Origin of the sequence: Xenorhabdus innexi (assembly GCF_002632485.1) — a bacterium.
Lineage (GTDB): Bacteria > Pseudomonadota > Gammaproteobacteria > Enterobacterales > Enterobacteriaceae > Xenorhabdus > Xenorhabdus innexi.
In genome coordinates this window covers 57,672-115,342 of the sequence record NZ_NIBU01000010.1, presented here as the reverse complement: position 1 = coordinate 115,342, position 57,671 = coordinate 57,672, and the positions used below count along the sequence as shown (strand labels likewise).

Annotated in this window: 47 protein-coding genes, 2 pseudogenes and 1 other annotated feature (1 of these 50 only partly in view); of the genes and pseudogenes, 20 read left to right on the top strand and 29 right to left on the bottom strand. The window is 41.9% G+C overall.

Annotated features, from left to right (window positions below; genetic code table 11):
* Positions 1-304 precede the first annotated feature (304 nt).
* Positions 305-1,729: pseudogene (locus Xinn_RS06435) on the top strand (PTS transporter subunit EIIC); the annotation flags it as partial.
* A gap of 109 nt (positions 1,730-1,838) precedes the next feature.
* Positions 1,839-3,233: a glycoside hydrolase family 1 protein gene (locus tag Xinn_RS06430; RefSeq protein ID WP_086954256.1), complete on the top strand. Its 1,395-nt coding sequence runs from the start codon at positions 1,839-1,841 to the stop codon at positions 3,231-3,233.
* Between the two features lie 97 nt (positions 3,234-3,330).
* On the opposite strand, the gene mog is transcribed toward Xinn_RS06430, so the two are convergent.
* A complete protein-coding gene (mog, locus tag Xinn_RS06425) occupies positions 3,331-3,906 on the bottom strand; it encodes a molybdopterin adenylyltransferase (protein ID WP_086954255.1) in 576 nt (191 codons plus the stop codon).
* A 103-nt stretch (positions 3,907-4,009) separates the two neighbouring features.
* A complete protein-coding gene (gene tal / locus Xinn_RS06420; protein WP_086956501.1) occupies positions 4,010-4,963 on the bottom strand; it encodes a transaldolase in 954 nt (317 codons plus the stop codon).
* A 327-nt stretch (positions 4,964-5,290) separates the two neighbouring features.
* Between tal and yaaA the strand changes: the two genes are divergently transcribed.
* Positions 5,291-6,067 carry a peroxide stress protein YaaA gene (gene yaaA / locus Xinn_RS06415; RefSeq protein WP_086954254.1) on the top strand — a complete coding sequence of 259 codons (777 nt, stop codon included), beginning with the start codon at positions 5,291-5,293 and terminating at the stop codon, positions 6,065-6,067.
* A gap of 62 nt (positions 6,068-6,129) precedes the next feature.
* On the opposite strand, the gene thrC is transcribed toward yaaA, so the two are convergent.
* From thrC to thrA, 3 genes are read right to left on the bottom strand one after another with little or no spacing between them, the layout of a single operon-like run.
* Positions 6,130-7,422: a threonine synthase gene (gene thrC, locus Xinn_RS06410; protein WP_086954253.1), complete on the bottom strand. Its 1,293-nt coding sequence runs from the start codon at positions 7,420-7,422 to the stop codon at positions 6,130-6,132.
* A 2-nt stretch (positions 7,423-7,424) separates the two neighbouring features.
* On the bottom strand, positions 7,425-8,387 hold the full coding sequence (gene thrB, locus Xinn_RS06405; protein WP_086954252.1) for a homoserine kinase: 963 nt from the start codon (positions 8,385-8,387) through the stop codon (positions 7,425-7,427).
* Positions 8,369-10,828, bottom strand: coding sequence for a bifunctional aspartate kinase/homoserine dehydrogenase I (gene thrA, locus Xinn_RS06400; protein ID WP_086954251.1), 2,460 nt, complete (start codon positions 10,826-10,828; stop codon positions 8,369-8,371). Before thrA ends, thrB begins: the two co-directional genes overlap by 19 nt.
* A gap of 36 nt (positions 10,829-10,864) precedes the next feature.
* Positions 10,865-10,980, bottom strand: a sequence feature (Thr leader region).
* A 706-nt stretch (positions 10,981-11,686) separates the two neighbouring features.
* Here thrA and arcA point away from each other — a divergent pair.
* Positions 11,687-12,403 carry a two-component system response regulator ArcA gene (arcA, locus tag Xinn_RS06395; protein WP_086954250.1) on the top strand — a complete coding sequence of 239 codons (717 nt, stop codon included), beginning with the start codon at positions 11,687-11,689 and terminating at the stop codon, positions 12,401-12,403.
* Between the two features lie 137 nt (positions 12,404-12,540).
* Here the strand turns inward: arcA and creA are convergent, their stop codons facing one another.
* A complete protein-coding gene (gene creA / locus Xinn_RS06390; RefSeq protein ID WP_086954249.1) occupies positions 12,541-13,017 on the bottom strand; it encodes a protein CreA in 477 nt (158 codons plus the stop codon).
* 740 nt (positions 13,018-13,757) lie between these two features.
* On the opposite strand from creA, the gene robA reads away from it, so the two are divergent.
* A complete protein-coding gene (gene robA / locus Xinn_RS06385; RefSeq protein WP_086954248.1) occupies positions 13,758-14,639 on the top strand; it encodes an MDR efflux pump AcrAB transcriptional activator RobA in 882 nt (293 codons plus the stop codon).
* Here robA and gpmB read toward each other — a convergent pair.
* Complete coding sequence (gpmB, locus tag Xinn_RS06380) at positions 14,636-15,283, bottom strand: 2,3-diphosphoglycerate-dependent phosphoglycerate mutase GpmB (protein WP_086954247.1); 648 nt, start codon at positions 15,281-15,283, stop codon at positions 14,636-14,638. The genes robA and gpmB overlap by 4 nt on opposite strands.
* 55 nt (positions 15,284-15,338) lie before the next feature.
* On the opposite strand from gpmB, the gene yjjX reads away from it, so the two are divergent.
* Entirely contained in the window at positions 15,339-15,863 is a 525-nt protein-coding gene (yjjX, locus tag Xinn_RS06375; protein ID WP_086954246.1) for an inosine/xanthosine triphosphatase, read from the top strand.
* A 95-nt stretch (positions 15,864-15,958) separates the two neighbouring features.
* Here yjjX and trpR read toward each other — a convergent pair whose 3' ends face one another.
* Together trpR and sltY are read right to left on the bottom strand one after the other, a co-directional pair.
* Positions 15,959-16,279, bottom strand: a complete 321-nt coding sequence (gene trpR / locus Xinn_RS06370; protein ID WP_086954245.1) for a trp operon repressor — start codon at positions 16,277-16,279, stop codon at positions 15,959-15,961.
* Positions 16,280-16,335: 56 nt separating this feature from the next.
* On the bottom strand, positions 16,336-18,252 hold the full coding sequence (sltY, locus tag Xinn_RS06365) for a murein transglycosylase (protein ID WP_143706582.1): 1,917 nt from the start codon (positions 18,250-18,252) through the stop codon (positions 16,336-16,338).
* A gap of 428 nt (positions 18,253-18,680) precedes the next feature.
* Between sltY and ettA the strand changes: the two genes are divergently transcribed.
* Positions 18,681-20,348 (top strand): energy-dependent translational throttle protein EttA, encoded by a 1,668-nt coding sequence (gene ettA, locus Xinn_RS06360; RefSeq protein ID WP_086954243.1) that lies wholly within the window; start codon positions 18,681-18,683, stop codon positions 20,346-20,348.
* Between the two features lie 67 nt (positions 20,349-20,415).
* Here ettA and Xinn_RS06355 read toward each other — a convergent pair whose 3' ends face one another.
* From Xinn_RS06355 to serB, 4 genes are all read right to left on the bottom strand, one after another.
* Positions 20,416-21,144 (bottom strand): ATP-binding cassette domain-containing protein, encoded by a 729-nt coding sequence (locus Xinn_RS06355; protein ID WP_086954242.1) that lies wholly within the window; start codon positions 21,142-21,144, stop codon positions 20,416-20,418.
* A gap of 757 nt (positions 21,145-21,901) precedes the next feature.
* Complete coding sequence (nadR, locus tag Xinn_RS06350; protein ID WP_086954241.1) at positions 21,902-23,128, bottom strand: multifunctional transcriptional regulator/nicotinamide-nucleotide adenylyltransferase/ribosylnicotinamide kinase NadR; 1,227 nt, start codon at positions 23,126-23,128, stop codon at positions 21,902-21,904.
* A gap of 86 nt (positions 23,129-23,214) precedes the next feature.
* Positions 23,215-24,603, bottom strand: a complete 1,389-nt coding sequence (gene radA / locus Xinn_RS06345) for a DNA repair protein RadA (protein WP_086954240.1) — start codon at positions 24,601-24,603, stop codon at positions 23,215-23,217.
* Positions 24,604-24,636: 33 nt separating this feature from the next.
* Positions 24,637-25,614 carry a phosphoserine phosphatase gene (gene serB / locus Xinn_RS06340; RefSeq protein WP_086954239.1) on the bottom strand — a complete coding sequence of 326 codons (978 nt, stop codon included), beginning with the start codon at positions 25,612-25,614 and terminating at the stop codon, positions 24,637-24,639.
* Positions 25,615-25,730: 116 nt separating this feature from the next.
* Here serB and Xinn_RS06335 point away from each other — a divergent pair, with 116 nt between their 5' ends.
* Positions 25,731-26,387: a YtjB family periplasmic protein gene (locus Xinn_RS06335; RefSeq protein ID WP_086954238.1), complete on the top strand. Its 657-nt coding sequence runs from the start codon at positions 25,731-25,733 to the stop codon at positions 26,385-26,387.
* 686 nt (positions 26,388-27,073) lie between these two features.
* Here the strand turns inward: Xinn_RS06335 and Xinn_RS06325 are convergent.
* The 5 genes from Xinn_RS06325 to metC all read right to left on the bottom strand — a co-directional run bounded on the left by Xinn_RS06325 (position 27,074) and on the right by metC (position 32,019).
* Complete coding sequence (locus tag Xinn_RS06325) at positions 27,074-27,463, bottom strand: putative signal transducing protein (protein ID WP_086954236.1); 390 nt, start codon at positions 27,461-27,463, stop codon at positions 27,074-27,076.
* A gap of 180 nt (positions 27,464-27,643) precedes the next feature.
* Positions 27,644-28,489: a 2,5-didehydrogluconate reductase DkgA gene (gene dkgA, locus Xinn_RS06320; RefSeq protein ID WP_086954235.1), complete on the bottom strand. Its 846-nt coding sequence runs from the start codon at positions 28,487-28,489 to the stop codon at positions 27,644-27,646.
* A gap of 26 nt (positions 28,490-28,515) precedes the next feature.
* Positions 28,516-29,676 (bottom strand): alcohol dehydrogenase, encoded by a 1,161-nt coding sequence (gene yqhD, locus Xinn_RS06315; protein ID WP_086954234.1) that lies wholly within the window; start codon positions 29,674-29,676, stop codon positions 28,516-28,518.
* Between the two features lie 245 nt (positions 29,677-29,921).
* Positions 29,922-30,593 (bottom strand): DedA family protein, encoded by a 672-nt coding sequence (locus Xinn_RS06310; RefSeq protein WP_086954233.1) that lies wholly within the window; start codon positions 30,591-30,593, stop codon positions 29,922-29,924.
* Between the two features lie 232 nt (positions 30,594-30,825).
* A complete protein-coding gene (metC, locus tag Xinn_RS06305; protein ID WP_086954232.1) occupies positions 30,826-32,019 on the bottom strand; it encodes a cystathionine beta-lyase in 1,194 nt (397 codons plus the stop codon).
* A gap of 388 nt (positions 32,020-32,407) precedes the next feature.
* Here metC and exbB point away from each other — a divergent pair, with 388 nt between their 5' ends.
* Both exbB and exbD read left to right on the top strand, forming a co-directional pair.
* A complete protein-coding gene (exbB, locus tag Xinn_RS06300; protein ID WP_086954231.1) occupies positions 32,408-33,421 on the top strand; it encodes a tonB-system energizer ExbB in 1,014 nt (337 codons plus the stop codon).
* Between the two features lie 11 nt (positions 33,422-33,432).
* Complete coding sequence (gene exbD / locus Xinn_RS06295) at positions 33,433-33,858, top strand: TonB system transport protein ExbD (protein ID WP_086954230.1); 426 nt, start codon at positions 33,433-33,435, stop codon at positions 33,856-33,858.
* 114 nt (positions 33,859-33,972) lie between these two features.
* Here exbD and Xinn_RS06290 read toward each other — a convergent pair whose 3' ends face one another.
* The 3 genes and pseudogenes from Xinn_RS06290 to tssI all read right to left on the bottom strand — a co-directional run.
* Positions 33,973-34,566 (bottom strand): SMI1/KNR4 family protein, encoded by a 594-nt coding sequence (locus Xinn_RS06290; protein ID WP_086954229.1) that lies wholly within the window; start codon positions 34,564-34,566, stop codon positions 33,973-33,975.
* Positions 34,567-34,695: 129 nt separating this feature from the next.
* Positions 34,696-35,088, bottom strand: a complete 393-nt coding sequence (locus tag Xinn_RS06285) for a hypothetical protein (RefSeq protein ID WP_086954228.1) — start codon at positions 35,086-35,088, stop codon at positions 34,696-34,698.
* Positions 35,087-35,782 (bottom strand): annotated as a pseudogene (tssI, locus tag Xinn_RS06280) (type VI secretion system tip protein TssI/VgrG); the annotation flags it as partial. The pseudogene tssI and the gene Xinn_RS06285, both read right to left, overlap by 2 nt.
* Before the next feature lie 558 nt (positions 35,783-36,340).
* On the opposite strand from tssI, the gene Xinn_RS06275 reads away from it, so the two are divergent.
* The gene (locus tag Xinn_RS06275; protein ID WP_086954226.1) at positions 36,341-36,943 is read left to right on the top strand and encodes a gp53-like domain-containing protein; all 603 of its coding nucleotides are present in this window, start codon (positions 36,341-36,343) and stop codon (positions 36,941-36,943) included.
* A gap of 112 nt (positions 36,944-37,055) precedes the next feature.
* On the opposite strand, the gene Xinn_RS06270 is transcribed toward Xinn_RS06275, so the two are convergent.
* The 6 genes from Xinn_RS06270 to Xinn_RS06245 form a co-directional block, all read right to left on the bottom strand.
* Positions 37,056-37,442 carry a cytidine deaminase family protein gene (locus tag Xinn_RS06270; RefSeq protein ID WP_186435643.1) on the bottom strand — a complete coding sequence of 129 codons (387 nt, stop codon included), beginning with the start codon at positions 37,440-37,442 and terminating at the stop codon, positions 37,056-37,058.
* Positions 37,443-37,478: 36 nt separating this feature from the next.
* Positions 37,479-37,739: an HPr family phosphocarrier protein gene (locus tag Xinn_RS06265; RefSeq protein WP_086954225.1), complete on the bottom strand. Its 261-nt coding sequence runs from the start codon at positions 37,737-37,739 to the stop codon at positions 37,479-37,481.
* Between the two features lie 9 nt (positions 37,740-37,748).
* Positions 37,749-39,188 carry a glycoside hydrolase family 1 protein gene (locus Xinn_RS06260; protein WP_086954224.1) on the bottom strand — a complete coding sequence of 480 codons (1,440 nt, stop codon included), beginning with the start codon at positions 39,186-39,188 and terminating at the stop codon, positions 37,749-37,751.
* 11 nt (positions 39,189-39,199) lie between these two features.
* Positions 39,200-39,541, bottom strand: coding sequence for a PTS sugar transporter subunit IIA (locus Xinn_RS06255; protein WP_211286003.1), 342 nt, complete (start codon positions 39,539-39,541; stop codon positions 39,200-39,202).
* 38 nt (positions 39,542-39,579) lie between these two features.
* Positions 39,580-40,803, bottom strand: a complete 1,224-nt coding sequence (locus Xinn_RS06250) for a PTS transporter subunit EIIC (RefSeq protein WP_211286002.1) — start codon at positions 40,801-40,803, stop codon at positions 39,580-39,582.
* Between the two features lie 89 nt (positions 40,804-40,892).
* On the bottom strand, positions 40,893-41,219 hold the full coding sequence (locus Xinn_RS06245; RefSeq protein WP_086954222.1) for a PTS sugar transporter subunit IIB: 327 nt from the start codon (positions 41,217-41,219) through the stop codon (positions 40,893-40,895).
* A 181-nt stretch (positions 41,220-41,400) separates the two neighbouring features.
* Here Xinn_RS06245 and Xinn_RS06240 point away from each other — a divergent pair, with 181 nt between their 5' ends.
* Complete coding sequence (locus Xinn_RS06240; protein WP_086954221.1) at positions 41,401-43,332, top strand: BglG family transcription antiterminator; 1,932 nt, start codon at positions 41,401-41,403, stop codon at positions 43,330-43,332.
* Positions 43,333-43,414: 82 nt separating this feature from the next.
* Here Xinn_RS06240 and Xinn_RS06235 read toward each other — a convergent pair whose 3' ends face one another.
* Positions 43,415-44,053, bottom strand: coding sequence for a TetR/AcrR family transcriptional regulator (locus Xinn_RS06235; protein WP_086954220.1), 639 nt, complete (start codon positions 44,051-44,053; stop codon positions 43,415-43,417).
* 541 nt (positions 44,054-44,594) lie between these two features.
* On the opposite strand from Xinn_RS06235, the gene Xinn_RS06230 reads away from it, so the two are divergent.
* Complete coding sequence (locus tag Xinn_RS06230; RefSeq protein ID WP_086954219.1) at positions 44,595-45,755, top strand: porin; 1,161 nt, start codon at positions 44,595-44,597, stop codon at positions 45,753-45,755.
* An 85-nt stretch (positions 45,756-45,840) separates the two neighbouring features.
* On the opposite strand, the gene rdgC is transcribed toward Xinn_RS06230, so the two are convergent.
* The gene (rdgC, locus tag Xinn_RS06225) at positions 45,841-46,752 is read right to left on the bottom strand and encodes a recombination-associated protein RdgC (protein ID WP_086954218.1); all 912 of its coding nucleotides are present in this window, start codon (positions 46,750-46,752) and stop codon (positions 45,841-45,843) included.
* 296 nt (positions 46,753-47,048) lie between these two features.
* Between rdgC and mak the strand changes: the two genes are divergently transcribed.
* The 7 genes from mak to Xinn_RS06190 form a co-directional block, all read left to right on the top strand.
* Positions 47,049-47,957 carry a fructokinase gene (gene mak, locus Xinn_RS06220; RefSeq protein WP_086954217.1) on the top strand — a complete coding sequence of 303 codons (909 nt, stop codon included), beginning with the start codon at positions 47,049-47,051 and terminating at the stop codon, positions 47,955-47,957.
* Positions 47,958-48,795: 838 nt separating this feature from the next.
* On the top strand, positions 48,796-49,965 hold the full coding sequence (locus Xinn_RS06215) for a porin (protein ID WP_244590148.1): 1,170 nt from the start codon (positions 48,796-48,798) through the stop codon (positions 49,963-49,965).
* Between the two features lie 86 nt (positions 49,966-50,051).
* Positions 50,052-52,007 (top strand): bifunctional 2',3'-cyclic-nucleotide 2'-phosphodiesterase/3'-nucleotidase, encoded by a 1,956-nt coding sequence (locus Xinn_RS06210; protein WP_086954215.1) that lies wholly within the window; start codon positions 50,052-50,054, stop codon positions 52,005-52,007.
* Positions 52,008-52,108: 101 nt separating this feature from the next.
* Positions 52,109-53,743 carry a bifunctional metallophosphatase/5'-nucleotidase gene (locus Xinn_RS06205; RefSeq protein ID WP_086954214.1) on the top strand — a complete coding sequence of 545 codons (1,635 nt, stop codon included), beginning with the start codon at positions 52,109-52,111 and terminating at the stop codon, positions 53,741-53,743.
* 237 nt (positions 53,744-53,980) lie between these two features.
* The gene (locus Xinn_RS06200) at positions 53,981-55,615 is read left to right on the top strand and encodes an ABC transporter substrate-binding protein (protein ID WP_244590147.1); all 1,635 of its coding nucleotides are present in this window, start codon (positions 53,981-53,983) and stop codon (positions 55,613-55,615) included.
* Positions 55,616-55,723: 108 nt separating this feature from the next.
* Positions 55,724-57,361 (top strand): ABC transporter substrate-binding protein, encoded by a 1,638-nt coding sequence (locus tag Xinn_RS06195; RefSeq protein ID WP_086954212.1) that lies wholly within the window; start codon positions 55,724-55,726, stop codon positions 57,359-57,361.
* 82 nt (positions 57,362-57,443) lie between these two features.
* Positions 57,444-57,671, top strand: the 5' portion of a protein-coding gene (locus tag Xinn_RS06190; protein WP_086956498.1) for an ABC transporter substrate-binding protein. It continues 1,383 nt past the right edge of the window; the window shows 228 of its 1,611 coding nt (coding positions 1-228); it begins with the start codon at positions 57,444-57,446; the stop codon falls past the right edge of the window.

Here is a 57,671-nt window from a genome sequence, read left to right as displayed (position 1 = left end):
AACTCAGATACATTTGTTGCTCTTCAGGTTGAAGTTTTTGTCAGTTGAATCGCCTGAAGATCTTTTGGGTATAATACCTGACAATGATTTTCTGTTCTGATATGCCGGAATATTGTCAGGTTTTTTTTTCGCCTGAATAAAGCACGCTGTTTTGTATTTCTATTCAATATACCCATCGCTTTTCAAGCCGTCTCTTTAGTTGACTGTATTTATTCACCCCGATCATTCCCTTGCCGTTGTGGTGCATCTTGAAATCCATTGGGATATAGAAAATGGCACTCTATGGAAGAATGGGGAGAATAGTATGAAGTACCAGCTATTGGCTCAGGAAATCATTGCAGATGTTGGTGGTCAGGGGAATATCATCAGTCTTGTCCATTGTGCAACCCGGCTACGATTTAAATTACGGGATAGTGCTCTGGCTGATATCAGTAAGTTAAAAGCGCAATCAGACATAATAACGGTTGTCGAAAGCGGAGGGCAATTTCAGGTAGTCATCGGGAATCAGGTCAGTGATGTTTATCAGGCGGTTAAGCAAGAACTGAATTCTATTGAGCAGACGACAACGACAACCGGGCTTTCGAATTTCGTTGATAAGGGTTCTGCTGATAATGCTGACAATAATAAAGATAGCTTGTTTAACCGCTTTATTGATGTTGTTTCCGGTATTTTTACGCCATTTTTAGGTGTCATGGCTGCGGCGGGTATTTTAAAGGGGCTGCTTGCAGTTGCGGTTACCCTGAAATGGATGTCTCTTGATAGCGGAACTTATCACGTTTGGTATGCCGCCAGCGATTCTCTATTCTACTTTTTTCCGTTATTGCTCGGCTATACAGCCGGTAAGAAATTCGGCGGGAATCCTTTTATTACGATGGCAATCGGGGGAGCACTGGTGCATCCCATGATCATCTCCGCCTTTCATGCATCAGCAGCTTTATCAACAGCGGCAGGCAGTACACCAACGAGTAGCCCAACAGAGTATTTTATGGGGCTCCCGCTCTCCTTTTTGAACTACAGCTCATCGGTCATCCCTATTATTTTTGCTTCCTGGGTTAGTTGTAAACTGGAAAGAAAGCTGAATGAGCATATTTCTGCCACTGTCAAAGGATTTGTCACTCCTCTTGTTTGTCTGATACTGATTGTTCCGCTTGTATTCCTTGTTATCGGGCCAATGGCGACATGGCTGAGTCATTTACTGGCTAATGGCTATCAGGCGGTTTATGGGTTTGCTCCCGCACTGGCCGGGGCGATTATGGGCGGTGTCTGGCAAGTTTTTGTCATTTTTGGACTCCATTGGGGATTTGTTCCTGTGGCTATCAATAACTTGACTGTCATCGGACACGATACATTAACACCTCTGTTACTTCCCGCAGTGATAGGTCAAACAGGAGCAGCCTTTGGTGTGTTCCTGCGTACCCGGGATACGAAATTAAAAATGTTGGCGGGGTCTGCGGCGACTTCCGGTATGTTCGGTATTACTGAGCCTGCGGTTTATGGTGTAACGCTGCCTTACCGTCGTCCGTTTATTTTTGGCTGCATTGCGGGGGCTATTGGTGGTTCGGTGGTGGGTTATTATCACAGTGCAATCTATTCAGCGGGGCTGATGAATATTTTTAGCTTTACTCAGATGATCCCGCCAACAGGCATCAATGACACAGTGTGGGGTGCGATGATTGGTACTGCGCTGGCTTTTATCATTTCTACTGTACTGACGTGGCTGTTCGGGCTTCCGGCTTCTTCCCATCCTTCGCATAGGCTTTCCACAAAAGTAAATGAACAGTGAAAAATATCATTAAATTCTGTTGATCAACGAATGAGTAACTCAAGAGGATATTTGTATGAAACAGTTTCCGAAACATTTTCTATGGGGAGGAGCAGTTGCTGCCAATCAGGTCGAAGGGGCTTATTTAGCCGATGGAAAAGGGCTTTCTACTTCGGATGTCCAGCCACAGGGAATTATGGGCCCAGTCGTTGAGCGAAAGTCTGACAATACACACTATCTTAAAGATATCGCTATCGATTTTTATCATCGTTATCCCGAAGATATCGCCCTGTTTGCGGAAATGGGATTTACCTGTCTACGTACTTCTATCGCATGGAGCCGGATCTTTCCGCAGGGCGACGAAACGCAGGCTAATGAAGCGGGTCTGGCATTTTATGACAGGTTATTCGATGAAATGGCGAAATACGGAATTCAGCCGTTAATTACATTATCCCACTATGAGATGCCGTGGACATTGGTTAAAAAGTACGGTGGATGGGGAAATCGTAAATTAATCGATCTATTTGAGCGCTATGCCCGCACGGTTTTTACCCGTTATCAGAAAAAAGTAAAACTGTGGCTGACATTTAATGAAATTAACATGTCACTTCATGAGCCACTAACCGGAGTCGGGTTGCCGAAAAACAGTACACAGTCAGAAGTCTATCAGGCCATTCATCATCAATTGGTTGCCAGTGCCCGTGCGGTGAAACTTTGCCATGAAATTATCCCTGATGCCCGGATCGGTAATATGTTACTGGGAGGGTTGAGGTATCCACTGACCTGTAAACCGGATGATGTGCTGGCAACGCTTCAGCAAAATCAAAGGTGGTTGTTTTTTGGTGATGTGCAGGCTCGCGGGGCATATCCGGGCTATATACTGCGTTATTTCCGGGAGAATGGAATCAAGGTCACGATCACAGAGCAGGATAAGCAGGATATGCAGAATACGGTTGATTTTATCTCATTCAGTTATTACATGAGTGGCTGTACTTCCGGCAATGAATCTGACTATCAGAAAAAGCAGGGCAATATTCTGAATATGATCCCGAATCCACATCTGGCCAGTTCAGAATGGGGGTGGCAGATAGATCCGGTGGGTTTGCGCACGTTACTCAATTTATTATGGGATCGTTATCAAAAGCCGCTGTTTATTGTTGAGAATGGTCTGGGAGCTAAAGATACAGTGGAAGCCGATGGATCTATTCAGGATGATTATCGCATCGATTATCTTAATGACCATCTTGTTCAGGTCAGGGAGGCCATTGAAGATGGTGTGGAGATCATGGGATATACCAGTTGGGGACCGATTGATCTGGTCAGCGCCTCAAAAGGTGAGATAGCCAAGCGTTACGGCTATATCTATGTTGATCAGAATGAGCAGGGAACAGGGACACTGGAACGCCGTCGCAAGAAAAGTTTCTACTGGTATAAACAGGTTATTGAAACGCATGGTGGCAGTCTGAGCTGATTGAGTGACTTCTCAAAGGTTCTGACCTACGCAGAACCTTTTTAACACCATTATTTCTGATGGTTAAACAGAGCTGGCTGTCCTTCGCTGCAAAATTCTAACGGCGGGCACTTTTAGGTCTGAATGCTGCAACAATACTTTCATCCGTTTCGATATAAGGCCCGTCTAACAACTGGATGCAATAAGGCACGCTGGCAAAAATCCCCGCTACTAAGACCTTACCGCTATCACTTTTCAGCCCTTCCAGTGTTTCCGCAATGGCTTTGGGTTGCCCAGGTAAATTAAGGATAAGTGCCTGATTGCGGATCACGCCGACCTGACGGGATAAAATTGCAGTTGGCACAAATTGGAGGCTGATCTGGCGCATCTGTTCGCCAAAACCGGGCATTTCACGATCAGCCACTGCCAGTGTTGCATCTGGAGTGACATCGCGACGAGCAGGGCCTGTTCCTCCAGTGGTTAGTACCAGATGGCAGCCCAATTCATCAACTAATTCGCACAGGGTTTGCTCAATCAGAATTTGCTCATCAGGGATCAGGCGGGCTTCTATACTGAAAGGCGTCGTTAGTGCTTTTCCCAACCATTCTTCCAATGCGGGCAGACCTTTGTCCTGATAGATGCCATTAGAAGCACGATCAGAAACAGACACGAGGCCAATGCGTAATACATTCATGCGAACCTCAATTAACAGCAAAAGATAAAAATAGTGAAAGTGAAAAAGGCGACACGGTTATTATGTCGCCTTTAAAGAAGAAAAAATAGTCTGTTGCTCAGGACTATAGCAGGTCAGCGATCATGCTCTCAAGTTTACCCTGATCGATAGCAAACTTACGGATACCTTCCGCCAGTTTTTCGGTTGCCATTGCATCCTGATGGTGTTCCCAATAGAACTCGGCTTCAGTCATTGCCGTAGGACGTGGCTTGATTTCACCTTCGTAGCTTAGCTTATGCTCAACTTCGCCTGCTGTTTCAGACAGCTCTTTTAACAATGCAGGAGAAATTGTCAGACGGTCACAGCCAGCCAGTTCCAGAATTTCACCGGAGTTACGGAAACTTGCACCCATAACAACAGTGTTGTAGCCATGTTCTTTGTAGTACTGGTAAATTTCAGAAACTGAAACCACACCCGGATCTTCGTTTGGTGCGAACTCTTTCTTATCGCTGTTCGCTTTGTACCAGTCAAGAATACGGCCAACGAATGGGGAAATCAGGAAAACACCCGCTTCCGCGCAAGCGCGCGCCTGAGCAAAGGAGAACAGCAGAGTCAGGTTACAGTTGATGCCTTCTTTTTCCAGTTGTTCCGCAGCACGGATACCCTGCCATGTAGAAGCCAGCTTGATCAGAATACGGTCATTGCTGATACCCGCTTCGTTGTACAGTTTGATCAGACGTTTTGCTTTTGCAACACTGGCTTCAGTGTCATAAGAGAGGCGAGCATCAACTTCAGTAGAAATACGGCCGGGGATCAATTTCAGAATTTCCAGACCGATGTTAACCGCCAATTTATCGCTGGCATCGGTGATCTGTTGTTCACGGGAATCGCTTTGTGCACGAGCCCATTCAATGGCTTCATCGATCAGTTGGCGATATTCCGGGATCTGAGCAGCATTTAAAATCAGGGAAGGGTTGGTTGTTGCATCTTGCGGCTGATACAGTTTCATTGCCGCGATATCCCCGGTATCTGCCACAACTGTTGTCAGTTTACGCAGGGAGGTCAGTTTATCGGTCATGTTTAATATCTCATCGTTATACGTAAAATCTTTGGCATGGTTGCCTCGCCATCCGGTGATAATAACATGGTCAGGCTCGGCTCGTAAGGTATACACTTCGTCTTTCAAGCTGCCTCTTTGTTGGCTGCGCTCGTTCACCCCGGTCACATAGTTATCTATGCTCCCGGGAATTGACTCCCTTGTCGCTGCGATACAACTCGGTATCCATCGGGTAGAGGGGAATCCATTCCCCTTTTTCTGGTTATTTTTGCTAAATTGGAGAGGAAAAGCCTCGATTATCGAGAGACGTCATTTAAAAACACGCATTCAGAAATTCGGAATAAAATCATGCTTATTACTATTTCACCGGCCAAAACACTCGATTATGAAAGCCCGCTTGCAACAAAAAAGTATAGTCAACCTGTGTTGCTGGAGGAGTCAAAACAGTTAATTGATATCTGCCGCACGTTAACACCGGCACAAATCAGCAGCCTGATGGGGATCAGTGACAAACTGGCAGGACTGAATGCTGCACGTTTTGGTGAATGGCAGCCGAATTTTACACCGGAAAATGCCCGTCAGGCGCTCCTTGCTTTTAAAGGTGATGTTTATACCGGCATGCAGGCAGAAACGTTCTCAGAGGCTGATTTTGATTTTGCCCAGACGCACTTGAGAATGTTATCCGGCTTGTATGGGGTATTACGCCCTTTGGATCTGGTGCAGCCTTACCGTCTGGAAATGGGAATTAAGCTGGAAAATCCTCGTGGCAAGGATTTATATAAATTCTGGGGGGATCGTATTACGGAGAACCTGAATGCGGCACTGGAACAGCAGGGTGATGATGTTCTGGTAAATCTGGCATCCGATGAGTATTTCAAATCCGTAAATACAAAAAAGCTGGCAGCGCAGATTATTAAACCGGTCTTTCTGGATGAAAAAAAGGGCAAATACAAAGTTATCAGCTTCTATGCTAAAAAAGCCCGTGGTCTGATGAGTCGGTTTATTATTCAGAATCAATTAACTGATCCTGCCCGGCTGGTGGAATTCAGTCTGGAAGGATACGCGTTTGATGAATCCCTATCTAAAGGAAATGAGCTGGTATTTAAACGCCCGGAACAGCATTAATACCACTCGTAAAAACCAGTAAATGTCACTCCACAAATAAATGTGGAGTGACAAATATCAGATTATTTCGATGCTTTTGCCATCAGGAATTCGCGTAATGTTGCGAAATCAGCAGGCAGGAGATGGGATAACAGTTCCATATCTGCCCGCTCTGCTAATTCTTGTGGTAATGGCAATGTCTGATCGAGCGTCTCTTCGACGCTTTCCTTGAATTTTGCTGGATGTGCGGTTCCCAAAAATAATCCATATTCTCCTTCCTGCAACTGATCACGAAGGACACGGTAAGCGACCGCAGCATGTGGCTCAGAAATATAGCCTTTTGCTGCCAGTTCTCGCATGGTGTTTTGAGTGGTTTTATCATCGACAACGCCGTTCCCCAGTTCACTGAGTGCCCAGCCTTTACGACGGAATAGCTCTTCAATGCGAGGCCAGTTATTAGGCTGACTGACATCCATTGCGTTGGAAAGGGTAGAAATGGTCTGATTAGGCTGCCATTTTCCTTCTGCCAGATAACGGGGAACGGTGTCGTTAACGTTAGTTGCCGCGATAAAACGTTTTACCGGTAATCCAAGTGATTTTGCCAGCAGGCCTGCGGTCAGATTACCGAAATTGCCGCTCGGCACTGAAATGACTAATTGATCGCGTTTTTCTGCGGGAATTTGGGCAACGGCTTCAAAGTAATAGCAAATCTGCGCCAGAAGACGACTGATATTAATCGAGTTGGCAGAGTTGAGATGCAGTGCCTGTTTCAGTTCTTCATCATCAAATGACTGTTTAACCAACGCCTGACAGGCGTCAAAGTCACTTTGAATAGCAACGGTATGGATATTGCCACCCAATGTACAGAACAGTTTTTCCTGTAGCGGACTGATTTTTCCTTCTGGATAGAGGATCACAACCTGTACGTTATTCAGACCATAAAAGGCGTGAGCAACCGCTGCACCGGTATCACCGGAAGTGGCAGTCAGAATAGTGACTGGTTGCTCTCCTGCGATCTGGGTAAGGATCTGGGCCATAAAACGACCGCCAAAATCTTTAAAAGCCAGTGTCGGGCCGTGATAAAGCTCAAGTGAAGCGATATCATCTTCGACTGTCGATACGGGAGCCGGGAAAGCAAATGCATTTTTAACACGTTCAGCCAGTTGGTCAGCCGGGATTTCATCACCAATAAAAGCAGAAAGTATACGCTGGCTGCGGCTGACGAAATCCAGTTTTAATAATTCATCAATTTCGGCACGGCTGAATTCAGGTAGATCCTGCGGGAAAAACAACCCCTGCTGTTTTCCTAACCCCTGCTTAACGGCCTGTGAAAAGCTGACCTGCTCGTGACTGTCTTTTAAATTATATAATTTCATTATTATTCTACCTTTAACCCTATCTGTCGTGCGCCTGCGAGATCCAGACGACAAATGTGAACAAAACCTTCATCATTTTGTACGTAATGTTGTTGCAGCCATTGAGCGACTTCTTCAGCTATTGCTATTTCATTGCAAATTGCAAACAGTGTCGGGCCAGAGCCTGAAATACTGCATGTCAGCGCACCCAGTTTTTTTACGCCTTCACGAGCGTTGGCAAAACCCGGTAAAAGCTGCGTGCGATAAGGTTCGCCAACGATATCTTTCATTAATTTGGCGGCTAAATCGGATTGTCGGGAGTGGCAGGCGTGAATAAATCCGGCAAAATAACGACCATGATTAATGATATCACTGCGTGAATAGTGATCTGGCAAAATTGCGCGGGCTTCTGATGTGGAAACTTTGATACCGGGGTAGGCCATCACCCACAACCAATCATCAAAAGCAGGAATGGACTGGCAAACGGCATTTTCCTGCGCCGTGATGAGTTGCAGACCACCAAAGTAACAGGGAGCGACATTGTCATAGTGTACGCCCCCGGAAATCCGGCCTTCGAGTTCTGCCATCATTTCCAGTAACTGATTGCGCTCAAAAGGATGACCGGCATACTCATTTAAGGCAACCAGCGCAGCAACGACCGAACAGGCACTGGAACCCAGCCCGGAGCCTATCGGCATATTCTTTTCCAGCGTCATAGCTACGGGCAGCTCTTTCCCCAAATGCTGGCAAAAGAGTTGCCAGCATTGGTAAACAATATTATGTCTGGGATTGACGGGCAGTTTGCTGACAAATTTCCCTTCATTACTTAATGTAAACTTTTCGGCTGCCTTAACTGAAACACAATCGCCAAGCAGTGAGCCATCAACCGGAGAAACCGCTGCACCGAGCACATCAAACCCAACGCCAACGTTTCCGATAGAGGCAGGTGCATAAACCCTGACCATCATTAAACTCCCAATTTCCATGACAAAGTGCGTAATATATCAGCAAAAACACCCGCTGCCGTTACATCATTTCCTGCCCCGTAGCCGCGCAGTACCAGCGGGATTGGTTGATAATAACGGGTATAGAAAGCCAGTGCGTTTTCACCATTTTTAACTTTATACAGTGGGTCATTACCATCAACAGCAGCAATTTTCACCATACAGCGGCCTTGCTCAATGATACCGACATAGCGCAGTACTTTTCCCTGCTCTGCGGCATCTGCAACCCGACGATTAAATTCCTGATCCAATTGTGGCAGGCGTTGCAGAAAGTCAGTGACATCGCCATTGGAATCAAATGAAGCAGGCAATACAGGTTCGACGTGAATATCTTCCAGTTCCAGTTCATAACCGGATTCACGCGCCAGAATTAACAGCTTACGCGCAACATCCATACCGGAGAGATCATCACGCGGATCGGGTTCGGTGAAGCCTTTTTCTTTTGCCAGCAAGGTGGCTTGTGAAAGTGTCATACCTTCATCCAGCATACCGAAGATATAAGACAGTGAGCCTGACAGTATCCCGTTAAACTGAACCAGCTCATCCCCGGCGTTCAGCAAATTCTGTAGATTTTCGATAACAGGTAATCCTGCGCCTACGTTAGTGTCATACAGGAATTTACGTTTTGATTTTTCGGCGGCGCGGCGGATCTCACGATAGTAGGCCATGGAAAGGGTATTGGCCTTTTTATTCGGTGTGACAATGTTGAAGCCATCGCTCAGGAAGCTGGCATACTGTTCGGCAATAGATTGATTAGATGTACAATCGACGATAACCGGATTCAGCAGATGGTACTCTTTTTCGAGGCGGATCAAACGGCTCAGGCTGAACGGTTCACTGGCTTCTGATAAAGCCTGTTGCCAGTTATCCAGACTGATGCCCTGCATATCGGTTAACATTGCCCGCGAGTTGGCAATTCCGCATACACGCAGGTCAATATGTTTTTGTTTCAGCCATGATTGCTGGCGGCGGATTTGTTCGATTAATGCACTTCCGACACCACCAACACCGACAACAAAGACTTCAACCACCTGAGCGGTATTGAACAGCATTTGGTGACAGAGACGTACGGCGGTTGTGGCATTGTCATTGTCAATCACGGCGGAGATAGAGCGTTCCGATGAGCCTTGTGCAAGGGCGATAATATTGATATTGGCGCGGGTCAGTGCTGAGAAGAACCGTGCAGAGATGCCACGCTGTGTACGCATTCCGTCACCCACCACAGAAATGATGGCGAGATTATCGATAACATCAATAGGATCAAGCGCCCCCTCTTTTAACTCCAGATAGAACTCTTCGGTCAGCGCTCGTTGCGCTCTGTTCAGCTCTTTTTGCGGGACACAAAAACTGATGCTGTATTCTGATGAAGACTGAGTGATCAGTACAACGGAAATACCTGAACGGGACATAACGGCAAATACTCTGGCAGCCATACCAACCATGCCTTTCATTCCGGGGCCTGAAACGTTGATCATCGCCATATGATTCAGGTTGGTGATCCCTTTGATCATCATGCTTTCGTCTTTTTGCCCGTTACCGATAAAAGTACCGGGAGCATCAGGATTAGCTGTGTTTTTAATCAGGCAGGGGATCTGGAACTGAGCGATAGGAGCAATAGTACGGGGATGAAGAACTTTTGCACCAAAATAGGAAAGTTCCATGGCCTCCTGATATGACAGGCTTTTCAGCAGGCGGGCATCGGAAACTGAGCGTGGATCACAGGTATAAACGCCATCAACATCAGTCCAGATTTCGCAGCAATCGGCACGTAAACAGGTCGCCAGTACTGCGGCTGAATAATCAGAACCATTACGGCCGAGAACGACCAGCTCACCACTATCGTTACCAGCGGTAAAACCAGCCATCAGAATAATATGGTCAGAAGGAATATTCAGCGCGGCAATACGTTTGGAGGATTCATGGATATCAACAGTAGATTCGAGATAATGCCCATGAGCAAGCAGGTTTTTAATCGGGTCGATTACAGAAACTTTATGACCCCGAGCCTGTAGCACGGCGGCCATAATAGCAATGGATAACTTTTCGCCACAGCAAATCAGGGAGGCATTAATGCTGTCCGGGCACTGTTTCAGCAGAGAGATACCATGCAGTGTTTGTTTCAGGTGAGCAAACTCGTGCTCCATGAGCGTTTTCAGATTTTCATAATCGAAATTCGGCTGATGCTCTTTTAACCCTGACAGCAAATCAGTAAATATTTGGATGGTATCGCTGATGTTGGAAACAATATCCTGCCCTGCAACCGTCTTGGCTACCATTGCCACCAAATGGTTTGTGATTTTTGCCGGGGCTGAAAGAACTAAAGCAACCTGCCCAAGGGGGAGCTCGCTTTCAGCGATATCTGCCACACTCAGTACGCGTTGATAGTTTGCGACTGAAGTGCCTCCAAATTTAAGTACACGCATTGGTATATCTCTCCTGACTTTTGTTAAAAAAGCGTCAAAAAAAAAGCCCGTATCTTGTTGGATACGGGCTTTTTACTATTTTGTTTTACGCGTCAGCCCGCACCGTAACCTGTAGTTTCGGTGGTAATCGTGGTGATTGTGTTTGCAGTGATTACTTTAGGGATAATTGTATTTTCCGGGCTGAGATATCGCATAATTTCCTGTCTGTCTTTTTATTCTGTCCGACCCCCTATTGGTTAAAGGAAACTGTGGTCGAAGTCAAATAATTTTTAAAATGACAGAGAAAAAAAACACCATTTTCTGTGTTGTAATCGTTCAACGTATGTTTGAATGATTTGGTCATTATCCGGCTTCAAATATTTTTACTAGCATTTAATTTTATAAAAAACATATTTTGTAATTATTTCGTCTTTATGATAAAACACGCTGATTTTAACATTTGAGCGTTGTATTGATCGCTTTAGTGATTGGAGACAATACCGCTTTTCGTTAACATAAAATCACCATAATCATAACAAAATTGTTAATATAAAATTAACAATTACAAATAATGTTAACGTGCTACAATTGATTTTGATATGTATCAACAAAAGTTGGTTTTTTTAGAGGGCAAATGCATTACTAGCTGTTATATTGCTGTTAATAGACTAATATAACTTCTGTTCTGATTGGGTTTTTTGAGTATGTACCCTCAGAGAAAAGTAACAGATGCTTTTAGCGTAAAACATATCAACAACATTTATTTTTTAGACATGAACCGCGCTTTCTGTGATTCAGAACGAGAACAGAATATTTTCTATTAATAATAACGGTTTATGTCATACAGGTTCTATTTTTTAGCGATTTTAGGTAGCAACTATGCAAACCCCGCACATTTTGATTGTTGAAGACGAAATTGTCACACGCAATACCCTGAAAAGTATTTTTGAAGCTGAAGGGTATGTTGTTTATGAAGCCACTGATGGCTCAGAAATGCACAATATTTTGTCAGATAACGATATCAACTTAGTGATTATGGATATCAATCTGCCAGGCAAAAACGGGCTGCTTCTTGCCCGTGAATTACGTGAACAGGCGAATGTTGCCCTGATGTTTTTAACCGGGCGTGATAATGAGGTGGATAAGATACTTGGGCTTGAAATTGGTGCAGATGATTATATCACTAAGCCTTTCAACCCACGGGAGTTGACTATTCGGGCGCGCAACCTGCTTTCCCGTACGATGAATCTGAGCCATGTAGGTGAAGAGCGTCGTCAGGTTGAAAGTTACAGGTTTAATGGCTGGGAGCTGGATATTAACAGTCGCTCGCTGGTCAGCCCGATGGGAGATCAATATAAACTGCCACGCAGTGAATTTCGTGCGATGCTCCATTTCTGTGAGAATCCGGGAAAAATTCAGACCCGTGCAGAGTTATTGAAAAAAATGACCGGGCGTGAACTGAAGCCACATGATCGTACTGTCGATGTGACTATCCGCCGGATTCGTAAGCACTTTGAATCTACACCGGATACGCCAGAAATCATTGCTACCATTCATGGTGAAGGTTACCGTTTTTGTGGCGATTTAGAAGACTAATCGATACCACACCTACCACTGGTTTATTAGAAAAAATAGCGTATTTGTAAAAATACATTGCTTTTAAAAAGCCCTGAATGCCTAATGGCATCAGGGCTTTTCATCATGCAGACAGTCATGTTATTGGCTGTATCACCTTACTCTTTCCAAGGCATAATCGGGACGGCACTGATGGCATTTTTGGGTGAGCCATCAATGACTTTATCGGAGTAAGTCAGGTAGATCAGCGAATTACGTTTGGGATCGAAAAAACGAACAACCTGTAGCTTTTTAAATACCAGCGATGTTCTTTTCTGGAAAACGACCTGCCCTTTTTTCGGTGAGTTGAGGATCTTTTCTGCCACTTCGATTGGCCCGACCTGTTGACAAGAGATCGCCGCATCAGAAGTGTCTTCCGCCAGCCCAAGACCTCCTTTGATACCCCCAGTTTTTGCTCTGCTTAAATAGCAGGTCACATTTTTAACATCAGGATCATCAAAGGCTTCGATCACTATTTTGTTATCCGGGCCAAAAAATTTGAACACAGTATCAACAGAGCCTATCTCTTCAGCGTGCAGGATCGTTGGGGAACATAACAGGACAACAGCAATCACTATTTTCTTAATTGTTACCATATTTAGCCCACTTTAATTAAATAAATGCAGTGAAAATATCCAGTATTAGCATATAATGCGAATGAATGATTTTGGTAAAGTCATTTGATTACTTAATGTTTATATAAAGAAAAACATGACATTATAGCTGAATATACATGCGAAACGAGTAAACAGAGGGATTTAAACCAACCGCCAAAATTCCCATAGATTTCTTAATAATGCATGAAAATTTTTCTTTATTGAAAACCGCCAGAATCGAACATCAGTGGTTTTCATCTACTAATATAAACAGATGAAAGGCAATTATCTAACTATTGCTTTTTTATAATTGTAAAGAGCTCTAAAGCCAAGCTTGCAAATGATCAGATTTATCATTAAGTTATTCCAAGATTTTTCTTGTTTAATTTGTGTCTGGTCTTTATCCGTTATAATTAATGCCACGATGTTTGATCAGATTATGCAATAGAAAATGCTGCTGATCTTAGGAGTAACCTTAGGAATAGCAAGAAAATAACGTTTGTTTGGATAGCCGTAATAGGTATTGCTGTCATGACAGGGAAAAGGACTGTGTTGTGAAAACTACGGTATGCCTGATGAAGTGAAAAGTCGGGTAGTTAAAATCCTCTTAGTGTTTGGAAATGATAGGTGACCATTATTAATCAATCTATATAACATTTTCATCCTTAAATCTTTTTATAACAGTCAGTTATCGTACAGTTGTATGGTTTTCTTTTTGTCTTGATGAATTAGGGAGATGTATGGATCAAACCAACATCATTCGAGATCTGCTGCATTGGTTGGATAATAATTTGGATCGTCCATTATCCCTCGATCATGTTGCAGCAAAAGCAGGTTATTCCAAGTGGCACTTACAGCGCATGTTTAAGGATGTTACGGGGCAGGCAATTGGTGCTTACATTCGTTCCAGACGGCTGTCTAAATCGGCTATTGCGCTGCGTTTAACCGGTCGCCCCATTCTGGACATTGCTCTGCAATATCGCTTTGATTCTCAACAAACTTTTACCAGAGCTTTTAAAAAACAGTTTAACCGGACTCCCGCATCTTATCGTCGAAGTGAAGAGTGGTGTGCTACCGGGCTTTGTGCTCCTATCATGTTGGATAATAAGCCGTTACCTGAACATAAGTTTGTGACTCTGGAAGATCAACTGTTGATTGGTACTGAGCACATCGGCTCTTACTCGCTGGAGCAGTGGTCGGAAGCCTGTACGGAAATGCGCCATAGCTACTGGACTTTCTATTTGCAACATGCTGAAGTTTTACCGCCTACATTGTATGGCCTGCATCATTCCACCATCAGTGCGGATCATGAAGATGAGCAGACGGTTTTCTATACCACAGCAATAGAGCCGGAGTATGCGACCTTTAACACCAAGGATAGCCAGCCGGTTGTTTTGCCGGGTGGAGAGTACATTTCGTTCAGTTATTTTGGTAAAGAAGAGCACCTTGATGAGTTTCTTTCTAATATCTATACGGTCTGTTTACCTCAACTAAATATTACCCGCAGAAAAGGGTATGATGTTGAACGATACTATCTGACAAACCTTGAACGGAAAGAACTGCAGGATGAGTCTCAAAGTCACGTTGTGGAGTTTGAATACCTCATCCCGATTCAGCATTAACCCTGAAGTTCATCTAATGCGGGCATATCCAGATGTGTGATATCGCCCGTTGTTTCCACAATCCAGCCGGAAGCCAGCCATGGACTATCCTGATAATCCACTCTTGATATTGAACAGTTTCTTAGTCGTAAGCGACGTTCAGAATTGGGTGGCAGTCCTAAAATCGAACAGACCAGGCTAACTAATGCCATCCCGTGGCTGACCAGTAAAGGACGGCTTCCGACCGGTAGATCACGGCAGCTCTCCAGTGCGGCGCGCATACGTTCGGCTAACTCGCTCATGGATTCACCCTCTGGTATCCGCCCGTTTGGCGTGCCATCAACGAGACTTTTACGCCATGTTTCTTCTTCTTGTGTCAGGGAGCTCAGCTCACGGTTTTCCAGAACACCCATGTTTATTTCCCGCAGACGAGGCTCTAATATCACTTCACAACCACAGGCTTGTGCGATAATTTCTGCGGTTTGGCGTGTTCGACCGAGGTCACTAGTGATAACATGTGTAATGCTCTCTGATTTTACTTTGTGTGCTACCAAGAGTGCCTGACGTCGTCCGGTTTCAGTTAATGGGCTGTCAGATTGTCCCTGAATACGACGAGCCAAGTTCCATTCTGTTTCGCCATGACGAACAAGATATACCTGTAACATATTTATTTTCCGTTATACTGCATCATGAAATAGTTCAAAGGATTACTTATTTATTATGTACCATGTTATTGCTGCAACCACTAACCCTGCGAAAATAAAAGCGATTAGCCTTGCATTTGATGATGTTTTTGGAGCAGGAACATATCGTATCGAAGATGTCGACGTAGACAGCAGTGTTCCTCAACAGCCGATTGGTAATACTGAAACTCGTACTGGCGCCCGTCATCGGGTTATGGCTGCTCGTCAGGTCCGGCCGGAAGCCGATTTTTGGGTCGGTGTCGAAGCCGGAATCGAAGATGACATGACATTTGCCTGGATGGTTATTGAATATCAGCAGATTCGGGGTGAATCGCGCTCTGCCAGCCTGATGCTGCCGGAAAAGGTACTGGAAGGCATTCGTGAAGGGCGTGAGCTTGGTCACGAAATGGCCTATCTGACAGGTGTTGATAATATCAAACAGAAAGGTGGAGCAATCGGCTTTTTTACCAATGGTATCCTGACCCGCACCAGCGTTTATCATCAGGCATTGATATTGGCTCTCGTTCCTATTCATCATGAAATCTACAAAGATCTTGAATAACCAATCTTAATGATCCAGCCACAGAAGGCCATGATGTTATGGCCTCTGTCCGATATTGAAATGTGCTTTTTTAAGTAGCCACTACTATAAAATATTTACTTCAGTAATTGTGTTTCCAGCCATTCTTTGACGTGGGCTGGCGCTGATTTCAGGCTATTTGAACCACGCGTGATTGTTGCGATCCCAACACTAAGTTCGTTTTTCAGTTCGCGCTGGCTCATTTGCCCCCGCATCAGTTCCTGAATAATCCGAACCCTGGTTGAGAGCGCCGTGCGCTCATCGGGTGTTAATAATAACTGCAAAATCTGATGTTGCAAATTTTGTTCAAATGCAGTTTGTAATAATTCGACAAAAGCCAGCCAGTCGTCACCATCTTCCGGCGAAAGTGCCGGATCAATCAAATGATTTTGTGTCATAATTTTTAGCCATACTATTTAACTAGTACAAAATAATACCATAATTGTTCCTGAAATTAGTACCGTCTTTGCCATTCTGAATCAGTTAATATATTAACTAATTTCCCTGTGAAGTTATGGTAAAACATGTCATAAGCCAGAACATTCTTGACATAAGCACGTGTTTCAGAAAATGGAATACTCTCGATGAATGCAATGGCATTGATGTCTCCGGCACTACTGGCCAACCAGCGTTCAACATTTCTGGGGCCTGCATTATAAGCTGCACTGGCGAGAATACGGTTATTACCGAAACTCTGGTATACCGATTCCAGATAGGCAGTGCCAATTTTGATATTCATGGTTGGGTTCATTAACTGATTACTGCTGGCATAGCCATCAATCTTTTTACTCTTTACGGTATGTTCTGCTGTCGCAGGCATGAGCTGCATTAACCCGCTTGCCCCTTTTGATGAGCGGGCTTGTGGGTCCCACGCACTTTCTTGCCGTGCAATCGCCATGGCATAACTTTGTGAAATACTTTTATCTGAAGTGAAATGAGCAAATTCATTTTGCCATGCTAATGGGAAGCGTTCTTCAAGATGATCCCACATTTTACCGACAATCGTAGCCTGAACACTGAGAGTAGGCCAGTTCTGCTCAAAAGCATAGCGGGCCAACTGCTCTTGTTTCGTGCTTTTTTGTGCCGAAACCAAATTAATCCATTCAGAGCGTGCCAGGTCATCCATACGCCAATACATTAACTCACGTATCCGCTTAATCTGTGGTAACTTCGCAATCGTAGCGTCAGGTCTTTCTGATTTATTGATAACCAGAGGGTAGGGCAGGTGTAGCTTCTGTGCTGCTACCATGGGGTAAAAACCACGGTATTCCATTAGCTTACGCAATATTGCGTCCCCTTCTTTTTTCTTTCCTGTATGCAACAGGATAATTGCGCTCCAGTATTGCCATTCATCTTTTTGCAGAACTTGCTTGGGTAACAGGCTTAACCATTGCGCCAGCCCTTTCTCATCCGCATTCCTTAGTGCCAGACGGGCACGGCGTTCGATCAGCGTGCTGGAATGGGATTCTCGTATTGCATTATCCCGCCATTTTGCCTGTTCGGGTGTAATTTCCCCCATTAACTGCCAAGCCACGATATCTTTCAACTTTTGCCGTTCTGACTCATTCATTTTTTGTGCCCGGGCAATAGAAGGAATAATAAGCCGTGCTTCTTCTGTATTTTTACGGGCAAACTGGGAAAATGCATGGGTGACAAAGAAACGGGTAAAATCCGTTGGTGTTACCGTTCTGGCGAAGTGTTCAACAGAGGTGGGATCATTTTGCAGTTTTTGTAAATGAGCTTTTAAGCTACGGTAGTCCAGGGGCAGGCGCTTAATAAGGTAGTTGGCGAGTGTCGTGTTATTCTCTTTTACCGCCAGTTCAATGCGTTGCAATATTAAATTTGTGGATAAATGCCCGGAGCGCTCCCAGATGTTTAACAAACCATCACAATCTTCGGGTAATGAACTACCGCGTAACCAAATTTCTCTGGCGCCTCCCCAGGCTGTTTTGTGTTTTCCGACTACCCAATTGGCAAAATAGTAATTACAGCTTGCTGCTACGGTATTCGGTTTATGTGGGCTGAATGCCAGAAGAGTGTGCCAGTTCCCGTCACTTGCCAGTAAATTGATATAACGGGATGACAGAGAATGAGCGGGTGGTAGCGTCGGATGAGTATCAATAAAATGGCGAACCTGTTGAGGAGATGTCATTTTTAGGTTGTGAACTAGCTGCCGATACTCAAGGTAAGGATACAGGGGATAATCTTTCAGCGTGGGCATCAATCGTTCAACTTCTTTCATGTTTTTCGCCTCCCATGCGATTTTTATTGCCTGATACCGCTCACGCTGAGCTTCCAGAGAATCAGCCTGTGCTATACCAACAACAGAAGCCAGACTGACAGCCATAATAAAATGCTGCCACTTATTTATAGTCACATACTCCTCCAGAAGATTGATGGTAATGAACAATACATTAATTGTTTTGATTATAATAATATTGAAGTTATTTATCATACATAATGAATGTAAAAATTAGTGATTTGATTGCAAGTTTAGGTAAGAAAAAAGACATAAATTAAGCTATATTCCCGTAATAGCTTGTTAAGCTATTTGACTGATAAAATAAATTAATAATTTCAATAAGATGATAAAATAGAAAGATTGCATATTCAGAATTGACTATATTTAAGTCTTTTGTAGCTTTTGTCATTTAAATTGCTTTTCTGCATCCTCGAAATCCACTGGGTATAAACAGGCAGCAACACGATGGCATTAATTTAGGGTAGAATAGCCCCATCCATGCCCCATAACGTCAATGAATATTAAATATTCCCTTAATTATCAAAAGGTACATTACTTTGGCTCAATATGTTTATAGTATGCACCGGGTTGGAAAAATCGTTCCCCCGAAAAGGCATATTCTGAAAAATATTTCTCTTAGTTTTTTCCCCGGAGCAAAAATCGGTGTTCTTGGTCTGAATGGTGCCGGTAAGTCAACCTTACTGCGTATCATGGCGGGCATTGATAAAGATATTGAGGGGGAAGCACGTCCACAGCCCGGTATCAAAATCGGCTATTTGCCACAGGAACCTAAACTTAATCCTGAGCACACTGTCCGTGAAGCGGTAGAAGAAGCCGTCAGCGAAGTTAAGCACGCATTGACACGCCTTGATGAGGTGTATGCAGCATATGCTGATCCTGATGCAGATTTTGACAAGCTGGCAAAAGAGCAGGGTGAACTGGAGGCGATCATCCAGTCTCACGATGGTCATAATCTGGATAATCAGCTTGAGAGAGCGGCTGATGCTCTGCGTTTACCTGCATGGGATGCTAAAATTGAGCACCTGTCAGGGGGTGAACGTCGTCGTGTTGCAATTTGTCGTCTGTTGCTGGAAAAACCAGACATGTTGCTGCTTGACGAACCAACCAACCACCTTGACGCAGAATCTGTTGCGTGGCTGGAACGTTTCCTGCATGACTATGAAGGCACTGTCGTTGCTATAACCCATGACCGTTACTTCCTTGATAATGTTGCTGGCTGGATTTTGGAGCTTGACCGTGGTGAAGGGATTCCGTGGGAAGGTAATTACTCTTCATGGCTGGAGCAAAAAGATGCTCGTCTGGCGCAGGAAGCTGCATCAGAAGCTGCTCGCCGTAAATCCATCGAGAAAGAACTGGAATGGGTTCGTCAGAATCCGAAAGGGCGTCAGGCTAAAGGCAAGGCGCGTCTGGCTCGTTTTGAAGAACTTAACAATGTTGAGTATCAAAAGCGTAATGAAACCAGCGAACTGTTTATTCCACCCGGCCCGCGTCTGGGAGACAAAGTACTGGAAGTCAGCAATCTGAGCAAATCTTATGGTGATCGGGTGCTGATCGACGACCTGAGTTTTTCTCTGCCAAAAGGCGCGATTGTCGGGATTATCGGCCCGAATGGTGCAGGTAAATCAACTCTGTTCCGTATGCTGTCCGGCCAGGAGCAACCCGATTCCGGTTCAATCGCACTGGGTGAAACAGTAACACTGGCTTCTGTTGAGCAGTTCCGCGACGATATGGACGATAAGAAAACGGTATGGGAAGAGGTTTCCGGCGGGCAGGATATCATGCGCATCGGCAACTTTGAGATCCCAAGTCGTGCTTATGTTGGTCGCTTTAACTTTAAGGGCGTGGATCAGGGCAAGCGTGTGGGTGAATTATCCGGTGGTGAGCGTGGTCGTCTGCATCTGGCAAAACTTCTGCAAGTTGGTGGCAACATGTTGCTGCTGGATGAACCAACCAATGATCTGGATATCGAAACACTGCGCGCACTGGAAAATGCCCTGCTGGAATTCCCGGGCTGTGCGATGGTTATTTCCCATGACCGCTGGTTCCTTGACCGTATTGCGACGCACATTATCGATTATCAGGATGAAGGTAAAGTGACTTTCTTTGAAGGAAACTTCAGCGAATACGAAGATTACAAGAAGCGGACGCTGGGAGCTGAAGCTCTGGAACCGCATCGTATTAAGTATAAGAAAATCAGTAAATAAAAACTGACTTATTGAATAGAAAACGGCCTGATACTGATATCAGGCCGTTCTTTTAAGGGAATAACAATCAGGATACCATCACTCTTTGTTCCTGAAAGGACTCATATGTCTTAACAATTTTACCTCTTTCCAGAGTAATCATGCTGTCAGCATACTGAGTCAGGCGCTTATCCGTTGATGCAATAACTACAGTGCCTTTCTGTTCATGAGCGATAAATCTAAAGATATCAACAAACATCTTTAATTCCTGATGATTCAGGTGACGAGTCGGTTCATCAGCAAACAAGTATTCAGGTCTCTTTATGATAGCTTTTGCCATCGCAGCTCGCTGTCTTTCGTTTTCAGAAAGCTCACCTGGATAGTAACGACTCTTATCACCTAACTTGACAATATTTAACGACTTTTGTGCAACTTTTACTGCCAGTTCCCGTGAAAGAGATAATCCGTAAGAATTGGATAATAACAAGTTATCTAACAGCGTAAGTTCACTGGATAAATTAAACCCCTGAAAAATGAACCCACTACTTTGCGAATGAAACTGACCTAACTCGGAATCACTCATTAGTTTTAGCTTGTTATTATTAATGAATACATCTCCTTGATCTGGTTGTAACATACCCGAAGCGATCGATAGCAATATGCTGTTTGTGGATGCTTTCGGCCCTGTTATCAAAGTAATTTCACCTGGTATAATAGAAAATGTGATGTCTGAAATCATTTCATAATTAACTGTATTATCAGTTAAACCATATGAAATATTGATAACTTCAATCGATTTAAATTGATTTAAGTTCATATTCTCAACACAATTAGGTTAAAAAGTTAAAGCTTTTTCCTTAAATATGTTATCTAAATCTATTTTTAGTATTATTAATATCAATAAGACATAGTATGAATTCAAATAGTTCATGTATGAAATATCTCGGCAATAATATACTAAATTTATGTCAATTATTATTTACAATTATTATATGATAAATGAGATATTTCTTAGTCTTAGAGTAAAATGTTAATGATGTTCGTCATTACTAAGAAAAAGACAACATACATAAAAAGGTATAAATTATTCTGTTTTTATTCCAATTTTATAATAAGGAAAAAAGTCATTTTACTCATATAAAAAATATAATGTCTTCTCTATATCACCTCCATCTCTATGTCGTAATAAAATCACATGTAAAATGTGTGGTTATTATTGATAATAAAAGAGTTTTATATAGATAAATCAACAGGTCCGTCCATTAAATGACTTATTTCTTGACAATTCAAGCCCAAACGGAGAAACCTAAGCATCAAAAAATATTATTAACACAATCTATTTTGTTACTACTGTAAAAATAACTAACTGAAACATTTAATTAGAGTGCAATCAAAAATGAAACATAAAATAACAAAAATTGCTATGGAAAATAAATCATTTTAATTAATCATTATCCTAATAACAGGTTAGACTAATAATCTATATAGTTTAATTTTTCAAGTTGCTATTCGGCATTATTGTTTATTTTCCGTTGCTGCAACTTGAAATTTATCGGGTTCAATATAAATAAATGTTAAGATATTAACATATCCTGAACCAGCTCCACGCAATGAAGAAAACGTTGATCATAATCCGGTGAATTAACACATACATAATCAATATTATTTTTCTTTAACATACTTTCAAGCAGTTGCTGAAATTGTTTGCGATCCTGCTCACTTCCCAGGCTCCTTAACCCGTCAGCGACCCAAGGAGTGTTGTTTTCTAACAGAATGACCAAATCAAACCGGTATTCATCAATCAGAGCCTGCACAAAGGGATGTTCTTTTCCTTCATAGCGCTTACAAAATGCCTGTGTTGTAACAAAGTCAGTATCAATAAAAGCAACTTTGTTTGCGTATTTTACGCAAAAATCGATATATTGAGCGTGACCTAAGGCTATCTTATCGTAATCCGAGTATTGTAGTGCCATCTCATCTCCCCCTAAATGGGAAAACACATACTCACGCCCATATTCCCATGCACTGGTTGTGTTAAACATATTTGCCAGTTTATTGACCAGTGTGGATTTCCCGCTGGACTCGCCTCCGAGAATGGCAACAGTACGTACAAAGAAGGGTTTTACTTCTGTTGGGATATATTCCCAATAGCGGAAAGGTGCCTGTCGGATCTGGCTTCCACTGATATTCATGAATGAACGCTGTGGATCGACAAGAATGGTCTCAATGCCAAAATGCTCTTTATAGCGGGGAACATCCTGAGCTTCACTGGAGTAGATATACTGAGGGTTAATGCCTTTTGCCGACATAAACTGTTTTGCACTCTGACTCCATGTTTCCCAGCCATGCGGGTAGGGCTCCATTCCTTGTTCGTCAAAAGCGTGGATATGAATATTTTTCTGATATTTAAATGTTTGTAACAGCCATCTGAGACGGTCACTGACGGTAGGTTGCTGGGACATAGAACTGTTGATAAACAACTCCCGATCCCGTAATTCATCGTAGCAGAGAACAACGTGCAATTCATCGACCTGGCTGGATGCTCGTTGGATCAAATAGATATGCCCAGTATGTAACGGGTAAAATTTACCAAACACAACACCGATACTTTTCTTTTCCATAGGGTACGCCAATCCTAAATATTGATGAAGAGATGCTAATTTCTGTGCACTCGGGCTTTTTATCTTGCCGTTAATGAGCTGGCTTAAATAGCCTTTCGTCATACCACTTGCATCAGCAACTTGCTGTAATGTGTAATTTGCCTGTTTAATTGATTCTTTTAAATAGTCAAACTGCCCCATATAACCTCCTACGATGTTTAGTATACTAAACAAAATAGCATGTCTATGGGGAAAGGTAAAAACAAAACTAATCGGTTATCGGTCTATTAATCATCCAGTTCATCAAGAACAGACAAGGCATCCGACAATTTTTTAACACCGAATACTTTCATGCCCGGTAATGATTTTTTGGACATATTGGCATAAGGCACGATTGCCCGTTTAAAGCCATGTTTTGCCGCTTCTGAAATACGTTCCTGACCACTGGGAACAGGACGGATTTCTCCCGCCAGCCCGACTTCGCCAAATACAACCAAATCACGGGGCAGAGGACGGTCACGAAAGCTGGAAACCAAAGCGAGCAGTAATGCAAGATCGGCACTGGTTTCTGTGACTTTCACACCACCCACGACATTTACAAAGACATCCTGATCAGCCATTTGCAAACCGCCATGCTTGTGCAATATTGCCAGCAGAATGGCCAGCCGGTTTTGCTCCAGTCCTACGGCTACCCGGCGAGGATTGGGCATCATGGAATGATCGACCAGCGCCTGAATTTCCACCAGCAGAGGACGAGTACCTTCCCAGACGATCATGACAGAACTACCGGAAGTGATTTCATCCCCACGGCTCAGAAAGATCGCGGAAGGGTTATTCACTTCCCGCAGTCCCTGTTCGGTCATTGCGAACACCCCAAGCTCATTAACTGCGCCGAAACGGTTTTTATGGCTGCGAAGGGTGCGGAAACGGGAATCGGCTTCACCATCCAGCATCACAGAACAGTCAATACAGTGTTCCAGTACCTTCGGGCCAGCCAGAGAGCCATCTTTGGTGACATGGCCGACCATAATGATCGCCACTCCCCGGGTTTTGGCAAATCGGGTCAGATAAGCCGCTGTTTCCCTGACTTGTGCCACACTACCGGGTGAAGACTGAATATCTGCCATATGCATCACCTGAATGGAGTCAATGACCATCAGTTTAGGCTGCTCCTGCTCGGCAATCAGGCAAATCTGTTCAATGCTTGTTTCGGACAGCATGTTCAGTTTATCTGTCGGTAACCCCAGCCGGTGTGCTCTCATTGCTACCTGTTGTAATGATTCCTCACCGGTGACATATAAGGTTTTCATCTGTTCGGATAACTGACACATTGTTTGCAGTAACAGGGTACTTTTCCCCGCACCGGGATTACCACCGATCAAAATAGCGCTACCGGGAACGACGCCACCACCCAATACTCGGTCAAACTCTTTAAACCCGGTGGAAAACCGGGGTAACTCTTCCAGACTGATTTCAGAAAGTTTCTGGACTTTGCTGACTCCGGTATCCCCTGCATAACCACTGAAACGTTCGTTGCGGGAAGATGATGAAGCCGCAGCTAAACGAATTTCGGTGATAGTATTCCATGCCTGACATGCTGTGCACTGCCCCTGCCAACGGGGATAATCGGCCCCGCATTCGTTACAGACAAATGCCCGTTTTGCTGCTTTTGCCACTATATTCTCCCTATACTTCCAGATATTGACAGCTTAACGTTCTTCGTGTTTCAGTCCACCGCTCAGAACACACAAAACCCCCATTAAATCTGCATGACGAATGCCGACCTTCGCGTGTGTATAAACTTTGGGTTTTGCATGATAAGCAATGCCTAATCCTGCTTTGCGGATCATCTTCAAATCGTTGGCACCATCCCCGATGGCGACAGTCTGACTGAGAGGAATATTCAGTTCTTTTGCCAGCCGTATTAATGTGGTGGCTTTGTATTTTGCGTCAACGATTGGCCCTTTGATTTTACCGGTTAATTTACCGTTCTTTATTTCAAGTTGGTTGGCAACGGCAGCAAACAGGCGTAATTGCTGGCGTAGATTATCAGCAAAGAAGGTAAAGCCGCCGGAGGCAATAGCGATATGCCAGTCAAGGGATTGTAGTTTGCGGACAAGGCTGGTTAAACCCGGAGTAAGTGGCAGGGTATCCATGACTTGTTGCAATATTTCAGCATCAGCACCTGCCAGTTGGGCAACCCGTTGATGTAAACTTTCTGAGAAATCTAATTCTCCCTGCATAGCCCGCTCTGTAATTTCAGCAACTTTATCACCAACACCGGCTAGCCGTGCAATTTCATCAATACACTCAATCTGAATGGCCGTTGAATCCATATCCATGACTAACAGGCCGGGTGAACGCAGACGTGGGATCTGCCCCAGTGGCACAACATCCAGACTGCACTCATCTGCCAGCCGTTTTATACGGGGTGACAGGCTTCCTGCGATACGAACAACCTGATAGTCATCAATGCGCCACGAGGAAACAACAACAATAGCGACGCCCAAACGATGCTGAAAATCACTGATCCGCTGTTTATCCAGATTGCGGCCATACATCAGCCAGCCTCTGTCTCCTGCTCGGTAATCCAGTGGCATGACTTCATCTCCGCTGAGAGATAGTGGTAATCCCGGCCATTTATGGATTTCATCGGGTAAGTAACGATAGGCCAGATTATTAGACATGAATATCGACTCCTGTAATTCCATGTAATTGGGGCAGGCAAAAAATGCTTTTCAAACTATCCTATCACTACTGCATCTGGCAACATGGAATGTAACGAGCATTAGGTGGGATAACTATGAGTAAAGCAAAACTGAAATTTCGGCTGCACAAGACTGCGATTATCTTAATATGTATAGCATTATTGGTCTTGTTGATGCAGGGTGTATCCTATTTTAGCCGTTCACAACAACAGGCTCATATGGATCAGTTTGAAGATCTGGCAAGGACACTGGCAAAACAGGTTGCATTCAGCCTGTCTGCTGATATGGAGAATGGCAGCAAGGAAGTCAATAATCAAAAAATTATGGATAATCTTAACTATTTGACCAATAAAAGTCGTATTCTCGATGCCAGCGTTTATCTGGAAAACGGCACACAGATCGCTCGGAGTGGTGAATTGGTTGCTGTCCGGGAGCGGTTATCTTTGGATGGAAAAAAAGCAGGCAGTTATTTCAATCAGCAAATTGTGGTTCCTATACCGGGCAAAAATAAACCTAAAGGTTTTCTGCGCCTGACTCTGGATACACATCGGCTGGCAACAGAAGCCAAGCAAGTGGATAACACGACCAACCTGCTGAGGATCATGTTGCTGCTAGCGCTGGCGATTGGTTTTATTCTGGCTCATAATTTATTACAGCTGGCTCCCAGCCGTTGGAAACAATCACCTTATTTGCTGACTGCCAATACCAAATCATCGGATGAAGATAATAAAGAAAATGAGTCTACCCGTTAACTTTCATTGATACCTGAACCCACGTTTTATAAATAAAGGTTCTTTGCAGAAAAAGTATCCGGGCAGAAAAAGAAACGGTGCTGTATTGATCAAAACTGTCAACTGACCAAAGTATCAAAAACAGCGCTGTTTTTTGTGGCTATTTATCGTAATACAACTTGAAGCAAATGGAATAAATTAAACAATGTAACAACGCTGCTGCTATTGACCCATAAAAAATGATGGCATGATGTGGAAAAACTTTACTGATAAACGGAGTATGTTCAAAACGGAAAACATACATATGAAAAGAGATAGCCAGAATTGTCAGTATAATCCCTAAAACGTTGTGATAAACACGATGTGATAATAACAATCTTTTTATTAAAAAGAAAAAAGGGATGAGCATCAATAGAGAAATTATTATGTAAGTCATTATCATTTACTCCGATATTATAAAATTTCACCATGAAAATGTTTTCTGATTATCACTATAAATAAGGCCTCTCGTTTTATTAAATGGTTCTCTTTCCTCCTCTGCATAGTCTATTTTTTCATGCTTTAGCTAAAATGGTGGAGTAAAGATAGCCCTCATTCTCTATATAGATAGTAAATATAGTTATTATTTATATTTCTTATAATGTTAATGAGTTTTTTCATTATTAGTCTGACAACCGGAATATTTTCCGGTAACCTCATATCGGTTTTCACTGATTAAATTTTAAAGGTAACGCAACACCAATTGTCAGGAATAATAATATAACTAATGTCGTGTTACACAATGCAGACGAATTGCTCTGTTGTTGCATTGAAACAGAACTTTTGACCTCGGGATTCTTTTCATTTAATAAATATTGGTTATCATAAATACCAGAAAGTATTTCTTCAGCACGTTTATGCTCAGAATCATGAACCAGCAGTTTCACGCCACCAAAGGCATGAGAACACATATAATTATTCCATACCACTCCATCATCTATTATTTGGGCATAGATACCTTCTGATAACATCCTGCCAAGAATAATGTGAGCCTCTATCGGCGACATAAAATTTGCCAGACACTTCATATATCCTCGTTGCGGCGATATGCTCCACATAAGCACTCCTCAATCAGATAAACCGTATGTGATACTCGCTCCGTTAATCAAAGTATAATTTAAGGTCAGGTATGAGCATACTTAAACCACCTGAATTCTGTATAAAACAGAATTCAGGCATGATGAAGGAACGGTTTTGCATTTTATTAAGCTAGATAACCCCGAGGTTTTAAATGAGCATCATCCTAAATTAAGGACTGTCAGATTATAGGTATCAGGATTGGGACCAAGGCGTTTACCAATATCCAATCTGGCTATGGTAGTCAGATCCTCTTTCTCCAGCCGGAAATCAAAAACATCAAAATTTTCTTTAATACGGGAAGGCGTTATCGATTTGGGTATAGCAATCATGCCGCTGTCGAGATGCCAGCGGATAACAATCTGAGCAGGCGTTTTATCATATTTAATCGCCAGACTTTCAACTAATGGATGATCAAAAACACCTTTACCGCCCCGTGATAACGGACTCCAGGATTCAGTAATAATGTGGTGCGTGGCATTCCATGAATGGAGTTGTCGCTGTTGCATCAGGGGATGCAGTTCAATTTGATTGATGGCAGGCACAATACCTGTTTCTGAAAATAGTCTCTGCAAATGTTCAATATGAAAGTTACATACCCCGATACTGCGGGTGAGCCCCGCTTCTTTTAATTCAATAAACTGTTTCCATGTTTCCACATACTTATCCTGCTGGGGAACCGGCCAGTGAATGAGAAAGAGATCAATATAATCCAACTGCAACCTATCCAGACTCTCTTGCAGCGCAATTTTTGCATCATGATGGCGATCATTCCACAGCTTAGTTGTGATAAAAATTTCCTCACGTGGAATATCACTTTCCCGCAATGCTTTTCCGACGCCCGTTTCATTGTGATAAATCGCCGCTGTATCAATGGAACGATAACCAACACTCAGCGCGGTGTGGATAGCTTTAACAACCTGTTCATTACTCGCCTGCCAGACACCAAGACCTAATTGTGGCATGAGATTTCCGTCAACGAGTTTAATAATTGTTTGCTGACCCATTCTTACCTCCTTCAGATTTTGGAATATCAGATGGACGCCTCATAAATTCGCTTGCTAATTTCAAGCGTAATATCCTGGTGTTCACCTAAAGCAACCAAACCCTGCTGTTCTAGTTTTTGGAGCATTCCCGGTATAGAGCTGCCATCAAGCTGATAATCAGAAAAATGGGTTTTCACACCGAGACTTTCAAAAAATTCACGGGTGGCATGGATTGCCTGATTAATGCGTTGTTCTTCCGTTCCTTCTGTAAAGTTCCAGATACGCTCAGCATATTGCAGGAGTTTTGCGTGTTTAGTATCGCGTTTTTCCTGTAAAAGATGCGGCAAAATAATCGCCAGTGTCTGAGCGTGATCCAAATTGTGAAAAGCTGTCAGCTGATGTGCCAGCATATGAGTGGCCCAATCCTGCGGAACTCCGGCACCTATAAGCCCATTGAGAGCTTGAGTTGCCGCCCACATAACATTAGCCCGTGCATCATAATTCTCTGGGGCTTTCAGTACCTTTGGCCCTTCCTCCAGTAATGTGAGAAGCAAACTTTCAGCATAGCGATCCTGAACTTTCGCATCAGCAGGGTAAGTCAGGTATTGCTCCAGTGTATGTACAAATGCGTCTACAACACCATTTGCGGTCTGGCGGGGAGGCAGCGAGTAAGTGACTTCAGGATCGAGAATGGCGACTTTGGGATAAATAAAGGGCGATGCGAAATGCTGCTTATCGTGTGTTTTCAGGCGGCTGACCACCGAAATATTATTTGTTTCAGAGCCAGTGGCAGGTAATGTCAGAACACATGAGAACGGAAGTGCAGAGGTGATATTTGCACCACCGGTTGCCAAAATCTCCCATAAATCTTCACCGGGATAATTAACAGCAGCAGCAACGAATTTTGTACCATCAATGACCGAACCGCCTCCTACAGCCAGTAAGTAATTGATATCGTGCTCGCGTATATATTCTACAGCTTTGATGAGAGTTTCATAGGCAGGGTTCGGTTCAATTCCGCTGAACTCCTCAACGGAGTAGCCTTTCAGTGCAGCATGAACCTGTGAAAGAACACCATTATTTTTAATACTGCCACCACCATAAAGTAATAATATTCTGGCATCCGGATGTATTTCATTACGTAACTGGGCTATCTGCCCTTTACCGAAAATGACTTTGGTGGGAGTGTATAGAGTGAAGTTTTGCATAATAACAATCCTTACTGGCTGAATAACATAAACTTTTCCCATGTCTTAACATTCGGTTATTGAGTTATGTCGGTTTATTGCAGTGACAGAGTCCACTCTATGCAAAATCATGTATCTTAATGTCAGATGATTGACGGTTATGATGCTATTTGAGTGGACCCGGATTGTTTAATTTTTTTTGCTGATAAGTTAATAACTGGAAAAAATCGCGTGGTTTTGGCGGTCGCGGTGAATTACCGATATGCTCACTTACTTTTTTTTGATGATGCTTTTTTATGGCGCCAGTACATCAATAAAGAAGCGCTGAGCCCGCTGATTAACAGAATGATCGGCAAAACCATCAAAATATTCATAACCAAATCCTGATGCTCTATGACAAAAGGGATCTGATTCAGGGCATAACCAAAACTCACGATTATGATGACCCATAAAAAGCCGCTTAACCAATTAAAAAATTGAAAGCGTTTGCTGTTCAGGCCGGAAATACCTGCGAAGGTTGGTAAGAGAGTACGGATAAAAGCGAGGAAGCGCCCGATGAGTAACGCCGCTAAACCGTGTTTGGCAAATAAAACATTCGCCCGCTGGCGCTGCTCTGCCGGAAGCTGAAATAGCCAGTTTTTGATAATCCGGGTGTGTCCCAGCCAGCGCCCCTGTAAATACCCCAACCAGCATCCGAGACTGGCAGCAATCGTCAATAATATAACAGTCGGGACAAAACTCATGACGCCTTTAGCAATTAAAGCACCGGTGAGGATCAGAAGAGAATCACCGGGCAGAAATGCGGCAGGCAGTAAACCGTTTTCCAATAGCAGTGTGGCGAAAATAACACTATAAATAACCCAGATGACATCCGGATTGGCGAGTAGGGTAAAGTCATGCTGCCAAAGAGCCTGCACGATCCCGCTTAACGTTTCCATAATTATCCTGTAATTTCGGTACAATATCTTCGTGACAAATTTTGTACAACCAGTGTCATACAAACAAATGAATCACACAAGTCCATGTGTTCCAGTGTACCGCAAAACGGCAGCAGGATAGTTGATTTGATTCAGCATATACCCGATGGGTTACAAGATACATCGTAGTGGCAGGGGAGAGCTGCCAACAAAACGGTCACCTGTAAGACGAAGAGTATAAACATAAATACAGTTAACTCAGAGCAATGCGAGTAAAGCCAGCCTCCAGATCATTAATTAAATCCTGAGGGTTTTCCAGCCCGATATGTACGCGAATTAACGTTCCTGTTTTTTTTGTAAAATGATAATTACGCAGAGTTGCGAGAGATTCAGGTGAAATGCCAAGAATTAATGATTCAAACCCTCCCCAGGAAAATGCCATTTTAAAATATTGCATATTATCCAGATATTCAGAGAGTTGTTCGGAAGTCAGGTTGACATTCAGCAGGAAAGAGAACAGCCCGCTGGAACCGATAAAATCGCGCCGGAAATAATCATGGCCGGGACAGGAAGACAGCGCAGGGTGATAAACTTCTGCGACTTCAGGGCGCTGGGAGAGCCATTTAGCAATGATCAGGCTGCTTTCTTCATGTTGCTTTAAGCGGACAGCCAGAGTATGTAACCCGCGGTTTGCAGAGTAAACCGTATCAGGATCAGCCACCTGCCCCATCAAATAAGAATTTTCCCGTAATTGATCCCAACAACGTTTATTGGCGACAGCCGTACCAAGCATGCCATCTGAATGACCGATAATATATTTTGTCGCGGACTGAATGGAAATATCGACACCAAAATCCAGCGCTCTGAAAAGAACACCTGCGGCCCAAGTATTATCGATCATAATAACAATATCGGGATTCACCTTCCGGGCTGCCTGTACAATGGAAGGAACATCCTGAACTTCCATTGTGAGAGAGCCGGGGGATTCTAAAAAGATAACTTTTGTATTTGGCCGGATGAGCGTGACAATGTCTTCGCCGATGAGTGGATCAAAATAATCCGTAGAGATATCCATCTTTTTCAGAACACGATTGCAAAATTCCTGAGTTGGCTCATAAGCTGTACCAGTTATCAGAACGTGATCACCTGTCTCTACAAATGCCAGAATGCTGTTGGTAATAGCAGCAGTACCGGAAGGATAAAGAGCACAACCTGCGCCATTTTCCAGTTCAGCCATGGCTTCCTGAAAAGCAAAATGTGTCAGAGTACCACGACGCCCATAGAACAGCTCACCGTTAGACCGATTCTTTATAGCATGTTTCAGATCTTCAACTGTTTCGAAAATAACGGATGACGTGCGCTGGATAATAGGATTAACAGCCCCCAGCGTGAATTTACGTTTTCTCCCGAGTTCGACCAGTCTGGTTTCCAATTTCTTTTCTGACATATAATCCCCCCAACTCTACCGTGATTGTTTAAATAATCATTAGCAAGTTAAAAGATTTGTCATGTTTTTTACAAAGGGATTCTGACAACTTGACAAAAATTCAAGGTGAGAATGAGCAGTAAAAAAATAAGAAACTGATGGAATAGCCTCTTTTCATTACCACTTTTTTATTAAATAGTAATGATAATTACTATCAAATCGCTCAATGTCTGATATTATTTGGAACGGTTTTTTCCACTGACATGCTCGAAACATGAAGCCGGGTTAAACGAAACCCTATCAGATGGAAAAGTGAGCGATAGCTCAGGAATATTAGGATTAGCAGGATGAATATGAGAATTTTACTGCTAAATAACAGAATTGATAAGAAAGAGAGTAAGGCTAACTGATGCGTAATTTGACAGCTTCTATTCTATTGGCACTCGGGTTAACAAGCTCAGCATGGGCTGATTCCGTACCGGCTGATACCGCACCAACAACAACGGCTGCTGCGCCAGAAAGTCAGGTTGCTGCTCCGGCAACACCGGAGTCTTCTCCGGTTCTGCAAGCGGGAGAGGCAAAAGCAGATACGCCGCAAACCGAAGCTCAGAAAACAGATACTCCTGCAATGGCTGAACAGCAAGCTGTCACTACCGAAGTGACTGAGGTAACAGAGGGCGGTGCAGTAGAAACAGCGGCTGCGGTAGAAGTTGAAAAGCTGTCCGGTGGTTTTGCCACAGACCTTTCCGTTTTTGGCATGTATCAGAATGCGGATGCTGTGGTAAAAAGCGTCATGATTGGTCTGGTGATTGCTTCCGTCATTACATGGGCACTCTTTTTCTCCAAAGGAAGCGAACTGTTAATAGCTCGTCGCCGTTTGCGCAAAGAACAACAGGCACTGGTTGATGTTGCTAATCTGGACACCGCCACAAAAATTGCCGCAGATTTCGGTAAAAACAGCATCAGCCGTTTGTTATTGAATGAAGCACAGTCTGAGCGCAACTTATCTGCTGAAAGCACTGACAAAGACGGAACCAAAGATCGCACCGCATTCCGTATGGAGCGCGCAGTTGCGGCAATCAGCCGTCATATGGGGCGTGGTAACGGCTATCTGGCAACTATTGGCGCAATTTCCCCGTTTGTCGGCCTGTTCGGTACAGTCTGGGGGATCATGAACAGCTTCATTGGTATCGCTCACTCGCAAACCACCAACCTTGCCGTTGTTGCTCCGGGTATTGCCGAAGCACTGCTGGCAACTGCGTTGGGTCTGGTCGCGGCAATTCCGGCGGTTGTTATCTATAACGTTTTTGCCCGTGTGATTTCATCGTATCGCGGACAGGTCGGAGACACGGCTGCACAGGCAATCCTGTTGCTGGGTCGTGATCTGGACTTGGCTGACAAAAAAGCTGACAAAGCAGAGTAAGGTAATTAATTATGGCAATACGTCTTAATGAAGATTTGGACGATAGCGGTGAATTACACGAAATCAACGTTACGCCATTTATTGACGTCATGTTAGTGCTGCTGATCATCTTCATGGTGGCAGCACCGCTGGCAACAGTTGATATTAAAGTTGATTTACCGGCATCAACCGCCAAACCACAACCACGCCCGGAGAAGCCGGTCTTTCTGACAGTGAAAGCGGATCAGCAGTTATACGTCGGTGATCAACAAGTTGAGCGTGATAAATTATCCTCGGTACTGGATCAGACAACGCAATCCAATAAAGAAACCACGATCTTCTTCCAGGCGGATAAGACTGTCGATTATGAAACGCTGATGAGCGTGATGGATGCTCTGCGTAAGGCCGGATACCTGAAAGTCGGTCTGGTTGGGATGGAAGCAGTAGAGGCTAAATAGCCTAGTCAGTGGTTAACCCAATCTGAATAATAAAACTGCCCGAGTGATTAACTTAAATAGTTACATCGGGCAGTTTTGATCAAAATCGACTTTATTAAGTAAATACTATTTACATTATTTATAAATAGTGGATAAATACTCTGTATTGTTATTAACAGATGAAATATATCTTTCCATTTCAACATCTAATTTAATTAAATTTTTAATATCAAGAAACCAACTGTTGTCATCAATGCCTAAAGCATTAATATTATTTTCTATTACACGATTAATTTGGAATAGAAATTTATACATGAAAATTGAAAATGATGATGAAACAAGATGAACTTTTTCTGGTTCATTTGAACTATAATAGCCTATATAGTGGCCTCCAGTGTCATTTTTTTTATCTAAATAGCCAAAATATTCACTAGTACTTGTTCCTGCAATTCCCCAAAATCTTAATGTAAGTAAGTTATCTTTTTGCCATAGTTCCATCATTAGCTCATATACATTAACACCTAGTTGATTATTTTTTAAACCAGGAAAGCAATAATCTAAAATAGATACACCATTAGTAAGCATCAAAAATTCCAAATGTTCTTTATCCACTTCTCCGGGTATTTTACCCATATTTTTCAATATGATGCTTTTATCAAAATTGGGATATGTTTTTATGTGCTTTGATTTTCCTTTTAGTATCTCAATTTTTTCTATTGATTCATGCATTTTTAATTTACCTTGTTGATATGCTGAGCTATTAGTTTGTCGATTTCCATGGCCTTTTTCACTATTTGCGCTCTTGTTGGTTTTGGATATTGTTTTCTAAATGCTGCCCATGAAGGGCTTACAATCTGTCTATGAACGTTTCTTGGTAAACCTTGTCCAGCGAAATTTGGTTAGCTGTGGACGGTGGCCTTCCTGCCATAACTGCATGGCGGTCATCCGATCCGCATCGTCATACTCAAACAGATGCTGGCCCACGCGTCTTAGCCGATGCCCTTTCTGATAAAGTTGTTCCCCGTCAATTTCATTGATTCCGTCAAAACGGCGAAATGGATAACCGCAGGCATCATATTGATAATGTTCCCGTAACTGATCGCCGTTGCTGACTGAGGTCACTTGACCATTACTATTAACCACATAACGCAGCCACTGCCGTTCATCATTCGCCGCCACCAGATTAAGTGCATCGTCATAACGATATTCGCGGTCTAATCCTGCTAGTGTTGGCTGTGGAATATCGGTCACTATTAGTGATACTGCTGACAGCAATATCACCTGTCGGACTTTGTTCACTGGGCTGATAGGGAAGTTTGATGCCCGGTGGCACTGAGCCTGCATCGTCGGCAAAAACCAGAGTATTACGCCCATTGCTGCACTCGAAAAAGTAAAAAATGCCTTCTTCTGAGGTTAAACGCTGGAGGAAAGCAAAATCACTTTCCTGATATTGCACACAAAATTCACGTTCTGGGTGTGGTTGGCGCAAACTGAATACCACATCACGTATACCGTGTTCTTTTAAAATAGCGGTGATAATGGTCTCGATATCCCGCTGTTGAAAGATGCGTGAATTTTGGCGCAGTGTGGTACGCCATAAGTCAGGGCGGACAGTCATCTGGTAGGTAGTCTGATGCAGACCGGTATTTCCCTGTTCAAAGCTGGATACCATACCGCTGATGCTGCGCTGTTCGGTTTCTCCCTGCAAAATTGTCAGCGTAGCGGTGTGATCAAGGACAGCAGAAAAATCAATGGCAGGATCTGCACTTGCCAGACTGATATCAAGATGAAAAGGCTGTGAAAAACTTTCTGCTAATACGAAATCTGTGACAACAAATGTTTGAGGAGGCAGGCTACCTGCTACCAACGTGAATAAAAGACCGCCAGATAATTTACCGCTATTTTGTCGGCTTTTCTGAGAAATAATGTTCTTTTTTAGTGACATAATTATTTGTCCTTTATTTTATATCGCCATTGATGCGATATTTTGGTAGCCGTTACCTTTTGTTTTTATTATCGATTAATTTTTAATATGCAATATAGGAATGTTAGTAATAATAAACATTTGATGATATTGCTCGATGGGATATAACAGGGGCTTGCTTTGTATAAAAGCTGAACATTACATTGTGATTGCAATCACTCAATAATTTATATGAACTGGGTAATTTAAAAACAAATTACGGATTTAAAATAAATCTACTTTTTGTTGATTTTCCATAAGTATTTTTTCTCAAGATTAATTTATTATAATATTTATTGATATTGGCATCATGTTCTTATTCTTACACCTGTTAGGATTAATTGTGATTATTTTGTTCAATTTCACTACAAAGTGATTTCTTATTTAGGTTGTATTTTTTACTATGGTAGTATTAATGTTGATTGTTAAATAATAAAGAGTTCATAGCATCATTGTAGTTGCTACATTTTTATTTCCTGTGTTGATATTTTAATACAAAATCTATTTAGGTCAGTATTTTTATTTATCTAAGGAGAAAATATGAGTAACCAGAATGATTTTAAAGCATTTGCTACGGGCGGGAATGCGAACGTTGTTTCTCAGGAAAATTATCAGACCAGCCCCAATTTAGAAACTGGGATACCAGCTAATGAATTGGAAATTGATTTGCTAAACAAAGTATTACGCCAAACGTCAACAATGTCTTCTGTTATGGCAAATTTTATGTCTACTCAATGTGGGCAGGATGTCTTAGACGACGGAGATGTTTCAGGTTTAACGCAAAAATTTTCTGACTCTTTGAAATGCCATGAGGAAAAGCAATTTCCTAACCAGTTAATGCAAAACGGTTATCAGGAGTTTCCTAATGGATTAATGATTCAATGGGGTTGGCATGCATTTACACCACTTGTTGAGAATAAAGTGGTTTTACCCAAACCTTTTAAGCACGCTATTTTAAATATTCAGATTATAGATACGGGAGGATGGGCGGTTCCTATGGCTGGGCAGGCATATTCTAATGGTGCTTTAGATTGTTTTAGGGCTTGGTTCTCAGGGAAATTCTTTGATTTTAAAGGTAAGGAATGGAACGCAACTCCAGAAATGCTTGGTATTAATGGGCAATATCTTGTAATTGGTTATTAGTTAAAAATAATATAATAATATTTATAATAACATCTATGTAATTATTAGTTGAAAAACTGCCCAACTCATTAAATCGGGCAGTTTTTTTAGATATCTGATAAAAATAAAACACCTACGCATTTTTCCAATCAAATGGCAGCAATTCACTGAGCCGTAAAACCTGCTCTTTGTTAACTTTTATTTCGCTCTGCACATTCTCCCGATTTATCTGGCTGATAAATTCCCGACAGCGGCCGCATGGAGGAATAATTTTTCCGTGATGATTAACGGCGATAACTTTAACTATCCGGTTTTCGCCATGTTTAATCATATCGGCAATCGCACTATGCTCAGCACAAAATCCCATTGAGCAGTCGGTATCAATATTAATACCAGTATAAACATTTCCTGATTCACACTGAATTACCGCCGCAACCTGACCATAGGTAACATGTTTATTTAATTGCGTAGGGGAAATAAGTTGTCGCGCGATACTTTCCATTTCATCAAAAGAGAGCATGAAAGACTCCTGATAAGTAGCAATACCATATAAGATCTATTCTTTAATACTGCGAATAAGATCGACAACTGATTGTGCCATTTTCTCTTCGTTTTCACCTTCAACCCGAATGGTAACTTCCATACCATTTTTTATTCCCATCGACATAATTTTAAACATACTTTTTAAATTAGCGCTTTTATCTCCCCGGACAATTTCTATTGTGCCACTGTAAGTTTTGGCTAAATTGCAAAGCTGGGCCGAAGGCCGGGTATGCAGCCCCGAAGGGGCGGTGACAATTACTGGATACTCAATCACTTATTTACCTCACAGTTTATTTAATGAATCACCACGTGTCTGGATAACATCCTGATACCAGAAAAATGAATCTTTCTTATAACGAGCGAGGTCTTTGAGATCGTCATCAGTGCGGTTGACATAAACAAAGCCATAACGTTTTTTGTAACCATTGCTGGTGGACAGGAGATCAATAAAACTCCATGGATTATAGGAGAGAACCTTCACTCCTGAATCCATTGCCCGCTTAATGGCCTGAAGGTGTTTCTTTATATAATCTATGCGATAACTGTCATGAATAGAGCCATCGGCTTCCAGTACATCATCAGCGCCGAAACCATTTTCAGTGATCATTAGTGGCTTCTGATAGCGGGTATATAAATCGCGTAACAGGTATTCAAGCCCCTGTGGATCAACTGCCCAATCCCAATCTGTGGTATCAAGCTGTGGGTTTTTATGGATCTGATAGTAATCTGGCTGGATCTCATAACCGTCGATTTGCCCTTTAATACCGGTCGGATTAAAGCCGTCCATTCGTCTTTGCGCATTTGCAGGTGCGGCAGCGGCGGTATGGCTACAATAATAATTGAGTGCCAGAAAATCAGAATAGCCTTCTTTGATTAATTCCATATCACCGTCTTCGATATTAGGAGCTAACCCGTGATTTTGCAGGTAAATCAAAGCGGATTGGTTATATTGTCCTTTCAGATAGATATCGGTGAAATAGTAATTGCGTAAGTCATTGGCATTCTGGGCAGCCAGATTATCTTCCGGTTTGCTGGTCAGCGGATAAATGGCGGAATACCCTAATGCGGCTCCGACCTGACCATCAGGCACCCATTGATGAACTAATTTACAGGCGATGGCATGAGCCAGATTCATATGATGATTGATCTGATATTTAATCTGCTCATTGTGGAGGTATTGCTCAGGAATAAAGCATTTTTTCGTCCAGAATTGCACGATAATACTTTGCTCATTAATCGTCAGCCAATATCTGGCTTTCTGACCATATTCCCTGATAACAAATTCAGCATAATAGGCAAAATCATCTACACTCTGCCTGTCAATCCAGCCATGATATTTTTCCACTAACGCCATTGGCATATCATAATGGTAAAGGGTCGGGATGGGTGTAATATCATTTTCCAGTAATTCATCGATAACATTATGATAAAACTGAACGCCTTCATTATTTGGCTCCCCGATCCCATCAGGGAAAATACGCGCCCATGCGATAGAAAAACGGTAGGCTTTCAATCCTAACTCTTTCATTAATGCCACATCTTCTTTATAACGATGATAATGATCACTGGTAACATGTGTATCAGCAAATTCCGGTTTATTATTGAGAATATCTTGTTGTGATAATTTTTTACCGTATTCTGCCGCTGCACCTTCAACCTGATAGGCACTGGTTGCTGCTCCCCAAAGAAAATCTTCAGGAAATAAAGTATTATGTTCAGTCATTATTGTTTCCTTTATTTTTTGTTATTACGTATATCGTGAATGAGTTTATATAAGGCAATCATCTCCTCTTTCATCACTAATTCGCTGCGTATCGTCATTAATGTATCCTGAGCATGAATAAATAAAAGGCTCAAATTTAAATGGTCTCCCTGCGTTTCTTTTTGAATAACATCCGTTTGTGTACAGTGAGCCGATAACATCATTCTTCGTGCTTTATCCATATACAAATGGGCATTTTCAAAATCGCCATCGCGGGCATATTTCATCGCTTTTTCACTTTTTTCTCTGGCATTACCTGCATCGAGAATAATTTCCATAGCGATGGGGATTAATATATTTTCCTCACTAATCATGATTATTTTTCCTTATAGTAGAATGTGGCATGAATTATTTATGCTGCATTGAGACTTTCTTCTTCAATACGTTTTTTCTCATACACCTTAAAGAAGGGATACCAGGTAATAAGGAACACCAACATTAGCACCAAATAACAGATAATTGCCCGCCAGTCCTCAGTAATCATGACGCTGGAAAACGGAGCGGGTATTTGACCTACCTGAATCATTTTGGCAGGGATATTCAACCAGTCGGAACGCATGAATACCCAGACAATAATGGGGCTGGTAATAGCATTAATCCACATAGGCAGCATTAACAGCGGATTGAGAACAATCGGCGTACCAAATACCAGCGGTTCATTGATATTGAAGAACGAAGGCCCGATACAGATATACCCTGTGGCTTTAAGCTCTCTGGATTTTGAAAACAGCATTAAGAGGTTAAGGGCGAGAGTGGCACCAGTTCCCCCCATTGTAATCAGAGCTGCTGTATACAGCGTTTCATAAGTGACAATATTGGTCGGGGGCTGTCCTGCCGCGACCAGAGTGATATTGGTGCTGATACCCAGCATAAAAATAGGCATTTGCAAGCCGGTAAATGTCCAGACTGAAATCCCCATCGACATCGCGATGGCAGGGATCAGCGCCATCAGAATGAACCCCGGCAGTGTCTGCCCGAAAGCGGCAATAGGCGAGAAAAGGGAAAGTAGCCGGGAGAAGACATCAACTTCAAGGGTGAATACGATTAGCGTCCCTGCTCCGATAGAAACCAGTATCGGGATAATGCCGTGTATCCAGCCTACGACAAAATCAGGCAGGGTGCTCTCTTTCAGAAATCCTATTTTGTTATAGAAGTGAAATAGATAAGAGATAAACAAGCCGGTGACAATGCCCAGTAGAATTCCCGCAGGGCCGAATCGTTCAAAACTGACAATCATATTGCCATCAGAAAACTCCGGCCTGATGAACATCATATAGACACAGATGGATGTTAGACCGGCAATCAGGGTATACCTAAAATGATGAAGTTTTTCCATCATCTGATTGGCTACCATAAAAGCAGTAAGTAAGCCGAGCATACCAAAGGAATATTCGGCAATCCGCCCAAGATTGGGTAAAAAGGGAAGATAAGAGCGGAATACATTATAAAAAAATATTAATGATCCAGCTAAAATAAAAGGAATATTTTTCAGCATGGAGCCAGAAATAGCTGCTACCCACGGTCGTTTAGTGAAATTTTGCATTGCTGGTGCAAAAGAATCAGATAACCAAGACATAAATGCTTTCATGTTTCATATCTCTTTACTTTTGTCTCTTCCATCAATCGGATATAAATAAAAAAACCCCGGTGTTATAAAGAATAAGATTAGTGGTTCAATTTATTTTTTAGAGTGGTTAGGGCTAATTCCAGTAATGCTTCCCCATCCAGTTTCCCATAAATATTTTGTGGTACGACAATGACAGGGATATTATAAATATCAGCATGTTTCTGGAATGCTTCTTTTTGTGAGGCATAATGTGGGCCAAGAAACAGGATGTCAATAACAGAGAAATATTCAGCGACTTCGCTTTCACTTCTGGCTTCAACAGTAACCGATAATTCTTTTTTTCTGGCGGCATTTCTGGTTTTTGTCGCCAGCATTCCACTGGAAATACCAGCGCCACAACACAACATAATGAAAGTATTTTTCATGCTAATTCCTCATTATTTTTTAGCTGATTGATTTTTGTTTTTGGGTATATAAACTACTATCGTAAATTCTGATTTAATCTTCAATTATATTTTTTCACTTCAGGAGGGTAGTTTTCTGTTTTTTTAATTGATCTAATCTGTAAGCATTATGTTTTATTTGTTCATTTAACAGGGGGTTATAATGCTAAGGCCTAAGCAGAAAGAATTATTGAATTACTTAATGGAACAAAATAACCCGACTCTGGCAGTAAAATTATCTCAGGTCTTAAATGTTTCAATCAGAACCATCAAAAATTATGTTGTGGTAATTAATGAGGCCTACGGGCGCAAAATTATTATTTCCGGGCGTTCAGGGTATACTTTATCATCTGATGCTAATCTTTCTCTGAATGAGAAACTCAGTGAATTTCCGAGAAATTATCAGGAAAGAGCATGTTATTTGATTAAATCTATCCTGTTATCCAGAGAAAGTAATAATATTTATGATCTAAGTGCTGATTTATATATCAGTGATTCCACTTTAAAATCAGTGATATATAAGATGAATGACTCATTTGAAAAGTTCAATGTCAGGTTCTTATGCAAAAATAATCGTCTTCAAATTATAGGCACTGAGCAGGATTTAAGAGAGTTAATCTATCATGTCATCATTGAACAAACAGAGCACAGGACGCTGGATTTAAAAAGGCTGGAAGTATTATTCGGGGTACAACAGGTTGAAGTAATATCGGATATTATTACGCAGGTATTTAACAGATTGGGTTATTCTGTTTGTAAACTTTCATATACAAGTCTTGTATTAAATTTCCTGATACTCATTCAACGTTTAAATTACGGGAATTATTTAAATAATCAGTTTATCTTGATGGAAGAAAATGATTGGTTAAAATTAGTAACCGAAAATTTATGTGATAGCTTACAAAGTGCTTTTAATATCTCTATAACAGAGGCTGAAAGGAAATATTGTTATATTTTACTGAAAACAAATGCCAATATTTATCAGGCTGAAGGCAAGGAATTAATTGAGCCAGGTAGAATGAGTTTATATCAATTTTCCAGACAGGTTGCTGAATCGGTTGGGGAACATTATCTGATCAATTTAGCAACGGATGACTTTATTTCTTTGTTCTGTTTACATATTTCTGGATTGGAAATGCGGTTGAAGCATAATGTTTATACCCGAAATCCTATGTTAGATATAATAAAAAAAGAGTGTCGTACTATTTTTGATATCGCTGTTTTTATCTCCTTACAATTAAATGATTTTTTTGGTAAGAAACTGAATGAAGATGAAATTTCTTTTCTTGCCTTACACGTTGGTGCTGAGTTTGAGCGACAAAAAAATAAAGTGAAAAAAGTACAGGCAGTGCTTTTATGCCCCGAATATAAAGGAATTGAAAACAGAATATATCATCAGTTATTATATGATTTCTCTGATGAAATAAATATTGTTAAGATAATATCGCAGCCTTCTGAACTGGAATATGTTGAATTTGAATTATTAATTACAACTATAAATATGCCTTCCAGCCAAAAATACGAAACAGTGTGCATCTCACCTTTTCAGGTGCGGGAGAAACGGGCACAGTTATTTGGTAAAATTGAGGTCGCTAATGCGAACAGGAAAAGAAGGGCGCTGCAACGCAATTTTGACCTGTTTTTTGAACCGGGGTTGTTTTGGTTTGAGCCTGGTTGTCAGCATAGGGATGAGCTTATCGATATGCTTTGTCAGGCTATGTTTGCAAGAGGTTATACTGAGGCTGATTTTGTCAGATATGTTTATCAGCGTGAAAACGCCTCTTCAACCGCATTTGGTATTCTGGCATTGCCGCATTCAGCAAAGATGAATGCGATAAAAACCGGTATTGCTGTTGCTATTAGCCCAAAAGGTATTCTCTGGGGGGAAAGTGAGCGTGTGCATGTTGTTTTTCTGATAGCGATAAACAGAATAGACAAGGTGTGTTTTGCGGAGTGTTATGATGCGTTATTGGATATTTTTAGTCAGGATAAAATGATTAACCAGCTAAATAAAATAACCTGTTTTGAACAGTTCCGGGAAATATTCATCAGGCCGGGTGATCATATTGATTTTGAAAGGCGATTTTTTTGTTAGTTATTAAATAGAAGGCGTTGAGTTTTATAGTTACCTCAACGCCAATTATTTTTGCTGTGAAATAAAATTAGAGCAGAAAGATTTATTTTTTATCTGACTCAACAGAAATTAATTTTACTATTTCAGTAATTCGGGGAGAGACATCTGTTTCCGGTAAAGGAGGTATCAACCCTAACACCATTTTACGTAACGGTTCTGAAATGACCATTGAGATAGCCAATTCACTGAATGTATTATAATTAGATTCTTTCAGTAACCCCTGTTTTTGTTGATTATCCAGCCAGTTTGCTAAAGTAACTTTACTGCTTTCAATACCATTTTTTTGATACTTTTCCAGTAACTTATTACGATGAGGAAAATCAGACTGTAATAATTTAAATAACCGCACTTCATTTTCAGATAAATAGTTATCTGAAATTTTTTTTAAATATTTTTCTAATAATATTATCACCTGATGGGATGTATCAGCCTTTTCTGTTAGGGACGGTGGAGTATTATTTTTCCAGTTTAATATGACTTTCTCAATTAACTCTTCCCGGTTTTTATAAAAACGGTAGAGTGTCTTTTTGGCTATTTTAGCTTTTTGGGCAATAACATCCATGGTCGTTTTGCTGTAGCCCTGATTTAACAGAAGAGAAAGAGTAATATCATTAACTTTCTGACGTATTTCTGATTCAGGTATCGCAGGTCGTCCCCGCGCACGTGGGTAATTTTCTGCCATTTTAGCACCTTGTAGGTCGTTAATATTTATTGTACTGCATTGGCGTCATTCATTAGAAAATCTGAAATCATTGCTTGGAATAAAAGGAAATATACCAATTTCCACGAAATACAGAACTATCTGGTAATTGTCAATATTTACAACGAATGATTATCACTCAATCTATAATAATTGGCAGTGAAAAATGCTGTTTAGGGTTATATCCCCTCTTTTTTATTTACTATTCTTATATTTTTTAACTTACTGTTTTTATTAACCAATTGTCATAATTGGTGTCATCGGAATATTGAATCGCTGTTCGTTTTGTGAGCTTCTTCACAGGATAGCACTTTTGGTTAAATTTTGTTAGCAAAACGTTAAATTGGATCTTAGTATCGCTATTGCTAATTACAAAATTAACCATAAAGTAACAAAGATTGCTAAATGTTAATCCGCCTAATTAATTTTTTGGGAAATCTCTTTATTGAATGAATGTTTCTTAGAAAGTGTATTTCATGGCGGTGGCAAAAGGTAAATAACAATCCAAGTGAGGACCACAATAATGACAAAACACAACGCAATAGCAATGGCAATAGCAATGGCAATTCCGGCTTTTTTTATAACTGGGACTGCAAATGCGGCTGAAATTTATAATAAGGATGGTAATAAAATAGATTTATACGGGAAAGCTGAAGTTCAACGTTATTTTGCAAAAATAAAGAGCAAAGAAGCAGGGGATAATTCTTTTGGTCGTATCGGTATAAAGGGTACAACCCAGTTGACGGATTCTATTTCTGGGTACGGTCGTTGGGAATTCAATATGGGTGCCAGCAGAACAGAAGTTGAAAGCAGCCAATTTGCGAGAACGCGTCTGGCTTTCGCCGGTTTTGGACTGGGTAAGTATGGCACATTGGATTACGGACGTAACTTTGGTGTTGTCTATGATGCTAACTTCACAGATATGATGAGTATGTTCAGTGGGGATAGTATGGCTGGCACTGAAAACTTCATGATGGGGCGTGCAACCGGGCTGTTAACTTATCGTAATACTGACTTCTTCGGGTTAGTCGACGGGTTAAAGTTTGCCCTGCAATACCAGGCTAAAAACGATGGCGGAACTAAAAATACCCGCAATGACGTTATACGGCAGAATGGTGATGGTATCGGTATATCCAGTTCCTACGATTTTGGGCATGGTGTTACTGTCGCCGCTTCTTATGGCAATTCTAACCGGACTACAGATCAAAAATACGGTACTGCATCCGCTAAGGTGCTGGCAAAAGGGAACAAAGCGGAAGCATGGATGGTGTCAGCAAAATACGATAGAAATAATGTTTATCTGGCCGCTATGTATGGCGAAGCCCGCAATCTGACCAGATTCGGTAGCTCGGTCGATAAGCTTGCGATGTTCGCAAATAAAACAGAAAACCTTGAGTTAACGGCTCAGTATCTATTTGATTTTGGCCTGCGTCCGGGGATTGCTTATGTTTATTCCAAGGGTAAAGATTTAGGCAAGGATCTGGGGCAGAATAATCCGTTAACAAACAAAGGTTCTGAAGATTTGTTTAAGTATATTTCTATCGGTGCATCTTACAATTTCAACAAAAATCTGGGCACATATGCTGAGTATCAGATTAATCTTCTGAAAGATAATGATTTTACAAAAGCAACTAAGATTAATACTGAGAACGTAATGGGTGTTGGCTTGGTATATCGCTTCTAATAGTTGAAGTAATGAGCCTCAATAGTGCTGTCATTGAGGCTCTACCCGCAGTCAGACTGCTTTCCGAAGCAGGTATATCAGTCAATTACCTTTCTGCTTCACCACCCAGTGCATCAATAGTATTTTTTATCAGTGCACTTAATTCACCCGTCATCAACGTAAAATCAGCATCGAACCGCTGGGCGACATCTTCGCGATCAATATCGTCATTCTGTTCACGTAATGTTTCGCTGAATTTTATGCGTTTGTAAGAGCCATCATCAGACAACATGAACTGAATCCGCTCTTCCCAGTCCAGCGCCAGTTTGGTGACATATTTCCCGGATTCAATATGTGCCGCTATTTCGTCAGATACCAGTTCCTGTTTTTTACAGCGGATAACCCCGCCTTCTTCCAGAATAGCTTTCAATTCTGCTTCATCCATCAGGGCATAACCCGCAGGCAGGTCACCTGAACGTACCCATTCAGTTAATGTCAATTCAATCGGGTCAGTAAACGTCAGAGGAACAACAGGTAACGAACCCAGTGTTTTTCTTAGTAGTGCCAGATTATCTTCAGCGCGTTTTGCACTGGAAGAATCGATAATAATCAGGTGGTTAACTGTATCTATCCAGATATAAGTCTGGCTGAAACGGCTGAATGCCCTTGGTAATAAAGTGTGGATCACTTCATCTTTCAGCGAGTCTTTCTCGGTTTTCTTTAATTTCCGATGTTGTTCTCCTTCCAGACGGGCAATTTTGGCCTGAAGTTCCTGTTTAATGACAGGAGAAGGCAACATTTTTTCTTCTTTGCGTGCACAGATCAGGATCTGATTACCTGCTGCATGTGTTAATGCTTCACCATGCGCACCCATTGGCGGAACCCAGCCTGTTTTCATCATATCCTGACTGCCACATGGGGTGAATGCCAATGGGCTTAACTGTTTTTCCAGTTCATCCGCAGAAAGCGATATTTCCCGGTTTAAACGGTAAATCATTAAATTTTTGAACCATAACATGCGGTTACCCCATTTTTATACATTGTGACAAACGTCATATAAACGTTATTTGGAAAGCGTAGCTGTGCATAATAACGAATCATGAGATGAAGCCATAGGAATTCATTTTCATCATCTTTCAGGTTTTCTTTTTTGTCGATTGTGTTCAATTATGAAAACAAACGTCCAATTCCTAAAACAAAGTGACGTTATAGTTCTTGATTGTTAATGCTGCTCAGGCAATGATCCTGTAACAACACGATCCAGTTAAGCTGAAAAATTCAGCTAACGGTTAACCACAGAGAAAAAGGTAAGCTATGCGTATAGGTATTGATCTTGGTGGAACCAAGATTGAAGTGATCGCATTGGGCGATCAGGGAGAAGAGCTGTTTCGTAAGCGGGTAGATACTCCCCGCAATGATTATCCACAGACTTTGGCCGCTATCGCCGGTTTGATAGCAGACGCTGAAAAGGCGACCGGCCAGAGAGGAACCATCGGGATTGGTATTCCGGGAGCCATTTCACCTTTTACCGGAAAAGTTAAAAATGCCAATTCTGTCTGGCTTAACGATCAGGTTTTGGACAGAGATATCTCTGCCTTGCTGGGGCGTGAAGTCCGGGTTGCGAATGATGCTAACTGTCTGGCCGTATCAGAAGCAACTGATGGCGCGGCAGCAGGTAAGAAGATGGTATTTGCTGTTATCGTCGGAACGGGATGTGGCTCCGGTCTGGTATTTGATGGCAGAGTGCATGCGGGTGGTAATGGCCTGGCGGGTGAATGGGGTCATAACCCATTGCCGTGGATGGATGATGAAGACCGCGCCTATCAGGAAGAGGTACGTTGTTTCTGCGGTAAACCGGGTTGTACCGAAATGTTTGTATCGGGAACCGGCTTTATGAGGGATTATTTCCGCTCTAGTGGTGTGCACAAAAAAGGCCATGAAATCATGGAAGCTGTGGCACAGGGAGATAAAATCGCAGAACTGGCTATCCAGCGTTATGAAAGACGTCTGGCGAGAGCACTGGCACAGGTCGTTAACTTACTTGATCCCGATGTGATTGTACTGGGTGGTGGTATGAGTAATGTTGATCGCCTTTATCAGACGCTTCCTGATTTAGTCAGCGAGTGGGTTTTTGGTGGTGAGTGTGCAACGCCGATCAAAAAAGCACTGCATGGCGATTCCAGTGGCGTGCGTGGTGCTGCATGGTTGTGGCCTCATAAATAATGATCTATACCCTTCACTTTTTATTCTAAAAATGAAGGGTATATTCATCTGACTGATGAGCAAACATAATATATAAGATCCTCATCGTTTATTTTTTTTACTCTTCTCTGAAGAGCTGGGATTTTATCTTAATCTGACTTAAGTTAAATTTTTAATGAGGTGAGTAAATTTACTTTCTGTGTTACGGGTAATATCAGAAATAAAAGAATAATCAATTCGGATTATTAATAATATATTTCTTTCTATTATTTAACTATATTTCATTCTGAGCTGATTAAATATATTAATTTATATTTATAAATATAGATGAGCTAATTGCGTGTGATAAAAATCCATATGAATGGAATATTTTTTATTCTGTATGGGGAATGGTCTTTTTTGATGTTGTTTAAGCAGTTGAAGTAAATTATATGGGGTAATTTTGATGCGATTCACACATTGATGTAATATTTCTATTGGGTATTTTGATTAATGTGCACCTCTTCACGAAAAACATTGTTTTCTTTGGTTATTATAAATAGGTATACTGAGCTGGATATCATACGTTAATTAATTCAGTACAATGATATTGGGTATTTTAATTCTCTGTTCGTGTTTTATTCAATTCCTTTTAATTATATGTTTTATTACTGGTTCAACATGGCATGTTGTGAATATTCTGACGAGGAAATTTCAATTATAAATAATAATTAACAATACGAGTTCTATCATTTTTTAAACGAGCCTTTTTATTTTCACGAAAAATCGTGACAGGTTTTTATTACTCTGAATATATTGCGCACAGTTCGTGATAGAGAGACGTATTACCTGAAAATTAATCTTTGTGGGTGTCTTATTTATGAAAAATATGAAGCCATTGGCTGCATTAATTGGATTATTGGTTATTTCTGGCAGTGCTGGCGCTGTGACGGTTTACAATGACAAGGGTACTAGAGTCGATTTGAATGGGCAGTTTCGCCTGAAAGCAAAAACCACCAGTCAGGATCGTGATATTAGTATGCGCGATGATGGCAGCCGTATTGGTATTAGTGGTATCCATCAATTAACCAGAGATATTAGAGTATTTGGTAAAATGGAATGGGGTTCAGACACTCAACGATCAAATAGTGATAATCCTAAAACCAGTTTTGAAATGTATAACCGTATTGGTTATATCGGTGCATCCCACAGGGATTATGGTCAGATTCAATTAGGCCGAACCTATATACCTATTGATTGGGTAAAAAAATCCAGTTACGGCTATGGCAACACAGGCGTATTTTATTTCAGTGATGTTCTGGGTCGTGCGACAGGTTACAACAATAATGGTGTCGGTAAAAACAACTTCGTGACCCGTCTGCCACAAACGATTTTTGTCCAGACCAACAGCTATGAAGGTTTTAAGCTGGCAGCAACTTATAGTGGCAAATCGGGCTCAGATAAAGACCGCCAGCATGGTGATCTGCGTCATGCCTACTCCGTAGTCGGTTTCTATAAATCAAATTTTGGCTTGGAATTCAACGGTGGTTATTCTGCGGCAACGGGAGAAGCACACCGGAAACTCTCAGGGGGTGAAGTTAAAGTTTCTGACGTCTCCCCACAGGATAGTTTACTGGCTTTCGGCATGGAATATTACTTCCCCGGACGCGAATTCTCGGTCGGTGTGGATTATGGTCAGGCACGTTCCAAAAATTCAGGCATGATTTACCGTGAAGGCGACAGACTCAGTTCCAATTCCGTCAAAGGAAACTGGACAGCAAACCTGTATGGTCTGGGGATGAAATGGCACTGGGATAAAATTGAGAGCGGTATGTATGCCGGTTATTACCTGCGTGACGGTGATTCCAACACATTCAACTATAAAAAACAGACTTACACCGTTGGTTTAGATAAACGTTTTTCTGTTTCCCAGTACAATAGCATACGTTTGTTTGTTGAAGCAGCATATGATGATGCACGCAGCGACAACCCGGTTTACAGAGATAAGAAACAGACCATTCTGGAAACCGGAGCACGTTTGTATTTTTAGGTAGTACATTTCCCGGCTAAATATCTTTCTAAGAAAAATGTCATAAGAAGAGCTTACAGGCTCTTCTTTCTGCAAAGGGGTATAACATGTTGAAGCATGGGTTGAAAATTTCCGCACTGGCAATGTTGGTGGCATGTAATGTTAATGCTGCGACCATTGATTTACGGGTTATGGAAACATCGGATGTTCATAGCAACCTGATTGATTTCGATTATTTTAAGGATAAACCGACTGAACAGTTTGGTCTGGTTCGTACTGCAAGCCTGATTAAAGCTGCTAAAGCTGAAGCGACTAATGCCATTCTGGTTGATAATGGTGACCTGATTCAGGGTAGTCCGATGGCGGATTATATGGCGGCAAAAGGGCTGAAACAGGGGGAGGTTCATCCGGCACATCAGCTTATGAACACGATGGGCTATACCGTAGGTAACTTTGGTAACCATGAATTCAACTTTGGTCTGGATTACCTGAAACAGGCGATAGCGGGAGCTGAGTTCCCTTATGTCAATGCTAATGTTATGGATGCCAAAACCGGTAAAAACTACTTTACTCCTTATATTATTGTTGATACTCCGGTTAAAGATCGGGAAGGCAAAGAACACACGGTTAAAATCGGTTATATCGGTTTTGTTCCGCCACAGATCAGCATCTGGGATAAAGCGAATCTGGATGGCAAAGTGGTTGTTAACGATATCACTGAAACGGCCAGAAAATTCGTACCTGAAATGAAAAAAGCGGGTGCAGATCTGATTATTGCCATTCCACACTCCGGTTTCTCTCAGGAGCCTTATAAAGCGATGGCAGAGAACTCAGTTTATTATCTGAGTGAAGTTCCGGGTATTAATGCCATTCTGTTCGGTCATTCTCACGGCGTTTTCCCAAATAAAGAATATGCTGGTATTAAAGGTGTTGATGTTGCTAACGGCACCGTTAATGGTATTCCTGCGGTGATGCCGGGCCAGTGGGGGGATCATCTGGGCGTTGTTGATATGGTAATCAACAATGACAGCGGTGAATGGAAAGTAGAATCTGCCAAAGCTGAGGCGCGGCCTATTTACGATAAAGCCCACAAAAAAGCATTGGTTGAGCGTGATGACAAGCTGGCTGCCATTATTGATAAAGCCAATCAGGGAACCCGTGATTTTGTCGGTAAGCATATCGGTAAGGCTTCAGCCAATATGTACAGCTATCTTGCCCTGATCCAGAGTGATCCGACGGTTCAGATCGTCAATGATGCTCAGGTTGATTACACCAAACGCTTTATCAAAGGTGATCCTGACCTGGCTGACTTACCGGTTCTGGGCGCAGCCGCACCATTTAAGGCTGGCGGACGTAAAAACGCACCGGCTGACTTTGTTGAAGTGGAAAAAGGCGACCTGACTTTCCGTAATGCCGCTGATCTGTACCTCTACCCGAATACGTTGGTTGTAGTCAAAGCGAGTGGTGCTGATGTTGTCGAGTGGCTGGAATGTTCGGTCGGTATGTATAACCAGATCGACCCGAATTCGACTAAGCCACAGGAATTACTGAACTGGGATGGCTTCCGCACTTATAATTTCGACACTATTAGTGGCGTCGATTATAAGGTTGATCTGACTCAACCGGCGAAATATGACACCGATTGCCAATTGATCAACAAAGGCGCAAACCGTATCAAAGATGTTACCTATCAGGGTAAGCCAATCGATCCGAAAGCAACCTTCCTGATCGCCACCAATAACTATCGTGGTTACGGCGGTAAATTTGCCGGAACCGGCGAAGATCATATCGCATTTGCTTCGCCGGATGAAAACCGCTCGATTCTGGCTGCTTATATTTCCAGAACAACCAAAGAGAATGGTGTGGTATCAACACAGGCAGAAAATAACTGGTCATTCCTGCCAATCAAGACAGATAAACAACTGGATATCCGTTTTGAAACTTCCCCATCAGAAAAAGCCGCGAAATTTATTAAAGAACATGCCCAATATCCGGTGAAATACCTGAAAAATGACGATGTCGGGTTTGCGATTTACCAAATTGATCTGACTGATAAAAAATAACACTTAATTGTCTTTCCTATGAATTTCAGGTTGCAGCTTGTCAGGCTGCGACCTGAAAGACGACGGTTACACTTTGATGGCTGACTTAAAGAGATAATGAGATGAATTATAAATATAAATTACTTCCGATTGTGATTGGCGCAGCATTGCTGGCAGGGTGTGCAACCAAGCCAGCTAATGAATCATCGAATATCGTGGATGTACGCGTTCTGGGTCTGAATGATTTTCATGGAGCACTGAAAGCGCCCAAAAATCAGTCCGGCGGTATTGAATATATGGCAACGCTGATTAAGGAGCTGAAACAGGAAAACCCGAATAACATCGTGGTTGCCGCAGGTGATTTAATTGGTGCCAGCCCGCTTCTCTCCTCAATGTTCCATGATGAACCCAGTATTGAAGCCCTGACCCTTGCTGGTCTGGAAGCCACTTCAGTGGGCAACCACGAATTTGATAAAGGCAAAGATGAGCTGCTACGTAAACAGAACGGCGGTTGCCATCCGGTAACGGGCTGTCAGGGACCAGTGCCATTTAAAGGCGCAGGGTTTCAGTATCTGTCGGCGAACGTAACCGTTAATGAAACCGGTAAAACTCTGTTCCCGGAATATGTCATCAAAGAGTTTGAAGGAATTCCGGTCGCCTTTATCGGCCTGACACTGGAAGGCACACCTGCGATTGTGACTCCTCAGGGAACTGCGGGTTTAAGTTTCTCCAATGAAGTCAAAACCATCAATGCGCTGGTGCCTGAATTGCAGAAAAAGGGCGTAAAAGCGATTGGTATCCTGATCCATGAAGGGGCAATGCAAAAACGTGAACAGGGTGGCGTTGATGTAAATGCATGCAATGGCATAACCGGAAAAATAATCGATATCGTCAATCAATTGGATAAAGAAGTCGATTTCGTGATCAGCGGTCATACTCATCAGGCTTATAACTGCGTGATTAATGGAAAATCTGTCACTTCTGCTCAGGCTAATGGCGCGTTGCTGACGAAGCTGGATCTGAAACTGGATAAAACCACGAAAGATGTTGTTGATTTCAAGGCGAAAAACATTTGGGTTGATAACTATAAATATGGCAAAGACCCGAAAGTGACCGAGCTATTATCGTCTTACGAGAAAATTGCTACACCGTTGGCAAACCGTGTGATCGGGAAACTGGAAAGTAACCTGACCAAACAGCCAACAGCCGGTGGTGAATCTTCACTGGGTAAAGTGATCGCTGATGCACATTTATATGCTACAGCGCCAAAAGAGCGTGGCGGAGCCGTGATTGCTTTCATGAATAACGGTGGTATCCGTGCGCCAATGGATGCAGGGGATGTCACTTATAACGCGATTTACACCGTTCAGCCATTCTCCAATGTGATGGTGACCAAAACCCTGACCGGCGAACAGATTAAACGTGCGTTGGAACAACAATGGGATCGCACGCGTCCGAGTGTTATGTCAGTGTCGCACAGTTTCGAATACTCATGGGACAGCTCAAAACCGGCTGGTCAGCGTGTAATTGCCAGTTCCATGAAAATTAACGGTAAGCCTGTTGATATGAAAGCCAAGTACCGTGTCGCAGCGAATGAATATCTGGCAACGGGTGGTAGTAATTTCTCCGTATTTAAAGAGGGAACCGATCCGGTATACAGCATGCCTGATGTGGATGCGGTGGTGAAATACTTTGCCGAGCAGTCACCGGTTGCTTACCCGCAAAAAGACCGGATTACAGATATACACAGTAAATAATGTGACTTTGATTATAAATACAGAATATTGCTGTAGATAAAATAGTCATCAAAAAGGTACTGTAGTTCCCTACTGTTTTAAATAATAAGTGCAACGCTAATTATTACGCGTTGCACTTATATATTTTAATCTAAGCAATTTACACAAGAATATTACAAATACGAGTAACCTAATTAAGGTAGTAATAATAAATGAGATATTGAATTAATAATAAAAACAATCATGGAGAACGCTAATATGCAAAAAATAATGGCAAGGCTAATAAAAAATAAAATTGCCAGAGTATTAACCTGTTCTGTAACTCTTATATTAGGAAGCACCACATATTCTTATGCCGCCGTTGTTCCTGCCGGTACACAACTAGCCGAAAAACAAGAAATCACCCGCAATAACTTTTCCGAACCGGGTTCTTTAGATCCTCATAAATCTGATAGTAGTAGTGAGTTTGATATTTTACAGGATTTATTTGAACCGCTGGTGGAAATTGATAGAAACGATAAAGTTGTTCCTGCCTTGGCTGAACGTTGGGAAACCGAAGATAATAAAACTTGGGTATTCCATTTAAGAAAAGGAATAAAGTGGTCGGATGGCACGCCAATGACAGCCCATGATGTGGTTTTCTCCTGGCGGCGGTTGGTAACACCGGATACGATCTCATCTTATGGCAGCTATCTGGTACAAGCCAAAGTTATCAATGCTCATGATGTACTTACAGGCAAGAAAAAACCGGAAGAACTGGGCATTAAAGCACTGGATGATACAACCGTAGAAGTTTCTCTGGAGAGGCCAAAAGCAGGCTTTTTACGAATGTTGGCACATCCGGTTATGTCAACAGTCAATGAAAAAGTGATCACAAAATATGGTAATAAGTGGACGCAGCCAGAGTTTTTTGTCAGTAACGGGCCGTTTAAACTCTCTGAATGGGTTGTAAATGAAAAAATTGTCGCTGTCAGAAATCCCCATTATTGGAATGATAAGAATACGGTAATAAATAAAGTTACTTATTTGCCATTATCAGACTATAAGGCTGATCTTAACCGCTATATGACAGGAGAAGTGGATATATCAAATGGTGGTCCATTAGATTTCTTTTCGAAACTAAAAAAACAATTTGGTGACCAGTTTCATATCAAACCTATAATGAGTGTTTATTATTATTATTTTAATACTCAAAAACCACCTTTTAATGATATCCGAGTTAGACAGGCGCTGACTTTGGCGCTGGACAGAGATGTAATTGCTTACAAGGTATTAGGAAGAGGTCAAAAACCCGCTTTTAACGTGGTATCTCCGGGCAGTGGGGGAATGACTTTAAAGCAACCTGATTATGCCTCATGGACGCAGGAGCAACGTGTTGCAAAAGCCAAAGAATTATTAAATGAAGCAGGGTTTAATAAAAATAATCCGCTGAAATTTAAACTGCTATATAACACGTCAGAAGATCATAAAAAAATTGCCATTGCTGCCAGTTCTGTATGGAAGAAGAATCTCGGCATTGAAGTTGTGTTAGAAAATCAGGAAAGTAAATCGCAGACTGAATCCATGCAGCAGGGAAATTTTGAGGTTGGCCGATATGCCTGGCAGGCAGATTATGATAGCCCGGTGACTTTTTTAGATATTTTCATGACAGATAACACCAATAATATTACTAAATACAGTAACCCAGAATTTGATCAATTGGTATTAAAGGCAGATGAGACTAATGATAAGGAGACTTATCAACAGGCTCTTGATATTCTTACCCACGATTCTCCTGCTATTCCGGTTTATTATTATGTTCGTGTCAAATTAGTTAAACCTTATGTTGGCGGCTTTTATATCAGCCCATTAGGACGTATTTTAACAAAAGACCTTTATATCATTAAACATTAATCACGCGATAATAAGAGTCCGTTTATAACGGGCTCTTATTAAGCGGGTGATTTAATTGATACAGTTACTGTCAAGAAAATAAAAATAGAATAATGGAGTAACCAAAAGATGCATAAAATAATATCCGGCATAATAAAAAACAGAACATCGAAAGTATTAACCTGCTCAATAGCACTTGCTTTAGGTGGTATTGGTTTTTCTGTTCAGGCTGCGGTTGTTCCGCCGGGAACAGAACTGGCGGAAAAACAGGAAATCGTGCGCAATAACGGTGCATTTCCTGCTTCTCTGGATGTGCATAAAGTAGAAAGCAATACCGAATTAGATATTATCCATGACTTTTTTGATGGTCTGGTTTACACCGACAGACAAGGCAATATTGAACCCAGATTGGCAGAGCGCTGGGAAACGAAAGATAACCAAACATGGGTTTTCCATCTTAGAAAAGGTATTAAATGGTCTGACGGAACTCCCATCACCGCCCATGATGTCGTATTCAGTTGGCGGCGTTTGCTTGACCCGACAATGGGTTCCCCATATAGCAGTTATCTTGAAACTGCCCATGTAATGAACGCAAAAGATATATTACTTGGCAAGAAAAAAGCAGAAGAACTGGGCATAAAAGCGCTGGATGATTCTACACTGGAGGTGACACTGGATAAGCCGGTTGCTTATTTATTACAAATGTTGACTCATACAGTGATGGTTCCTATCAGTGAAAAAGCAGTGGAAAAATATGGTGATAAATGGACACAACCAGAGAACTTTGTTGGCAGCGGGGCTTTTAAACTGTCTGACTGGCGGGTGAATGAAAAGGTGATTGGTGTCAGAAACCCGCTATATTGGGATGATAAAAACACCATTATTAACAAAGTGACTTTCCTGACCATTGTCTCTGAAAAGGCGGACTTGAATCGCTACCTTGCAGGGGAAATAGATATCACCAAAACCATTGCATTAGATTCCTTTGCATCCTTAAAAAAGGAACATAGTGATCAAATGCGCATTACACCGATGCTATCCACTTATTACTATGCCTTCAATACTAAAAAGCCCCCTTTTAATGATATCAGAGTCAGGCAGGCATTAAGTTTAGCTATCGACAGAGATGTTATTGCTGATAAGGTGTTAGGGCAGGGGCAATTACCGGCTTATAATATTATTCCACCTAATATCGGTGGATTAGATTTAAATCCGCCTGAATATGCATCATGGACGCAAGAACAGCGGATTGAAAAAGCCAAAGCGTTATTAAATGAGGCAGGGTTTAATAAAAGTAATCCATTAAAAATTGATTTACTTTATAACACAAGAGAAACTCATAAAAAAATAGCTATAGCTGTAGCTTCTATGTGGAAAAAACACCTTGATGTTGATGCATCTTTACAAAATCAGGAATGGAAAGTGATGCTGGATAATATGCATCAGGGTAAATTTGATGTGGTCAGATATGCCTGGACTGCCGATTATAATAGCCCGATGTCATTTCTGGATACCTTCCTGACAGGAAGTAGTCTAAATGTTCCTGTCTATGAAAATAGTCAATTTGACCAGTTGGTTATTAAAGCCGGTGAAACAAATGATGTTAAATATTATCAGGAAACAACAGATATTTTAACGCACGACACTCCGGCGATTCCTATTTACTATTATGTTAGTAATAGATTGGTAAAACCTTATGTTGGCGGGTTTTATGCCACCCCCATGGATTATATTTCAACGAAAGATCTTTATATTATAAAACACTAATAAAAGAATCAGAGCTTGTGACTACAGGCTCTGATTGTATAAAAATAATAGTTATAGGATTAAATGCATGAAAATAAACATGATGAAAAATAAAACCATAAAACAGTTATCTTATTTGATGGCATTAATATTAGCAGGGATAACGGTATCTCATGCGGCGGTTATTCCGGCAGGAACACAATTGGCCGAAAAACAGGAAATAGTCCGTAATAACGGTGCGGAACCAGTTTCATTGGATGTTCATAAAGTTGAAAGTGATACCGATTTTAATATTATTTATGATTTTTTTGATGGCTTGGTTTATACCGAT

What these genes read in the sequence shown, in the direction of transcription:
- Xinn_RS06430 (WP_086954256.1), top strand. Translation starts at nt 1,839, where the DNA reads ATGAAACAGTTTCCGAAACATTTTCTATGGGGAGGAGCAGTTGCTGCC.
- mog (WP_086954255.1), bottom strand. Translation starts at nt 3,906, where the DNA reads ATGAATGTATTACGCATTGGCCTCGTGTCTGTTTCTGATCGTGCTTCT.
- tal (WP_086956501.1), bottom strand. Translation starts at nt 4,963, where the DNA reads ATGACCGATAAACTGACCTCCCTGCGTAAACTGACAACAGTTGTGGCA.
- yaaA (WP_086954254.1), top strand. Translation starts at nt 5,291, where the DNA reads ATGCTTATTACTATTTCACCGGCCAAAACACTCGATTATGAAAGCCCG.
- thrC (WP_086954253.1), bottom strand. Translation starts at nt 7,422, where the DNA reads ATGAAATTATATAATTTAAAAGACAGTCACGAGCAGGTCAGCTTTTCA.
- thrB (WP_086954252.1), bottom strand. Translation starts at nt 8,387, where the DNA reads ATGGAAATTGGGAGTTTAATGATGGTCAGGGTTTATGCACCTGCCTCT.
- thrA (WP_086954251.1), bottom strand. Translation starts at nt 10,828, where the DNA reads ATGCGTGTACTTAAATTTGGAGGCACTTCAGTCGCAAACTATCAACGC.
- arcA (WP_086954250.1), top strand. Translation starts at nt 11,687, where the DNA reads ATGCAAACCCCGCACATTTTGATTGTTGAAGACGAAATTGTCACACGC.
- creA (WP_086954249.1), bottom strand. Translation starts at nt 13,017, where the DNA reads ATGGTAACAATTAAGAAAATAGTGATTGCTGTTGTCCTGTTATGTTCC.
- robA (WP_086954248.1), top strand. Translation starts at nt 13,758, where the DNA reads ATGGATCAAACCAACATCATTCGAGATCTGCTGCATTGGTTGGATAAT.
- gpmB (WP_086954247.1), bottom strand. Translation starts at nt 15,283, where the DNA reads ATGTTACAGGTATATCTTGTTCGTCATGGCGAAACAGAATGGAACTTG.
- yjjX (WP_086954246.1), top strand. Translation starts at nt 15,339, where the DNA reads ATGTACCATGTTATTGCTGCAACCACTAACCCTGCGAAAATAAAAGCG.
- trpR (WP_086954245.1), bottom strand. Translation starts at nt 16,279, where the DNA reads ATGACACAAAATCATTTGATTGATCCGGCACTTTCGCCGGAAGATGGT.
- Xinn_RS06355 (WP_086954242.1), bottom strand. Translation starts at nt 21,144, where the DNA reads ATGAACTTAAATCAATTTAAATCGATTGAAGTTATCAATATTTCATAT.
- nadR (WP_086954241.1), bottom strand. Translation starts at nt 23,128, where the DNA reads ATGGGGCAGTTTGACTATTTAAAAGAATCAATTAAACAGGCAAATTAC.
- serB (WP_086954239.1), bottom strand. Translation starts at nt 25,614, where the DNA reads ATGTCTAATAATCTGGCCTATCGTTACTTACCCGATGAAATCCATAAA.
- Xinn_RS06335 (WP_086954238.1), top strand. Translation starts at nt 25,731, where the DNA reads ATGAGTAAAGCAAAACTGAAATTTCGGCTGCACAAGACTGCGATTATC.
- Xinn_RS06325 (WP_086954236.1), bottom strand. Translation starts at nt 27,463, where the DNA reads ATGTGGAGCATATCGCCGCAACGAGGATATATGAAGTGTCTGGCAAAT.
- dkgA (WP_086954235.1), bottom strand. Translation starts at nt 28,489, where the DNA reads ATGGGTCAGCAAACAATTATTAAACTCGTTGACGGAAATCTCATGCCA.
- yqhD (WP_086954234.1), bottom strand. Translation starts at nt 29,676, where the DNA reads ATGCAAAACTTCACTCTATACACTCCCACCAAAGTCATTTTCGGTAAA.
- Xinn_RS06310 (WP_086954233.1), bottom strand. Translation starts at nt 30,593, where the DNA reads ATGGAAACGTTAAGCGGGATCGTGCAGGCTCTTTGGCAGCATGACTTT.
- metC (WP_086954232.1), bottom strand. Translation starts at nt 32,019, where the DNA reads ATGTCAGAAAAGAAATTGGAAACCAGACTGGTCGAACTCGGGAGAAAA.
- exbB (WP_086954231.1), top strand. Translation starts at nt 32,408, where the DNA reads ATGCGTAATTTGACAGCTTCTATTCTATTGGCACTCGGGTTAACAAGC.
- exbD (WP_086954230.1), top strand. Translation starts at nt 33,433, where the DNA reads ATGGCAATACGTCTTAATGAAGATTTGGACGATAGCGGTGAATTACAC.
- Xinn_RS06290 (WP_086954229.1), bottom strand. Translation starts at nt 34,566, where the DNA reads ATGCATGAATCAATAGAAAAAATTGAGATACTAAAAGGAAAATCAAAG.
- Xinn_RS06275 (WP_086954226.1), top strand. Translation starts at nt 36,341, where the DNA reads ATGAGTAACCAGAATGATTTTAAAGCATTTGCTACGGGCGGGAATGCG.
- Xinn_RS06270 (WP_186435643.1), bottom strand. Translation starts at nt 37,442, where the DNA reads ATGCTCTCTTTTGATGAAATGGAAAGTATCGCGCGACAACTTATTTCC.
- Xinn_RS06260 (WP_086954224.1), bottom strand. Translation starts at nt 39,188, where the DNA reads ATGACTGAACATAATACTTTATTTCCTGAAGATTTTCTTTGGGGAGCA.
- Xinn_RS06255 (WP_211286003.1), bottom strand. Translation starts at nt 39,541, where the DNA reads ATGATTAGTGAGGAAAATATATTAATCCCCATCGCTATGGAAATTATT.
- Xinn_RS06250 (WP_211286002.1), bottom strand. Translation starts at nt 40,803, where the DNA reads ATGTCTTGGTTATCTGATTCTTTTGCACCAGCAATGCAAAATTTCACT.
- Xinn_RS06245 (WP_086954222.1), bottom strand. Translation starts at nt 41,219, where the DNA reads ATGAAAAATACTTTCATTATGTTGTGTTGTGGCGCTGGTATTTCCAGT.
- Xinn_RS06240 (WP_086954221.1), top strand. Translation starts at nt 41,401, where the DNA reads ATGCTAAGGCCTAAGCAGAAAGAATTATTGAATTACTTAATGGAACAA.
- Xinn_RS06235 (WP_086954220.1), bottom strand. Translation starts at nt 44,053, where the DNA reads ATGGCAGAAAATTACCCACGTGCGCGGGGACGACCTGCGATACCTGAA.
- Xinn_RS06230 (WP_086954219.1), top strand. Translation starts at nt 44,595, where the DNA reads ATGACAAAACACAACGCAATAGCAATGGCAATAGCAATGGCAATTCCG.
- rdgC (WP_086954218.1), bottom strand. Translation starts at nt 46,752, where the DNA reads ATGTTATGGTTCAAAAATTTAATGATTTACCGTTTAAACCGGGAAATA.
- mak (WP_086954217.1), top strand. Translation starts at nt 47,049, where the DNA reads ATGCGTATAGGTATTGATCTTGGTGGAACCAAGATTGAAGTGATCGCA.
- Xinn_RS06215 (WP_244590148.1), top strand. Translation starts at nt 48,796, where the DNA reads ATGAAAAATATGAAGCCATTGGCTGCATTAATTGGATTATTGGTTATT.
- Xinn_RS06210 (WP_086954215.1), top strand. Translation starts at nt 50,052, where the DNA reads ATGTTGAAGCATGGGTTGAAAATTTCCGCACTGGCAATGTTGGTGGCA.
- Xinn_RS06205 (WP_086954214.1), top strand. Translation starts at nt 52,109, where the DNA reads ATGAATTATAAATATAAATTACTTCCGATTGTGATTGGCGCAGCATTG.
- Xinn_RS06200 (WP_244590147.1), top strand. Translation starts at nt 53,981, where the DNA reads ATGCAAAAAATAATGGCAAGGCTAATAAAAAATAAAATTGCCAGAGTA.
- Xinn_RS06195 (WP_086954212.1), top strand. Translation starts at nt 55,724, where the DNA reads ATGCATAAAATAATATCCGGCATAATAAAAAACAGAACATCGAAAGTA.